The sequence below is a fragment of the Myxococcus sp. CA039A genome, from assembly GCF_013336645.1.
Classification (GTDB): Bacteria; Myxococcota; Myxococcia; order Myxococcales; family Myxococcaceae; genus Myxococcus; species Myxococcus llanfairpwllgwyngyllgogerychwyrndrobwllllantysiliogogogochensis.
Genome location: NZ_JABUMQ010000038.1, coordinates 1 through 47055, shown reverse-complemented (window position 1 = coordinate 47055; position 47055 = coordinate 1). Strand labels below are relative to the sequence as shown.

The 47055-nt window shown below is 69.0% G+C and carries 44 protein-coding genes; 23 read left to right on the top strand and 21 right to left on the bottom strand.

Annotated features, from left to right (window positions below; all coding sequences use genetic code 11):
- Positions 1 to 670: hypothetical protein (locus tag HR086_RS09090; RefSeq protein ID WP_217441733.1), on the top strand; the 670-nt coding region annotated here is incomplete at its 5' end.
- Between the two features lie 65 nt (positions 671 to 735).
- Here HR086_RS09090 and HR086_RS09085 read toward each other — a convergent pair.
- The gene (locus HR086_RS09085) at positions 736 to 1197 is read right to left on the bottom strand and encodes a carboxymuconolactone decarboxylase family protein (RefSeq protein ID WP_174465378.1); all 462 of its coding nucleotides are present in this window, start codon (positions 1195 to 1197) and stop codon (positions 736 to 738) included.
- Between the two features lie 126 nt (positions 1198 to 1323).
- Here HR086_RS09085 and HR086_RS09080 point away from each other — a divergent pair, with 126 nt between their 5' ends.
- The gene (locus HR086_RS09080; protein WP_174465377.1) at positions 1324 to 2208 is read left to right on the top strand and encodes a sigma-70 family RNA polymerase sigma factor; all 885 of its coding nucleotides are present in this window, start codon (positions 1324 to 1326) and stop codon (positions 2206 to 2208) included.
- Between the two features lie 27 nt (positions 2209 to 2235).
- On the opposite strand, the gene HR086_RS09075 is transcribed toward HR086_RS09080, so the two are convergent.
- The 3 genes from HR086_RS09075 to HR086_RS09065 all read right to left on the bottom strand — a co-directional run bounded on the left by HR086_RS09075 (position 2236) and on the right by HR086_RS09065 (position 6099).
- On the bottom strand, positions 2236 to 3534 hold the full coding sequence (locus HR086_RS09075) for a WD40 repeat domain-containing protein (RefSeq protein WP_174465376.1): 1299 nt from the start codon (positions 3532 to 3534) through the stop codon (positions 2236 to 2238).
- Positions 3535 to 3757: 223 nt separating this feature from the next.
- Positions 3758 to 5170: an alpha/beta fold hydrolase gene (locus tag HR086_RS09070; protein WP_174465375.1), complete on the bottom strand. Its 1413-nt coding sequence runs from the start codon at positions 5168 to 5170 to the stop codon at positions 3758 to 3760.
- An 83-nt stretch (positions 5171 to 5253) separates the two neighbouring features.
- The gene (locus HR086_RS09065) at positions 5254 to 6099 is read right to left on the bottom strand and encodes an SDR family oxidoreductase (RefSeq protein WP_174465374.1); all 846 of its coding nucleotides are present in this window, start codon (positions 6097 to 6099) and stop codon (positions 5254 to 5256) included.
- Between HR086_RS09065 and HR086_RS09060 the strand changes: the two genes are divergently transcribed.
- Positions 6098 to 7156 carry an AraC family transcriptional regulator gene (locus HR086_RS09060; RefSeq protein ID WP_174465373.1) on the top strand — a complete coding sequence of 353 codons (1059 nt, stop codon included), beginning with the start codon at positions 6098 to 6100 and terminating at the stop codon, positions 7154 to 7156. The genes HR086_RS09065 and HR086_RS09060 overlap by 2 nt on opposite strands.
- Before the next feature lie 12 nt (positions 7157 to 7168).
- Here HR086_RS09060 and HR086_RS09055 read toward each other — a convergent pair whose 3' ends face one another.
- The 4 genes from HR086_RS09055 to HR086_RS09040 form a co-directional block, all read right to left on the bottom strand.
- Positions 7169 to 7921 (bottom strand): DUF2652 domain-containing protein, encoded by a 753-nt coding sequence (locus HR086_RS09055; RefSeq protein ID WP_174465372.1) that lies wholly within the window; start codon positions 7919 to 7921, stop codon positions 7169 to 7171.
- Between the two features lie 65 nt (positions 7922 to 7986).
- Positions 7987 to 9039 (bottom strand): fatty acid desaturase, encoded by a 1053-nt coding sequence (locus HR086_RS09050; protein ID WP_174456372.1) that lies wholly within the window; start codon positions 9037 to 9039, stop codon positions 7987 to 7989.
- Positions 9040 to 9291: 252 nt separating this feature from the next.
- Positions 9292 to 9729, bottom strand: coding sequence for a hypothetical protein (locus tag HR086_RS09045; protein WP_174456371.1), 438 nt, complete (start codon positions 9727 to 9729; stop codon positions 9292 to 9294).
- Between the two features lie 65 nt (positions 9730 to 9794).
- The gene (locus HR086_RS09040; protein WP_174465371.1) at positions 9795 to 10712 is read right to left on the bottom strand and encodes an AraC family transcriptional regulator; all 918 of its coding nucleotides are present in this window, start codon (positions 10710 to 10712) and stop codon (positions 9795 to 9797) included.
- Positions 10713 to 10849: 137 nt separating this feature from the next.
- Between HR086_RS09040 and HR086_RS49725 the strand changes: the two genes are divergently transcribed.
- The 5 genes from HR086_RS49725 (at position 10850) to HR086_RS09015 (ending at position 16101) form a co-directional block, all read left to right on the top strand.
- A complete protein-coding gene (locus HR086_RS49725) occupies positions 10850 to 11269 on the top strand; it encodes a putative quinol monooxygenase (protein ID WP_246137029.1) in 420 nt (139 codons plus the stop codon).
- The gene (locus tag HR086_RS49545) at positions 11266 to 11754 is read left to right on the top strand and encodes a group II truncated hemoglobin (protein ID WP_174465370.1); all 489 of its coding nucleotides are present in this window, start codon (positions 11266 to 11268) and stop codon (positions 11752 to 11754) included. The genes HR086_RS49725 and HR086_RS49545 overlap by 4 nt, the downstream gene beginning before the upstream one ends.
- A 34-nt stretch (positions 11755 to 11788) precedes the next feature.
- On the top strand, positions 11789 to 12421 hold the full coding sequence (locus HR086_RS09025) for a TetR/AcrR family transcriptional regulator (protein WP_174456368.1): 633 nt from the start codon (positions 11789 to 11791) through the stop codon (positions 12419 to 12421).
- A 93-nt stretch (positions 12422 to 12514) separates the two neighbouring features.
- On the top strand, positions 12515 to 14326 hold the full coding sequence (locus HR086_RS09020; RefSeq protein WP_174465369.1) for an ABC transporter ATP-binding protein: 1812 nt from the start codon (positions 12515 to 12517) through the stop codon (positions 14324 to 14326).
- Entirely contained in the window at positions 14323 to 16101 is a 1779-nt protein-coding gene (locus tag HR086_RS09015; RefSeq protein WP_174465368.1) for an ABC transporter ATP-binding protein, read from the top strand. Before HR086_RS09020 ends, HR086_RS09015 begins: the two co-directional genes overlap by 4 nt.
- A gap of 8 nt (positions 16102 to 16109) precedes the next feature.
- Here HR086_RS09015 and HR086_RS09010 read toward each other — a convergent pair whose 3' ends face one another.
- Complete coding sequence (locus HR086_RS09010; RefSeq protein WP_174465367.1) at positions 16110 to 18152, bottom strand: radical SAM protein; 2043 nt, start codon at positions 18150 to 18152, stop codon at positions 16110 to 16112.
- 146 nt (positions 18153 to 18298) lie between these two features.
- Between HR086_RS09010 and HR086_RS09005 the strand changes: the two genes are divergently transcribed.
- From HR086_RS09005 to HR086_RS08995, 3 genes are all read left to right on the top strand, one after another.
- A complete protein-coding gene (locus HR086_RS09005; protein ID WP_141641465.1) occupies positions 18299 to 19342 on the top strand; it encodes a hypothetical protein in 1044 nt (347 codons plus the stop codon).
- Positions 19343 to 19584: 242 nt separating this feature from the next.
- Positions 19585 to 20898 carry an alpha/beta hydrolase gene (locus HR086_RS09000; RefSeq protein WP_174465366.1) on the top strand — a complete coding sequence of 438 codons (1314 nt, stop codon included), beginning with the start codon at positions 19585 to 19587 and terminating at the stop codon, positions 20896 to 20898.
- A 118-nt stretch (positions 20899 to 21016) separates the two neighbouring features.
- A complete protein-coding gene (locus HR086_RS08995) occupies positions 21017 to 21700 on the top strand; it encodes a macro domain-containing protein (RefSeq protein ID WP_174462702.1) in 684 nt (227 codons plus the stop codon).
- Positions 21701 to 21727: 27 nt separating this feature from the next.
- Here the strand turns inward: HR086_RS08995 and HR086_RS08990 are convergent, their stop codons facing one another.
- The 3 genes from HR086_RS08990 to HR086_RS08980 form a co-directional block, all read right to left on the bottom strand.
- Positions 21728 to 22471, bottom strand: coding sequence for a LytTR family DNA-binding domain-containing protein (locus HR086_RS08990; protein WP_141641462.1), 744 nt, complete (start codon positions 22469 to 22471; stop codon positions 21728 to 21730).
- On the bottom strand, positions 22437 to 23555 hold the full coding sequence (locus HR086_RS08985; RefSeq protein WP_141641461.1) for a sensor histidine kinase: 1119 nt from the start codon (positions 23553 to 23555) through the stop codon (positions 22437 to 22439). The genes HR086_RS08990 and HR086_RS08985 overlap by 35 nt, the downstream gene beginning before the upstream one ends.
- 87 nt (positions 23556 to 23642) lie before the next feature.
- Entirely contained in the window at positions 23643 to 24776 is a 1134-nt protein-coding gene (locus HR086_RS08980) for a histidinol-phosphate transaminase (protein ID WP_174465365.1), read from the bottom strand.
- Positions 24777 to 24979: 203 nt separating this feature from the next.
- Between HR086_RS08980 and HR086_RS08975 the strand changes: the two genes are divergently transcribed.
- The 3 genes from HR086_RS08975 (at position 24980) to HR086_RS08965 (ending at position 28837) form a co-directional block, all read left to right on the top strand.
- The gene (locus HR086_RS08975; RefSeq protein ID WP_174462699.1) at positions 24980 to 25894 is read left to right on the top strand and encodes an FAM151A/B family protein; all 915 of its coding nucleotides are present in this window, start codon (positions 24980 to 24982) and stop codon (positions 25892 to 25894) included.
- A gap of 190 nt (positions 25895 to 26084) precedes the next feature.
- A complete protein-coding gene (locus HR086_RS08970) occupies positions 26085 to 26744 on the top strand; it encodes a hypothetical protein (RefSeq protein ID WP_174463957.1) in 660 nt (219 codons plus the stop codon).
- Positions 26745 to 26818: 74 nt separating this feature from the next.
- Complete coding sequence (locus tag HR086_RS08965; protein WP_174465361.1) at positions 26819 to 28837, top strand: hypothetical protein; 2019 nt, start codon at positions 26819 to 26821, stop codon at positions 28835 to 28837.
- 19 nt (positions 28838 to 28856) lie between these two features.
- On the opposite strand, the gene HR086_RS08960 is transcribed toward HR086_RS08965, so the two are convergent.
- Positions 28857 to 30065: a HAMP domain-containing sensor histidine kinase gene (locus HR086_RS08960; RefSeq protein ID WP_254626258.1), complete on the bottom strand. Its 1209-nt coding sequence runs from the start codon at positions 30063 to 30065 to the stop codon at positions 28857 to 28859.
- The gene (locus tag HR086_RS08955) at positions 30049 to 30723 is read right to left on the bottom strand and encodes a response regulator transcription factor (protein WP_141641457.1); all 675 of its coding nucleotides are present in this window, start codon (positions 30721 to 30723) and stop codon (positions 30049 to 30051) included. Before HR086_RS08955 ends, HR086_RS08960 begins: the two co-directional genes overlap by 17 nt.
- A 148-nt stretch (positions 30724 to 30871) precedes the next feature.
- On the opposite strand from HR086_RS08955, the gene HR086_RS08950 reads away from it, so the two are divergent.
- Complete coding sequence (locus HR086_RS08950) at positions 30872 to 31672, top strand: alpha/beta hydrolase (protein WP_174456359.1); 801 nt, start codon at positions 30872 to 30874, stop codon at positions 31670 to 31672.
- Positions 31673 to 31697: 25 nt separating this feature from the next.
- On the opposite strand, the gene HR086_RS08945 is transcribed toward HR086_RS08950, so the two are convergent.
- On the bottom strand, positions 31698 to 32078 hold the full coding sequence (locus HR086_RS08945; RefSeq protein WP_174456358.1) for a type II toxin-antitoxin system PemK/MazF family toxin: 381 nt from the start codon (positions 32076 to 32078) through the stop codon (positions 31698 to 31700).
- A gap of 40 nt (positions 32079 to 32118) precedes the next feature.
- Positions 32119 to 33576 (bottom strand): hypothetical protein, encoded by a 1458-nt coding sequence (locus HR086_RS08940; protein WP_174465364.1) that lies wholly within the window; start codon positions 33574 to 33576, stop codon positions 32119 to 32121.
- A gap of 315 nt (positions 33577 to 33891) precedes the next feature.
- Between HR086_RS08940 and HR086_RS08935 the strand changes: the two genes are divergently transcribed.
- Together HR086_RS08935 and HR086_RS08930 are read left to right on the top strand one after the other, a co-directional pair.
- Positions 33892 to 35328: a tectonin domain-containing protein gene (locus HR086_RS08935; RefSeq protein ID WP_174456356.1), complete on the top strand. Its 1437-nt coding sequence runs from the start codon at positions 33892 to 33894 to the stop codon at positions 35326 to 35328.
- 91 nt (positions 35329 to 35419) lie between these two features.
- Positions 35420 to 36259, top strand: a complete 840-nt coding sequence (locus tag HR086_RS08930; protein WP_254614802.1) for a hypothetical protein — start codon at positions 35420 to 35422, stop codon at positions 36257 to 36259.
- Here the strand turns inward: HR086_RS08930 and HR086_RS08925 are convergent.
- A complete protein-coding gene (locus tag HR086_RS08925; protein WP_174463954.1) occupies positions 36142 to 36870 on the bottom strand; it encodes a hypothetical protein in 729 nt (242 codons plus the stop codon). The genes HR086_RS08930 and HR086_RS08925 overlap by 118 nt on opposite strands.
- Positions 36871 to 37136: 266 nt before the next feature.
- Positions 37137 to 38240, bottom strand: a complete 1104-nt coding sequence (locus HR086_RS08920) for a hypothetical protein (RefSeq protein WP_174456354.1) — start codon at positions 38238 to 38240, stop codon at positions 37137 to 37139.
- A 325-nt stretch (positions 38241 to 38565) separates the two neighbouring features.
- Here HR086_RS08920 and HR086_RS08915 point away from each other — a divergent pair, with 325 nt between their 5' ends.
- Positions 38566 to 38748 carry a hypothetical protein gene (locus tag HR086_RS08915; RefSeq protein ID WP_174463953.1) on the top strand — a complete coding sequence of 61 codons (183 nt, stop codon included), beginning with the start codon at positions 38566 to 38568 and terminating at the stop codon, positions 38746 to 38748.
- A gap of 62 nt (positions 38749 to 38810) precedes the next feature.
- Here the strand turns inward: HR086_RS08915 and HR086_RS08910 are convergent, their stop codons facing one another.
- Positions 38811 to 39380 (bottom strand): cysteine hydrolase family protein, encoded by a 570-nt coding sequence (locus HR086_RS08910; RefSeq protein ID WP_141641449.1) that lies wholly within the window; start codon positions 39378 to 39380, stop codon positions 38811 to 38813.
- 111 nt (positions 39381 to 39491) lie between these two features.
- On the opposite strand from HR086_RS08910, the gene HR086_RS08905 reads away from it, so the two are divergent.
- The gene (locus tag HR086_RS08905; protein ID WP_174463952.1) at positions 39492 to 40475 is read left to right on the top strand and encodes a GlxA family transcriptional regulator; all 984 of its coding nucleotides are present in this window, start codon (positions 39492 to 39494) and stop codon (positions 40473 to 40475) included.
- Positions 40476 to 40553: 78 nt separating this feature from the next.
- Positions 40554 to 40904: a nuclear transport factor 2 family protein gene (locus HR086_RS08900; RefSeq protein ID WP_174463951.1), complete on the top strand. Its 351-nt coding sequence runs from the start codon at positions 40554 to 40556 to the stop codon at positions 40902 to 40904.
- Between the two features lie 67 nt (positions 40905 to 40971).
- Here the strand turns inward: HR086_RS08900 and HR086_RS08895 are convergent, their stop codons facing one another.
- Positions 40972 to 42000, bottom strand: coding sequence for a hypothetical protein (locus HR086_RS08895; RefSeq protein ID WP_174463950.1), 1029 nt, complete (start codon positions 41998 to 42000; stop codon positions 40972 to 40974).
- A 263-nt stretch (positions 42001 to 42263) separates the two neighbouring features.
- Between HR086_RS08895 and HR086_RS08890 the strand changes: the two genes are divergently transcribed.
- A complete protein-coding gene (locus tag HR086_RS08890; protein ID WP_174456349.1) occupies positions 42264 to 43277 on the top strand; it encodes a M91 family zinc metallopeptidase in 1014 nt (337 codons plus the stop codon).
- Positions 43278 to 43334: 57 nt separating this feature from the next.
- Here the strand turns inward: HR086_RS08890 and HR086_RS08885 are convergent, their stop codons facing one another.
- Positions 43335 to 45221 carry a PAS domain S-box protein gene (locus tag HR086_RS08885; protein ID WP_254625230.1) on the bottom strand — a complete coding sequence of 629 codons (1887 nt, stop codon included), beginning with the start codon at positions 45219 to 45221 and terminating at the stop codon, positions 43335 to 43337.
- 302 nt (positions 45222 to 45523) lie between these two features.
- On the opposite strand from HR086_RS08885, the gene HR086_RS08880 reads away from it, so the two are divergent.
- Together HR086_RS08880 and HR086_RS08875 are read left to right on the top strand one after the other, a co-directional pair.
- Positions 45524 to 46351: an AraC family transcriptional regulator gene (locus HR086_RS08880; protein WP_174465363.1), complete on the top strand. Its 828-nt coding sequence runs from the start codon at positions 45524 to 45526 to the stop codon at positions 46349 to 46351.
- A gap of 75 nt (positions 46352 to 46426) precedes the next feature.
- Positions 46427 to 47055: hypothetical protein (locus HR086_RS08875; RefSeq protein ID WP_174465362.1), on the top strand; the 629-nt coding region annotated here is incomplete at its 3' end.

The window sequence follows — 47055 nt, the reverse complement described above, 5'->3', positions numbered from 1 at the left end:
GGAAGTCACCCTGCACTGTCTGACCGGCTTTGGTGGCGGCTTCACGGACTACGCTTCAGGCCGCGCCTTCGGCTTGATGCTGCTCCTGGACGCGAAGAGACGCGCTGACCCTACCGAGTTTCTGGTGAGGGGCTTGCCGAAGGCAGTGGCGAGGGAACGGGTCGCCCTGGCGAAGAAATCAAGCAAGGCAAAGTCGCCCCTTCATGCGGAGCTGGGCGAGCCCCCCGTCTGGGACGCCGCGTGGCACGCCGAACACACGCCGCGCTTCGTGGCGCGCTCCCACCTTCTCGCGCGGCACAACGCGGTCGGCGAAGGGCGGCTGCAGAAGATCATCGACGAGCTCTCCCCCCTCCAGCAAAAGGGGAAGGGACTCTTCCTGGATGCCGCCTGGGCGCGTCTTCATCACTTCGACCTCTCGGTGGAAGTGACGGATGAGAAGTACCTCCAGCACCTCGTGGAGGGGCACGTCTTCGGAACGACGGCCTACGACGCCTGGATCGAGAAGCAACTGCCCCCGAAGAAGAAGGTGTCGGCGAAGAAGCCGAAGCTGGCGAAGCCGAAGCTGACGAAGCCAAAGCTGACGAAGCCGAAGCTGACGAAGCCGGCGAAGCAGCCCGTGACCGCCCGGCGCAATGAAAAGAAGCGACGACCCTCCAGGGCTGGAGCCTGAAGGGCTCCTCGTTCATCGGACGTTCGACCTCTCGACGTTGACGGTGTCGGCGAGCCGACGCCGCGCTACCAGCGGGCGTGGGGGTTGGCCACCTGCCGCGTCGTCGCGTTGAGCCGGTTCCAGAGGTTGACCAGTCCAATGGACATCACCAGGGTCCCCAGGGCCGTATCGTCGTAGTGCCGGGCCGCTTCCTTCCAGACGTCGTCGGGGACGGGGTCCGAGCGGTCGCTGAGCCGGGTGACGCACTCGGTGAGTGCCAGCGCGGCGCGCTCGGCGTCGGTGAAGTAGGTCGTGTCGCGCCAGGCGGCCACCGCGAAGAGGCGGTCATCGGTTTCCCCGGCCTTCTTGGCCATGCGCGGGTGCATGTCCACGCAGACGCCGCAGCCGTTGATTTGACTGGCGCGCAGGTGGATCAGGTCGAGCGTCTTCTGCGGCACGCCGCCCTTGTGGGTGGCCGCTGCCAGGGCCTGCAGGGCGTTCATGGCCTCGGGGACGACCATCGCGGGGTTCTTCATGCGGGAGTTCATGGTGAGGACGCTCCAAGGGCCTCCAGGGCCCTGGCTGATGGGTGGACCGAACATCCGCGTGCGTGTCATTCCGGCTGCGTTACGTTCGGCGCCGCGGTGACGGACCTCAGCGAAAGAGTGTGACCGGTGGACGAAAAGAATCTGCGGGCCGAGGGCTTCGAGGCACACCGGGTCCACTTGCGAGCCGTGGCCTATCGGATGCTGGGTTCACTCAGCGACGCGGAGGACGCTGTCCAGGAGTCCTGGTTGCACTTCAGCCGGGCGGACACCCATGACGTCGCGAACCTGCGGGGCTGGCTGACCACGGTCGTCTCGCGCGTGTGCCTGGACCAGTTGCGCTCACGCGAGTCGCGCCGTGAGGAGCCCTCGGAAAGCAAGGGCGTGGAGCTGCTCGCCAGTCACGCGGCCGGCGGCAATCCCGAGCAGGAGTCGCTCATGGCGGACTCGGTGGGGTTCGCGCTGCTCGTGGTGCTCGAAGCCCTGAGTCCTCCCGAGCGCATCGCCTTCGTGCTGCACGACATGTTCTCCCTGACGTTCGACGAGATAGCGCCCATCGTCGGGCGCAATGCGACGGCGACCCGGCAGCTCGCCAGCCGCGCGCGTCGTCGCGTACACGGCGCGGCCCTGTCACCGGAGGCGGGCCTCACCGCGCAGCGAGACGTCGTCGCCGCCTTTCTCTCCGCCGCGCGCAGTGGAGACCTCGATGCGCTGCTCGCCGTGCTGGACCCCGAAATCGTCGCGCGCACGGATGCGCGGGTTCTGCCCGCGGGAGCACCGAGGGAGGCTCGCGGGGCGAGAGAGGTTGCCCGGCAGGCGCAGATCAACGCGGCCCGGGGCGGCTTCGCTCAACTGGGGCTCATCAACGGAAAGGTCGGACTCATCGTGGCTCCGGGAGGTCGGCTGCTCTCTGTCCTCGTCTTCACCATCAGCGATGGGAAGGTCCTCGCCCTCGAATCCATCTTCGACCCGGAGCGTCTGGGGCGGCTGGAGCTGGCGGTGTTCCCGGCCTGAGCCGCGTCGACTTCCGGGGGGCGCGCGTCACCAGGCCGCGCCGCTCAAGCTGCTCTCCCGGAGCAGGCCGTCGGGCAGCACGGTCAGGAAGCGGCGGGCCGCCGGGTGCCACGCCGTGGGCACCACGGTGGAGTCTTGGAGGAGCCGCTCGCCCGTCTCCACATCCCACACGGTGGTGCCCGTGTCCTTCGCGCTCACGAGCAGCAGGTTCCCATCGCACCTGAACGCTCCGCGCGGTCCCGGGAACCATCGCACCAGCTTCCCGGTCTCGACGTCGAAGAGCATCGCGGCGTCGAGCAGGGTGTCGACATCCCCGCCGAAGCCCCAGACGGCCAGGGTGCGCGGGCCCACGAAGCACAGCGGGCCATCCCAGTGGTACGAGCACTCGCGAAGCTGCTTCAGGGAGGGGCCGTCCTCGGACTCCCAGACGTTCTCGTGGACCCAGCGCCGCAGGGAGAAGGCGGTCAGGATGCCCACCGGGTGCCAGACCCACCCGTCGTCCACGAGCCAGTTCCCATCCGGAGACACCGTCAAGCCGCAGTGGAAGTAGTCGAGCTCGTGTTGTGTCCGGGGCTCGCCGGGCTTGCCTCGCCGGGTGGACTCTCGCGGTGTCAGCAGCTCCCCGGTGGCCGGGTCCGACACGTCCAGTCGGTTCCAGGCCGTCGCATGCGCCAGCAGCGTCCTGGTGCCGTCGCGAAAGAAGGCCACGGGAAACTCGCAGCGCTTCTCATGGTACGAGCCCCGGTCCAGCGGCATCGTCACCTTGCCGGAGGCCAGCTCCATGACGAGGCCTTTCGCGCCGCGCGAGTTCACCACCGCCACGTAGCGCCCGCACGGCGAGACGTGCAGCACCAGCTCGGCGGAGAGGTCGAGCGTGCCCGTGCCCACGACACCTGTGTGCGTGAGCGAACCCTCTTCGAGGTCGAGGCGAAGCAGCTCGCCCTGCTCGTTCACCGCGAGCCACTGCGAGCGAGGCTCGGTGCCCAGCGCGATGAGGCCGCGAAGCGTCTGGCCCGCGAGTGCGGGGAGGGAGTGCTCCCGGTGCTCGAAGTGGAGCGCGGTCGCCCGCGTGCGCACGCCGGGGCGTCCGATGATGCCCATCAGCGCGGAGGTCCTCCCTAATCTCACGTGCTGGCAGGCCGCGCAGATGCTCCGGAACTCCTGGCCAGGCAGGGCCACCCGCGCGCAGTCCTCGCAGAGCAGGTCGTGGTGGACGCCCTGGCCCGTGAAGCGGACGTGGTAGCCCGCGTCCTCGTCCTCCGCGAGGTGCGCACACCACTGTCCCGCGAGAGGTGCGGCATGGCCACATGCGAGCTGGTTCATCATCTGTCCTCCTGGTTCCACTTCAAGGTCGGCTCGGCGAAGCGCGACCCTGGGTAGGACGAGCCGCTCGCGGGCGGGTGGCTCGAGTTCCAGGCATGAAATAAAGCTTCACGAACATCCCCCTGGTGCATCTCGTCGGGCGAGAGGCTGTTCGGCAAGGTACCCGAGGCCGCTCAACTCCGCATCCGACGCGAGCGCTGGTTCGTTCGATGAAGCGTGTGACTCCTCAAGGCACGGCCGTGTTCCTCGCGAGCTCCGACGACATGAACGCGCGAATCTCGGAGACGACCGTGTCCGCGTGGTCCTCGAAGAAGAAGTGGTGTGCGTTGGCGAGCTCGATGGTGTGGTGGCTCGGAAACGTCTGTTCCCAGCGGACACGGTCCGCCTGAGGAAAGCCGGGGTCGTCGAGCGCCCAGAAGATGAGTGCCGGCTTGTGGACGAGGGCAGGCAGGCCCGCTTCAACCTCCTCGAAGAAGGTGTGCGCCTTCGTGATTTGCCCTGGATAGAAAGTGGCGATGCCACGGCGCTCGAGTGGCTGGAAGGGCCGCAGGTAGACGTCGCGCACATCGCGAGGAAGCTCGCGGACGATGCTGTCCTTCAGTCCGAAGGAGGCGATGGCGTTGAAGTGGTGCTGCGCGAACGCGCCAATGGGGCCGCCCGCGATGACGGACCAAATCCCCCGGGGCTCGCTCGTGCTCGTCTTCCACGCCCAGGTGCTTCCCAGGATGACGCGCTGGACGAGCTCGGGGCGCCGCGCCACGAAGTGCGTGCCGATGGGACCGCCCCAGTCCTGCATGACCAGCGTCACGTCGCGAAGGCCGAGGTGCTCCGCGAACTCCTCCAGGACGCGACTCTGCTCGCCGGGTGTGAAGCCGAAGCCGGGAGGCGCTGTCGACAGGCCGAAGCCCGGGTAGTCGAGGGCGACACAGCGGTAGGAGCCGCGCAGTCCTCGAATCAAATCCCTCCACTGGAAGGACCACGAGGGGTTGCCGTGCAGGAAGAGCAGCGTGTCGCCCGTGCCCTCGTCCACGTAGTGGATGCGCGCGCCACTGGGGAGGTCGACGAACCGGTGCTCGGCGTCGAACATCGCGCGAGGAATCTCGCCGACGAGGGACTCCGGGCCGTGGGGCAGTTCGTGCTCCCCCGCGAGCGCCGTCACCACGCCCGCGGCTTCGAGCGTGCCGAGGAGCGCGAGGGCGACTGTCCGCACGCGTGAGCGCGAGGGCTGTTCGACCGCGCGTGGAGCGAGCCAGGCCACGGCGAACGCCACGGTGATGAAGGCGGGGAGTGCCGCGACGGCGAGTCCGTCACGGCCCAGCACCGCCATCCCGAGGAGCAGCACCAGCGCCAGTCCCAGTGTGGCGGTCGCCAGCATCGAACGGGGCCGGGAGACTCGCCCGGTGAGCCAGCCGTGGCCGAAGGCGGCGAGTACAGCGACGAGGACACACACGGGAGCCAGGACCGCGTACCGCAGCTCCGGGAAGAAGGAGAGCCCGTGTGCATGGGGCCGTGCCTCCATGGCGAGCGTCGCGAGGAGGACGGTGGGCACGGAGGCACGCAGGCCCGACTGGAGCAGGTGGAGGATGTGGGGCCGCGTCCACGTCATGGGGGCGTTGGGACGGAGTGATTCGAGGGGCATGGGGGGTCTTCCGGAAGACGAGGTGAGGGGGCTCGCTGGCGGCGATGCGCGCGGCGAGCCCAAGGAGGACCGCTGTCGCGGGGCTACCTGAACGCGGCGGCGTGTTCGTTCGCCCAGGCCGCGAAGGTGCGGGGCTTGCATCCCAGCACCTGCTCGATGGCGGGGGACACCGTCACGGCGCCGCCGGCCTTGATGGTCGCCATCACCTCCAGCATCCCCTCGACGAGCGGCGCGGGCATGCCCGCTTGCGACATCGCGTCGCGTGCCGCCGAGGGAGGCACGTCGACGAAGCGCAGGGGCCTTCCCACCGCCGCGCCGATGAGCGCCACCTGCTCGTCGAAGCTCAGCGCCTCGGGGCCGGTCAGCTCGTAGCGTTTGCCCTCGTGCCCCGGTTGGGTGAGCGAGGAGACAGCGACGGCGGCGAGGTCCCTGGGGTCCACCACCGCCACCTTGCCTTCTCCCGTCGCGGCGAACGCGGTGCCCTGCGTCTTGAGGGTGTGCGCCCAGCCGAGCGCGTTGGTGTTGAACCCGCCCGCGAGCAGGACGGTCCACGCGAGCCCGGAGGACTCCAGCGCCGCCTCCACGTCACGATGCCAGTTTCCGATGGCCAGCGCGTCGCGGGTCGGACCAAAACCCATCGAGGAGAACTTCACGACGTGGCGCACGCCAGCGGCCCTGGCCGCGTCGAGCCCGTGCAGCTCGATTCGCGCGGGCCCCGTCGTCAGCAGGAAGAGCTTCTCGATGCCCGCGAAGGCCGCGCCGAGTGTCTCGGGCCTCGCGAGGTCTCCTTGGACGACCTCCACCGCGCCGCCGTGCTTGGACGCCTTCGCCGTGTCGCGCACCAGGATGCGCACCCGCTGCCCCGCTTCGACGAGCTGCTGAACGACCAGGCTGCCGACCGTTCCATTCGCGCCAGTGACCAGAATCATGTGGGAACCTCTCTTTCGCGAAGTACAGTACGTCCCGAGCGGAGGACTTTCAGTGCCTGAAACTCCAGATGAAGTGTCCAATCGTCCAGACGGAGCGGCTCCATCGGGAGTCGACCCTTTCAGCGACGTGTTCACCGCGATGCGGGTCCGGAGCGCGCTGTATTGCCGGATGGAGGCGACCGCGCCCTGGGGTGTGCGTTTCCCCGGCTCACCGCACGCGAAGTTCGGACTGGTGACGCGGGGGAGCTGCTGGCTGGAGGTGACAGGGGAGCCCAAGGCCATCCCCCTGCGTGGAGGGGACTGCTACGTCGTCGCGGCCGGGCTGGGCGTCACGGTGCGCGATGCGCCGCGCACGCGCGCCCAGGATGGGGAGGCCCTCATCCGCACGAAGACGGGAGACCTCCTGCGCTTCGGCGGTGGCGGCGCGGCGACCCAGGTCATCACCGGGCTGTTCGAGTTCGACGCGTGGAGCGGCCAGTCGGTCTTCGAGCTGTTGCCGAGCGTCCTCTGTGTGCGGGGTGACGAGGCGCAGGCCAGCGCGCTGGGGGCCACGCTCAACCTCCTGGCGCTCGAAACCGCGACGTCCGCCATCGGCTCACCCGTGGTCATCAACCGGCTGGCGGAGATCCTCTTCGTGCAGATGATTCGCGCGCACTACACGTCGGGAGGCGCGGGGGAGCTGGGGTGGCTGGCGGCGCTGGGGAACGCACCGCTCGGGGCCGCGCTGCGGGCCATGCACCACGCGCCCGCACAGCCCTGGTCTGTCGAGGCGCTCGCCCGCATCGCGGGCATGTCACGCTCCGCCTTCGCGCTGCACTTCAAGGCGAAGGTGGGTGAGACGCCGCTGGAGTACCTGACGCGCTGGCGGATGTACAAGGCGGGCTGCCTGCTGCGGGACGGAGACCTGGGGCTCGCGGAGGTCGCTGACGCCGTCGGGTACGAGTCCGCCGGGGCCTTCAATCGGGCCTTCCAGCGCGTCCACGCGCGGACGCCGGGAGAGTTCCGGCGGTTCATCCGTCAGCAGACCCCATCGAGTGCCACGGGCGCGCCCGCCTGAGGCGCTCTCTGTTCAGGAGCGCGGCACGTCGGAGGAGGGCGCGGCCTCCTGGGCGTCGACCACCTCGACGTTGCGGAAGTTCTGGCAGGCCTGCTGGAAGCCGAGCACGTACTTCAGCGAGCGCGCCTCCTGCGTCAGCTTGTGCCACCACCTGCGGGGCAGGCTGGGGCCAATCGCCGCGGGCAGCTCCTGGGCGCTCTCGTTCAGGTCCAGGTAGTGCGTGGCCGTGCGGCCCAGGCCCTCGAACTCGTGCTCGAGCCCCCGGGTGAGCTGGCGCAGCTCCGGCTGGAGCCGCTGGTGCACCGAGTCGGTCATCAGGAAGTACTCGGACACGGGGACGTCGTTCTTCAGCATCCGGTGCACGAGGATGACGTCCACGCCCGCCAGCTCGGTGAGGTGCTTCACGCGCTGGAAGGCGACCTCTCCGGAGTGGGCCACGAACTTGAGCGTCAGGCCGCCGACCTGCATGCAGCCCTCGCACTTGCACATGCGGTCGACGATGAGCCGCTCGCGTCGGGCGAGGAAGGCGCGGCGGATGTCGGCGATCCGCCGGGCCAGGACGCTGCAGTCGTCGCCGACGGCGTAGAAGAACGCCGCGTCCCCTTCGAGCTTCGCGAGCTTGAACTTGCCGGAGGCGTCGATGACGGCTTCGAGCAGCTGCGCCACCGTGTCTTGCGCGTGCGCGAGACTGAAGCGGTGGTGTTTCATGAACCGGGTGTAGCCGCCGATATCCGCGATGAGCAGCAGCGCCTTCTCTGTCGCCATTCGCGTTTCAGCGTATCGCAGGGAGCAGGGGAGGCATAGCGGTGCCTCTCCCTGCCTCGAAGGCTCTAGCCACCCACGACGACGGCCTTGTCCTTCTGCTTCTCCGCCCAGGGCAGGTAGTGGCGCTCCATGAACTCCTGCTTGAAGTCCCGGTACGACGTGATGGCGCCCAGGTAGGACCACCCGCGGATGAAGTGCCAGGCGGGGTCGAACTGGTAGGACAGGAAGCCCGCGCGGGCTCCGTGCGGATAGAGGTGGTGGTTGTTGTGCCACTCGCCCGTGATGAGTCCTGGCCAGAGCTGGTTGATGGACTGGTCCTTCATGTTGAAGTCCACGCCATCGCGTCGGCGGTCCTTCCCGCCTCCGTGTCCGTCATAGTTGAACGTCCGCACGCCCACGGCCCACACGCCGGACCAGCCGAAGAGGGCCAGCGCAAGGGCGTGGCCGCCCAGCAGGAAGAACACGCCGTACCAGACCGCCCAGTTGGCCAGGAAGTGCGCCACCGTCCAGGCGGGGTGACAGAGCGAGCCCCACTTCTGGTACTGCGCATGGCTGTTCAGGTGCACACCCGTGTGCTCCATCAGCTTGCACAGCTGCGAGTAGTCCTTGGCGTTCAAGTCCCTGCGGATGCCCTGATGATTCACGTCCGCCAGGAAGCAATAGAGCCAGCCGGCCTTCGCGTTGTAGGGGTCCCCCGGCGTCTCCACCTTGGCGTGGTGGACGTGGTGGGAAATGACATACGCCTCTTCCGAAATCGTCTTCACCACCAGGTTGCGGCAGAGCTCACGGAAGAAGGCGTTCTTGAACTGGAAGGCCCGGTGCGTCGAGTACCGGTGGAACCAGATGGTGCCGTGTGTGCCCAGGACCACCATGCTGTAGATGAAACCCACGAGCAGCAGCCACCAGCTGAAGTAGTGGGTGAAGAAGAGGGCGAGTGGGATGCCGAAGCCCAGCGTCGTGGTCCACCCGATGAGCGCCAGCCAGTTCTTCCGCGTCCGGAAGATGTTCAGCCGCGCGAAGAATTCCGAGAAGATTTCCCGGTGGGTCGGCACGTAGAGCGCGCCGTTCTTCTCGTAGCCGTAGCTCGGAGGGTCGAGGATGCGGTCCAGAAATGACATGAATTCCCTGAGCAGGCGGCTGGGCGCGTGAAGTGTCGCGGAGTTTGTCATGAAACTCCGGTGGCGGCGCGAAGTGCTACCCGACAATTTCTTCGAGGCGCGGGGGGCGAGGACTCCACGAGGGCGGAAGAATGGGCCCCCAGCGGAGGCAAACGCCTCTGGGCTCCGGGCTCATCCTGAAGGTCCGTGACGACCCCGCCCCCTGCCTGGAGCACGGGCGGAAGCCCTGGGTCGCCTGCCTGCTTGTCACAATCAGGTTGTGACGGCGCCCCAGAACAGCACGGCGAAGCCTCCGAGCTCTCCCGCGATGAGCGCGACCATGGAGGCCACCATCACCGCGGGAGGCACCACTGCACGCCCGAGCCTGTGGGGGCGCTCGAATTGATTGTCCGTGTCTTTCAGGAGGCCGTGGATGACGTAGGTCGAGACGCCCACCGCGAAGAAGCCGATTTGAGCGATGACGGCGATCAGCTCGATGGTGTCATCCAAGGCGCTGAGGACGACGAAGCGTTCGACGACGAGGCACGCGAACGAATAGAGGAGCGCGGCCCGGTGGGCGATGTCGACGTAGGGCGAGGCCTGGGCCTTGGGGCTCTGGGAAATCTGGAGATATTTCCAGACGCCGAAGAGCAGGCCCGCGAGCAGGAAGCCACCGGCTGAAAAGGCCGCGATTTTCTGGGCGAGGTTCATGGCGCGAGTGTGGGACGCGCGTGTTCCCTGGCGCTTGTACGAACCGGCTACGATGGTGGGATGTTTCAGGCACGCGTCGACTTGCGGAACGCCGAGGGCGTCTGCCCGAAGCGCCGACGGAACGCGCGGTTCAGTCCGGACTGGCTCTCGAACCCGACCGCGTGGGCGATTTCGGCGATGGACTCCTCGCCATCGCGCAACCGTCGGGTGACGAGCTCCAGGCGGAGGTGGGCCAGATAGGCCACGGGAGGCTGGCCGATGCGCTCCTGGAAGAGCAGGGCGAAGCGCGTGCGGGACATTCCCACCCGCGAGGCCAACTCCTCGACGGACCAGGGCCGCGCCGGGTCCATGTGGAGCAGGTGGAGCGCCTCCGCCAGTCGAGGCTCGCGCAGCCCCGCGAGCCACCCGGGGGGCCCCTCGTCCGATTCGAGCAGCAGCGTGCGCAGGACCTGGACGAAGAGCGCCTCGGTGATTCGCGCGGCCGCTGTGGCGGCTCCGGGGGCCGTGGAGCCCGCCTCGTGGGAGAGGGACGTCAGCAGCGCGTGGAGGGCGGGAAGCGCCTGCAGCTTCTCGCGTCCCAGGTGTACGACGGGGGGAAGCCCGCGCAGCATCCGGAGGCCCTGCTCGCCCTCGGCCGCGAACTTGCCGCAGACCAGTCGGGATTGCGCACCCGGGCCCTCGACGTGATGAACCCCCGCGACGGGTGGGTGCCGCACGAGCAGTCGTGACAGGGGCGTGGCCGAGGCCGCACGCGAGGAGAGCAGTTGATGTGCCTGGCCACCGAAGAGGACCACCAGCTCGCCGGCCTCCAGGGGCAGGACGTCCTCGCCGGCGCGCAGCCAGCTGCTTCCCTGTTCCATCCAGTGAAAGGATGCGAAGGGAGCCTCCGGCAGGTCCATGCCCCACGGGGCCCGCAGCTCCCAGGCCGCGTAGATGCTTCCCTTCAGGTTCATCCCACGCAGCACCGCGGACAGCGGCTCCATCCCCATCCCTCCCTTTGGAACGCGAGGCCCACGAATCGGAACGGCCGACAAAGCGGGGGTCCTCCCGTCGTCCTTACAGTGGCATGGCTGGGCGGGAATGCACCCTCGAAACCAGGTCCCCGCCCTGGAGGTCGTCCGTGTCCGGGAAGTCTCGTCGTGTCGCCTTGTTCCTCCTCGTCGCCGCCCTGGGCGTCGCGGGGATTGCCGCCGCACCCCGCCCGTCGAAGTCCTCATCGAACAAGGAGCAGTCCATGATTGTCGAATACATCCGCTATGACATCCCGGCCGAGCGCGCCGACGCGTTCCTCGAGGCCTACCGGGCCGCGGGTGAGCATCTGCGCGCCTCGCCGCACTGCCTGCGCTACGAAGTGAGCCGAGGCTCCGAGGAGCCCCACCACTTCGTCGTCCGCATCGAGTGGGACTCCCTCGAAGGACACATGAAGGGGTTCCGGGGCAGCGCGGCCTTCCAGAAGTTCTTCGTGCTCGTGCGGCCGTTCGTCTCCGACATCCAGGAGATGAAGCACTACGACGTCGACACGGCGTGGACCCGGCCGTGAGCGACGGCGGTGCAGCGTCCGCGGTGCCCACGCTCTACGCGTGGGCGGGTGGGGCGCAGGCCCTGGCGCGGCTGACAGAGTGCTTCTATGCCCGGGTGCGCACCGACGCGCTCCTCGGCCCCATCTTCGAGCGCATGTCCGCGCGGCACCCGGCCCACGTCGCCCTCTTCCTGGGTGAAGTCCTGGGCGGGCCTCGTGCCTACAGCGAGGCGCATGGCGGACATCCCGGGATGCTGCGTCACCACCTGGAGCGGCACCTGACGGAGGCGCAGCGGCGACGCTGGACGGACCTGCTGCTCGACAGCGCCAACGAGGTGGAGCTGCCCTCGGACCCCGAGTTCCGCTCGGCCTTCGTCGCCTACGTCGAGTGGGGCTCCCGGCTCGCCGTCATCAACTCCCAGCCCGGCGCGAGCGTCACGCTGGACGGGCCCATGCCCATCTGGGGCTGGGGTGTCCCTGGCGGCCCCTATCGCCCGGAGACTTGAATGGTGAACTTGTTGGTCGTACAGTAAGTTCACGATGGTCGCCGCCGCGAAGAAGAAGCCCGTGCTGACGAGGGACCCGGAGGGGGTCCGGAAGCGGATCCTCACGGAGGGCACGCGGCTGTTCGCGGAGCGTGGCTTCGCCGGGACGTCCTTCCGGGATGTCGCCACCGCGGCGGGCGTGTCCGTGAGCCTGATTCAGCACCACTTCGGGACGAAGGAGTCGCTCTACGCCATCGTGAAGGCCCACGCGGTGGAGGACTCCGCGCGGGCCCACGCACCGGCTCCCGATGATGACGGCCTGGGGCTGCTCACCGAGGAGGGGCTCCAGCAGCTCGTCGGCTTCTTCCGGGCGAGTCCGGAGTGGTCCCGCCTGGCCGCCTGGGCCGCGCTGGAAGGGGACTTGGAGATGTGGCCGGGTGAGGACGACTTCGTCGAACGACAGGCCGCCCAGGTCCGGGCCGCGCAGCGCAACCGCGCCGTCGCGAAGGACGTGGACCCGGAGCTGCTCCTCATCGCCATGGCGGGCCTCATGAAGGCCTGGGTCAGCTACAGCGAGCGCCATGCCCACCGGCTGCGTCACCTGGGCAGCCGCGCTCAGCGGGAACGCGCGTACCTGGCGCTCTGCCTGAAGCTGCTGCGGCACGGTGTCCTGCCCTCCCGCGGGTAACGGGTGGGGACCTGCGCCCTGGTTTTTCGATGCCGCTGGTCAGGCGTCGATAATGAATACTATTATCGAAATCAAGTCAATGGGAGGTCGTCCGTGAGTGTCGTCGAGGAGTCGCCGAGTCATCCGCCGCCTGGCCTGCGAGGGTTGGTGTCGCTGCTGGGTTTGCAGGGGCCGCTGGTGGGGCTCGCGGCGCTCAGCTCGACGGTGGCCGCCGCGCTGGGGTTGGTGCCGTTCTTCGTTGTCGCGCGCATGGCCACGGCCATCTACGCGGAGCCGCCGAAGCTGGACGAGGTCCGCACGCTGGCGCTCGTCGCAGTGGGGGCGCTGGTGCTGCGCTACCTGTTCGTCGCGGGGGCGACGATGGCCGCGCACATCGCCGCATTCCGAATCCTCCATGCGCTGCGCCTGCGAATCGCGCGGAAGCTCGGCGCGGTGCCACTGTCGTTCTTCAGCCGTCGGTCCACGGGCTCGCTGAAGACGACGCTGATGGACGACGTGAATCAGATTGAGTCGTTCGTCGCGCACAACTTCCCGGACGCGGTGGCCGCCATGGTGGTTCCGCTCGCCACGGCTGTCGCGCTGCTGTGGGTGGACTGGCGGATGGCCCTGGCGAGCATCGCCGTCGCTCCGCTGGCCGTGGGCGCCATGGCGCTCGCGATGCGCGATGTCGGCAAGGCGCATGCGCGGTGGAACGAGATTCAGCAGCGGATGAACGCGTCGCTCCTGGAGTACTTCCGGGGCATCAAGGTCATCAAGACGTTTGGCCTCTCCGCGGCCCGCTTCGGGGACCTCTCGCGCTCCATCGAGGAGGGCCTGGCGTGGATGGAGGGCTTCATGCGCACCAACGGGCGGGGCTATGGCGCCTTCGGCGCGCTCATCGGCTCCAGCCTCGTCGTCCTCGTGCCCCTGGGAGGCTGGCTCTACGTGCGAGGTGGGCTCTCGCTGGAGTCGCTGGTGTTGTTCCTGGTGCTGGGACCCCAGCTCCTCATGTCGCTGATGCGGCTGATGTTCGCGTGGGGCAACGTCGAGCGCGTCACGGCGGGCAACGAGCGCATCCACGACATCCTCCTGGCGCCCGACCTGGAAGACGTCGCGGGCACCGAGTCGCCACGACATGACGGAATCTCCTTCCGCGAGGTCGACTTCCGCTACGACAGCGCGGGGAAGGACGTGCTCCACCGCGTCACGTTCGATGCGCCGGCCGGGAAGGTGACCGCGCTCGTGGGGCCCTCGGGCGCTGGCAAGTCGACGCTCGTGAAGCTCGTGCCCAGGCTGTGGGAGGCCCACGGCGGCACGGTGGAGCTGGGAGGCGTCGACGTGCGTAAGCTGCCCCTCGACACGCTGCTCTCGCGCGTCTCCATGGTGTTCCAGGACGTGTTCCTCTTCCATGGCTCCGTCCGCGACAACCTGCGGCTGGGGCGCGCGGAGGCGACGGACGCGGAGCTGGAGGCCGCATGCCGCGCCGCGCGGGCGCACGACTTCATCCTCGGGCTGCCCCAGGGGTACGACACGATGCTGGGTGAGCGTGGCGCGCGACTGTCCGGTGGAGAGAAGCAGCGGCTGTCCATCGCGCGGGCCCTGCTCAAGGCCGCGCCCGTGCTCCTGCTCGACGAGGCGACCGCGTTCGCGGACCCGGAGAACGAGGCGCGCATCCAGGAGGCGTTGTCGGAGTTGTGCGAGGGGAGGACCGTCGTGGTCGTCGCCCACCGGCTGTCGACCATCGCCACCGCCGACCACATCGTCGTGCTCGACGGAGGGCGGGTCCAGGACCAGGGTCCGCATGAGGTGCTGCTCTCGCGCTGCGCGCTCTACCAGCGACTGTGGGCGAGTCACTCGGATGCACGGGACTGGTCGCTCGGCGGTGCCGAGGCAGAAGCCCCGCGTGGTGTGGAGGTGGCATCATGATTGGAGAGTTCTTCACGCTCGGAGAGCGGCTGGCGGGCCAGAAGGACGAGCGGCTGCGGCGCGGCTTCCTCTTCGCCTTCGGTGAGGCGGTGGCGACGGCGCTGCCCTATGCGCTGGTCCTGTTCTTCGTCCGTGCGGCGTTGGAGCGACGGCTCACCCTGGAGCTGACGGGCCAGGTGACGGGCGGCATCGTCCTCGCGGTGCTCCTGCGGATGGTGTTCACCCGGTCGGCGATGTCGAACATCTTCACCGCGGCCCATGCGCTGATGGGACAGGCCCGCATCCGCACGGCGGACCACCTGCGGCGGCTGCCCATGGGCTTCTTCACCCAGCACCGCAGCGGCGAGCTGATGGGCGTGCTCACGACGGACCTGGCGCTCGTCGAGGACATCTGGTCGCACATCATCGGCGTCTTCGCCGCCAGCTTCGCCCTGCCGATGCTGGTGGGCCTCGGGCTGTGCTTCCTCGACTGGCGGCTGGGGCTCGCCGTCCTCGCGATGTTGCCCGTCGCGCTCGTCGTCCTGGCGGCCACGACGCCCCTCTTCGTGCGGGAAATCACCTCCGTGCTCGAGGCGACGGCGGACGTGAACGCGCGCATCGTCGAGTACGTGCAGGGCATCGCCGTGCTCCGCGCCTTCGGTCGACACGGTGAGGTGTACCAGCGCTTCGTGAAGGCGATGGAGCGGCTGCGTGACGCGCTCATCCGCGCGGAGGTGGCGCCGTCACCGCTCCTGTCCGTCTTCGGCTTCCTGGTCGAGGCGAGCTTCGTCGTCGTGGCGTTCGTGGGCAGCACGCTGGCCTTCCAGGGGACGCTGGCTCCGGGGACGCTCCTGGTGTTCCTCGTGGTGAGCGTGGGCGTGACGCGACAGGTGGCCGAGCTGGGCGTGGCGCTCCTCATGCTCCGAGGCTCCCAGCGCGCGCTGGAGCGCGTGGACCGGCTCATGGCCGAGAAGCCGCTGAGCGAGCCTTCCTCGCCGGCGGCGCCTGTCACCCGCTTCAACGTGGAGGTGGAGGCCGTCTCCTTCGCGTACGAAGGGGAGCACGTGCTGAAGGACGTCTCCGTCGAGTTCCGCGAGCAGTCGCTCACGGCGATTGTCGGTGCCTCGGGCTCGGGCAAGTCGACGCTGGTGCATCTGGTCGCGCGGCTGTGGGACGTGCCGCGAGGGCAGGGGGCCATTCGCATCGGCGGAGTCGACATCCGGGATTTGCCGTTCGAGGAGCTGCACCGGCACATCGCGATGGTGTTCCAGGACGTGGTGCTGTTCTCCGGGACGGTGCTCGACAACCTGCGCGTGGGCCGCGCGGATGCGTCCCGGGAGGACGTCGAGCGCGCCGCCAGGGCCGCGAGGGCGCACGACTTCATCCAGGCGCTCCCCCAGGGCTTCGACACCGTGCTCACCGAGGACGGTGGCTCACTCTCGGGAGGCGAGCGGCAGCGGCTGTCCATCGCGCGGGCCATCCTCAAGGACGCGCCCATCGTCCTGCTCGACGAGGCCACGGCTTCGGTCGATGCGTCCGCGGAGGCGGAGATTCAGCGGGCGATTGACGAGCTGGTCCGGCACAAGACGGTGGTCGTGATTGCGCACCGGCTGCGGACGGTGCGTCGCGCGCACCGCATCGTGGTGCTGGAGCGCGGACGCGTGGCGGAGAGCGGGACTCACGACGAGCTGGTGCGTCGCGAGGGGCCCTATGCGGCGCTCTGGCGTGAGCAGGAGCGGGCCAAGGGATGGCACCTGGGCCCGCGGCGAGAAGTCCCCCGGGCCGAGCAGGGGTAGGGCCGTCGCTACCGTCGACGGAGTTCTTCGTTCACGTCCTCGCGGAGGCGGTGCAGTGCCTCCGCGAGCGGGTCGTCGGAGTACACCCGAACCCAGGCATGCAGGCCCAGCACGGCCTCCAGCTCGACGAGCGCCTTCAGCACGCGTCCGGGTTCCATCGTGTTGACCCGGACCGAGAGGCTGTCGTTCCCGGGTGCCGATTCCACGCGGTCGTCCGGTGTCAGGTACGGACGAAGGTGCGGGACGACGTCGGGCGGGCCGCGCTTCGGCTGCGAGAAGGAGCCCCTCACGATGACGCGCTGACTGGTGAGCATGAGCGCGGTGCCACCCTGGCGCTGGGCGAGGTAACCCAGGCGGGGGCCAAAGTGGTCTTCCTCCAGCAGGACGTGCGGGCCCGCCACCGTGACGTCGCCGGTCAGGTCCTTCGCATAGCGGCTCGCCACCTCCGCGGACTGGAACAGGACCCACAGGCGCAGCCGCCCCGCGTGAGGGCCGCGCGAGGCGAGGCGCTGTTCGAGGCGCAGGTCCTTGGGGACCTCCACCAGCTCCGCCGCGACGACCGCGCCGTTCTCCTGGGCGAGTGTCTTCAGCCTCGCCACCACGGTGTCGAGGGACTCCCTGCCACCAGGGGCGCCCCAGTAGCCCACGAGCCCGTGGAGCTGGTTCGCATGGCGGATGAAAGAGCCGTGCACTTCCTCTTCCAGCACGCGCTCCAGTGCGCCCAGGGTCGCCGTGTCCCGCACTCCAAACGCGGTCGCCAGCTCGAATCTACCGTGCCCGTGAATCTCCGAGTGGACCATGCGCCCCTTGCGCTTCCACAAGAGGGTCCGCAGCGCGGGGAAGTCGTCATCCAGCGTCATCTCGGTGTGCAGCATCACCACCCGGCCCAGCGAGGCCATCAAATCGGGGACGCGCTCCTCCGCGCCCACCGGGATGCCCTCCGCCGCGAGCAGCTCCTTCCATCGCTCCGGGTAGGCGCGTCCCGACTTCCAGTCTGGCAGGAGCGTGTCGAGGTAGGCCGTGGCCTCTTCAGCCGTCTCGAAGCGACCCACGAGCACGCAGTCTCCGCTGTTGTTTCCGGAGAACCCGCGCCACACGCGAACGCCGTCGGTCAGCGCCTCTCCCAAAGGCGCCCCCGCGCGCGCACAGCCCGCCAGGGGCGACGGCGCGGACAGCACGTCTCGCCGCCCGTTCCATCCCGCGAGCACATCCTCCGCCGAGGTGATGGGAAGTCCCCCGCCCTGAAACGAGCACGCCTTCAGCCGTCGGTCCGACGTCAGGGTGACGAAGTCGAGCCCCGCGCCGCAGTCGCCGCCGAAGAGCCGGGGGACCTCCGTCAGCGTGTCTCCGAAGCAGACCGACAGGCGCGTGCGCAGCGGGCTGTCCGCGAGCACCTCCGTGAGTCGTGCCTCATCCGAAGGACTCAGTCGGAGCTTCGCGTCGTCGCCGACGTAGCGCAGGAGCGCGGCATCTCGACAGCCCAGCGCGTGAAGCGTCCGGAGCTGTGCGGGCAGCGTGGGCAGTCGCTCCGGGGTCGCGAGGATGTTCACGCCGAACGTCTGTCCGGCGCGGGCGAGCCGCTCGACACACGCCTCCCAGTCGTTGTCGTCGTAGAGCGACACGCGGACCTCTCCCAGGTGGGGCGCGAGTCGTGCGAGTCGCTCGTCGGAGAGCAGCATCCCGTTGGTGGTGAAGTGGATGGCGAGCGGCGTCTCGTTCGACAGCCGCCGCACCAGCTCATCGAGGCCACGAAAGGCGAGGGGCTCGCCGCCACCGAACGCGACCTCCAGCGTGCCCGCGCGGGCCAGGCCCGCCAGCACGTCGAAGGCGGAGTCCACCGTCCACTCGCTCTTCGCTTCCCGCTCTCTCGAACAGAAGGTGCACGCGAGGTTGCACGCGTTGGTGATGCCGAAGAGGACCAGCCGGGGCGCCCTTCGCCGCAGGTGGCGCGTCCGGGGTCCGTCCACGCGGAGGTTCGTGCCGGTGATCCGGTGGAACCAGAGGAGGGCGCCATCGAGCGCGTGGGGGCGCCAGTCGGAGTGTGGCTGCATGAAGGTCCTCGCAACCCCCTGGATTCAGGGGAAATCCAAGGGTGGGGCGTGGTTCTCAGCCTACAAGAAACAATCGACGTTCCAGGGCCGATAACTCCAGAGTCAGCCGAAGTCTGGCCGCCCACACCCCCCGAGGTTCCACCCACATGGGTTTCAAGATCCCCAGCTTCAACGACGTTCGGAAGACGGTGACGAACACCGTCAACGACGTGAAGGACACGGTCGTCGACAAGGCGACGGACGTGAAGAAGGCGGTCGTCGACACGACCAACGACGTGAAGAAGGCCGTCGTCGACACGACCAAGGACGTGTTCGAGGACGTGAAGCACAACCCCGTCACGGACGCGTTCAAGAAGGCCATCACCGACCCGAAGGACCTGGCCCGCGACGTGTTCCAGACGGGGCTGCGCACCGCGTACCACGGCGTCACGAAGGTGCTGCCGGACGGCGCCGCCGACCAGCTGGTGAAGGCGGCCGAGGGCGGCATGGATGCCCTGGCCAAGACGTCGGAGCTGCTCGTCGGCAAGGACTCCTCCATCACCCAGAGCCTGAAGACGCTGGGCAAGGTGGACCTGGAAGGCATCACCCGGACGACGGACCCGGTGACGGGGCAGAAGCTGCAGGGTGACTGGCCCAAGCTGTGGGGCACCTGGCTGCTCGAGGAGAAGCCCAAGGACCTGGGCACCTGGGACAAGACGGACAACGGCACCGAGCGCGTCACCGTGCGCGACAACGCGTACACCGAAGACCTGGCGGGCCGCCCCCACCAGCAGCAGGTCACCGAAGAGTTCTTCAAGATGTACCCGAACCCGAAGCCCGGCGACGTGTTCCCTCCCGCCGAGGCCACCGACGCGCAGAAGGACAAGGCCCTGTACCGCTTCACCGGCCCGGGCACCGACGAGAAGAGCAAGGAGAAGTACACCTCGCTGGAGTGGTTCATCGGCTCCTACCGCACGCAGGTGACGTGCACCGGCATCGACGAGAAGACCGGCAAGCCCAACCTCCAGTACGAGGTCGTCAACAACTCGCACCTCGAGTCCGGCACCCGCGTGCCCGCGTCCTTCCAGGACAAGGGCCTGCCCCCCGCGCTCGTCCAGGACCGCCAGCGTGAGACGGGCCTGGGCGTCGGTGGTGACTGGATTCAGCGCTACGTGTGGACCAACAACGGCGTGGACAACCCCACGAAGTAATCCCGCCCCCAGTCGTTGACGAAGGCCCGGTGGTCGCGAACAGCGGCCCCGGGCCTTCTGCTTTCTGGCGTCCGGGTTCGCGCGATGCCTGCGCCAACGTGACTCGGAGCGCCGTGGGTCGCAGCCGAAAGGTGTGACGTCCTGCGTCACATCACGCCCCTCGGTTTTTCCTAGGCGTCAGGAAACATTTTCGGCTGATTCGCGAAGATGTAGGTATCCCCCCTTCAACACGAGGCGCTGTCATGGCCGGTATCTCCTCTGTGAACAGCAGCGCAGCCGAGTCCGCCCGTCGCCGAGCGGAGGCCGCGCGCGTCGCGGCCGAGCAGCAGACGGCGGCCAAGGAAAAGCCCAAGGCGAAGCCCGTGGAGAAGGTGGAGACGGTCTCCGCGTTCGAGGGGCCTCGCAAGACGGGGGCGGAGAAGCTCACCGGGGAGAATGCGCCGCTCGCCGCCAAGGGGCCGCTGGACAGCGCGCCCGCGGACCCGAAGGCCCGCGCGGGTTGGTGGAAGCAGCTGTCGCCCACGGAGCAGTCGCAGGTGGTCAGCTCGGACCCCAAGAAGCTCGGCTCCATGGATGGCCTGCCGGCCTCCGTGCGTGACACCGCGAACCGCACGCAGCTGAAGAATGAAGTCGCCCAGCTCAGCGCGGAGAAGTCACCCTCCAAGGACCAACAGCGCCAGCTGGAGAACGCGCGGGCCGTGCAGACGCAGCTGGACCGGGTGGCGAAGGAGGCGGGCTCCGCGCAGCTGCTCGTCTATGACTCGACCTTCGTCAATGGCGAGGGCCGTGCGGCCATCGTCGCCGGCAACCTGGACACCGCGAAGCATGTGTCGGTGAGCGTGCCGGGCCTGAACTCGGACGTGCGCGGCTACATGGACAACATCACCAGCGACGCGCTCAAGCTCCACAAGGCCTCGGGCACGCAGCAGGGTGAGGTCGCGACGGTGGCCTGGATGGGCTACGACGCGCCGGGCTTCCAGAACGTGGCGTCCGACAACGCCGCGGAGAATGGCGCCAAGCTGCTGGCCGCCGACGTGGCCGGCATCCGCGCCGCGCGGGACGGAAACCAGCCGCACCTGACTGTCATTGGCCACAGCTATGGCAGCACCACCGCCTCCATCGCCGCCGACAAGAACGGCCTCCAGGCGGATGACCTGGTGCTCATCGGCAGCCCCGGCGCGGGCAGCGCCAAGTCGGTGAAGGACTACGACGGCGCGCTCGCCAATGGCCACGTGTGGTCCGGCTCGGCCAGCCGGGACGTGGTGTCCTGGCTCAACGGCAGCAACCTGCCCGGGGACCCGCTGGGACAGGACCCGTCCGAGAACAAGTTCGGCGCCAACCGGTTCACCGCGGAGGCGAAGGACCGCGGGGACAAGAGCAACATGGGCGACCATTCCAAGTACTACAAAGAGGGCTCCGAGTCCCTGGCCAACCTGGCGGACATCGTCACCGGGAACTACGGCGGAGTGGACCGGGCCCAGCAGCGCTACGGCGAGCATGACTGGTGGAAGGGCAACCGCGTCATCGACCCCGAGGCGAAGCGCGCCGTGGAGTGAGCCGGATGTAGAGCGGGCCCAAGGTCCGCTCCACCGGAATCCCTTACAATTTTTTCGCGGGACCGGCCGGTGCTCTGGCGGGTCCCGCTTGTCTTGAGTGGACCTGGGAAGGTCGTGCATGCGCTTGTCGAACGTGGTGTTGAAGAGCCCTGACGTGGGCTCACGGCTGTCGTCTGTCGAAGTGGTGCAAGGCAGTCTGGTGAGCGGACGCGAGCGGGTGCTCGTCAATGCATCCAACACGAATGGCCAGCTCGGCTCGGGTGTCTCCGGCGCCATCCGCCGGGCGTGCGGCGAAGGCTTCCAGGAGCACATCCTCGCGGCGCTGAATGCGCGCTTCGGTGGACCCATGGCGCCGGGAGAGGTGCTGGTGACGGAGGCGGGCGCGCACCCCACGGCGAAGTGGGTGGCCCACGTCGCGGTGATGGACTATCGCGAGGGCATTCACGGGGGCTCGTTCCCGGACTCGCAGCGCATCCGCGCGGCCTGCGTGAAGCTGTGGGAGACGCTGGAGCAGTTGGACGAAGCAGACCTCTCCGTGGCCATGGTCGCCCTGGGGGCTGGCACCGGAGGGCTCTCGCTGCGTGAGTCGGTGGACCTGGCGTGCTCCACGCTGAGCGAGCACCTGAGCGCCAGAGAGGGTTCGCGGCTCGGGCGTCTGGTCTTCTACGGCTACAACCTGCCGGAGTACATCGCCACCGTGGATATCGTCTCGCGCTACTTCGCGCTGCCGGAGGGCTCCGTGTCGCGCGAGGTGCTGGACTTCGTGGAGCGCTGTCGCGAGCAGGAGCAGCGCGGCAGGTAGTCGCCGCGCGCTCACGGGCGCAGCCGGTCAGCCGAACCGCTCGCGCAGCGCCGACGCATGGCTCCGGCTGAGCGGCAGCGGCGCTTCCAGCCCGCGCAGGTAGACGTCACCCCCGCCGCTCAAGCCCCGGTCCACGCGCTCGACGTAGGTCAGGTTGACCAGCGCGGAGCGGTGGATGCGCGCGAAGGTCCGCTCCGGCAGGCGCAGCTCCCACTCCTTCAAGGGGCGCGGTGACAGCGTGCACTGGCCGTCCGCCGTGACGAGCTCCACGTAGTCGCCCGCGCCGCGAAGGCAGACGAGCTGCTCCACCCGCACGAAGCGCGACTTCGCGCCGTTCTCCAGGAACAGCACGTCCGCCTCGGTGAGCTTCTGGCGGGTGGGGCCCTGCGCGGGCGCCGGTTTACCCTGCTCCCGTTCCACCAGTCGCTCCACGGCCCGCGCCAGCCGGTCCGGATGCACGGGCTTGAGCAGGTAGTCCAGCGCGTTGACCTCGAACGCCCGCAGCGCGTGCGTGTCGTGGGCCGTGACGAAAATCACCTGGAATGGCCGCTCGGGCAGGCGGGCGAGCAGCTCGAAGCCACCCTCTCCGGGCATCTGCACGTCCAGGAAGAGCAGCTCCGGCCGCAGCTCCTCGATTCGCTCCAGCGCGGACTTCACGCTGTCCGCCTCGCCCACGACCTTCACATGGGGAGACGATGACAGCATCTCGCGCAGCTCGACTCGGGCGAGCCGCTCGTCATCCACGAGCAACGCGCGCAGGGGCAGCGTCATGCGATTCCTCCGCGAGTATCGGGGTCCATTCCATGGCGGGGAGCTCGACGACGATGTGGACCCATCCCTCCGTCTCCGACGTCTCCAGCTTCGCGCGGTCCGCGTAGAGGTGGGCCAGTCGCTCGCGCACGTTGCGCAGCCCGGTGCCCGTGCCCTGGGGGCCCAGCTCGCGCGCCGCGGGCGCCCACGTGCCGGTGTTGTCCACCTGGATGCGCAGCACGTCCCGCACCCGCGTCACCCGCACACGTACGCGCACTGGCAGCACGCCGGACGCGAGGCCGTGCTTCACCGCGTTGTCCACCAGCGGCTGGATGAGGAACGCCGGCACGGTGAGCTGCTCGGTGCCGGGCTCCACGGAGAGGCTCGCGTCCAGCTTCTCCTCGAAGCGCACCGACTCGATGCTCAGGTAGCTGCGCACCATGGACAGCTCCTCCTCCAGCGGGACATGCGGGTAGTCCCCCTTCTGGAGCGAGAAGCGCAGGAAGTCCGCCATCTCCGTCACCATGCGCCGCGCACGGGCGGGGTCCTCCCCGATGAGGGCGCGCACGGAGGTGAGCGCGTTGAACAGGAAGTGCGGGTGCATCTGGTGACGCAGGGACGCGAGCCGCGCCTCCTGCGCCAGGGTGTCCGCTCGCAGGGCGCGCTCGCGCTCCTCCTGCCAGGCTCGGGCGTGTTTGATTCCGAAGTAGAGCCCGCTCCAGCCCAGCAGCGTGACGCCGTATTCCAGCGAGAGCCGGGGAAGCGACATCTGGTGTCGATGCCAGTCGTACGTGGGATAGAGCCAGATGGCCCACAGCTCACCCAGCACCGTCCAGAGGACTCCGAACGCCGCGCTGGTGACCATGGCCCAGAGCGTCTGCCGCCGGAAGGTGCCCGGAAAGAGGCGCCGGTAGGCCAGCCTCATCACGCTGGTGAGCGCCAGTCCGTACAGCGCGCGGTGTGCCTTGGCCACCACCAGGTGCAGCGCGCCGCCATCCGCGTTGATGGCCGGATAGAAGGTGATGATGAGCAGGATGGCGTAGAGCCCCCAGCCCCCGAGCTGCAGGGTCCAGAACGCTGGAGCGGGGGCCAGGCGGTGTTTCATGCGCGGGAACCTATCAGAGTGAATCCAGCCCGACGACGCGCGAGCGCCTCGGGCTCTCGGGGGATGCGTGCGCCTGTCTGGCTGCTCTCAGGTCTTCAGCAAGGAGCGCAGGAGGGTGCCGAACGCGCGCATCTCCTCCACCGTGCCCAGCGTCAGGCGCAATGCGGAGTCGTCCATGGAGATGGGGACGTTCGGGTTCGTCATCAGGTGGAAGCCATGGGGGGCGAAGCGCACGGGCAGGTCCAGTTGCTGCCGGGTCAGGGGAATCCAGAGGAAGTTGCCGTGGCCCGCGACGTACTTCATCCCCAGTTCGTCCAGGACGCGGGTGGTGACCTCGCGAGACTCGGCGGTGAGCTTGCGCATGCGGGCGAGGAAGGGCTTGTCCTGAAGGCTCGCCGTCGCGGCCAGGATGGACGTGGAGTTGGGGAGGGACATCCGCAGCTCGGACAACCGCTGGATGACCTGGGGCTGGGCCAGGGCGTAGCCCACGCGCATGCCGGCCAGCCCATAAATCTTGGAGAAGGAGCGGGCGATGATGACGCTGCTTCCCGCGCGCACCTGGTCCACCATGGACTGGCCCGGCGCGGGCTCCAGGTAGTTCAGATACACCTCGTCCACCAGCACGGTGGCGCGGGGAGACACCGCCTCGCAGAAGGCGCGCAAGCGGGCCGGGTCGACGATGGTGCCCGTGGGGTTGTTGGGATTGCACACCGAGACGAGCTTCGTGCCCGCGCCCACGCGGGCCTCCATGGCCGCAAGGTCATGCGTCAGCGTGGCGTCGAGCGGAACGCGCTGCACCTTCCCTCCGACGCGCTCGGCGTAGTTGGCGAGGACGGGAAAGGTCAGGTCCGCGCACACGACGCCGCCCCCACCGGAGGCGTACTCCGCCGCGATGATCGTCAGCGCCTCGAAGGAGCCCGCGGTGAGCAGGACGTGCTCGGGTGTCAGGCCCTCCTGCTCGGCGATGAGGCGCTTGAGGACATTGACGCTGTCGGTCGTGGCGTAGCGGCTGCTGAGGTGGAGGGACTCGCGGATGGCTCGCTTCGCGCCTTCAGAAGGGCCGTAGCGGTTCTCGTTGGAGAAGAGGCGGACGGGGTCCTCGCTCGGCGCACGCCTGGGCGCGGGGGCGGCCCGTGCGGGTTCGGGCCGGAGCGCCAGTCCGGCGGTGGTCGCCGCGGCGCCGGCGAGGAGGGCCCTGCGGGTGGGAAGGAAGTGGGACACGTCGATTCTCCCGGCGCTGAATGGGGTGGACGTCTCAGCGCGAGGAGAAGGTTAGGGGCGTGGCGGGGCTCAATCGCGGGCGCATCTGTGAAGGCCCGCACGCAGCCGGCGAGCGGTGTCCTTCACCTGTGAGCGGCGGGGGCGGCGCATCCCAAGCACCTTTTCGTGCCATTCCCCGACAATTGAGAATCGGAGGATGCACCATGCCTTTTGAGCACGGCGGTCGGATTGGTCCCAGGGTCGTCCCGCTCCCCAAGCCGTCTCCTCCGCCCCCGGCGCCCGAAGTGAAGGCCGTCGCTCCGGCGACTGTCGCCAAGGGCCACTCCCAGGTGGACAGCTTCCAGGCCACCACCGCCAGCGCGAAGTCCGCCGAGTCCCCCGCTCCAGTGGACAACACCTGGTCTGGGACCCAGCCGCTCTCCGAGGCGCGCAACGCGCATCGCACCAACACGAAGGAGCAGTTCGAGGACGCGCTGAACAGCGGCGCGAACTGGTTCGAAGGTGACGTCCGGAAGGAGATCAACAAGGACTCTCCGGAGATGCGCCACGACAAGAACCACGAGGACGGGGACAACCTCACCCTCAACGAGTGGCTGACGATGGGGAAGGAGTCCGGGCGCGGACTCAAGCTCGACATCAAGGAGGCCGACCAGATGCCGGCCGTCCTCGACGAGCTGGAGAAGGTGGGCATCTCCGAGGACCGGTTGATGCTCAACCTGGGCTTCGAGGACATGCAGGAGTGGGGGCCGAAGATTCGTGAGCGCTTCCCCAATGCCATCCTGGCCATCAACCCGCCCACCGGGGGAGAGGTGAAGGGGACGGATGCACAGAAGATGGTCGACCTGGCGAAAGAGCTGGGCGGGCCCGCCACCTTCGTGGTGCGTCACGACAAGCTGACCGACGAGGCCATCAAGACCTTCCTGCCCGCTGGGAGCCCCGCCGCCGGCACCATCTCGGTGTGGGGCGATTCGAAGGACCCCGTGAAGGCCGCCGAGGACCTGAAGGCCCGAGGCGTCAACGGGATGATCGACATCGCTGGGCCCCATGGGAACAGCTGGGGCGACAGGGCCGACGCCGTGAAGAACTGGTTCAAGACCGGCTGGGACAAGTTTCTCTAGCAGCATTGCTGGGAACGCGTGAGCGGCAGCCGGTGTCAAAGCCGCCCGCGTTCCCGTGGCGTCGGGGATGTGCCGCGCGTGTGTCGCTTTGCGGCGCCGCCGCGCGACGTGCCACGCTCCGGACATGGCCTTCGAGTGCAAGGGATTCGGCGCGAGCCTGAGAGGATTCATTCCTCGGTGGGCTCTTGCCATGGGATTGGGGCTGAGTCTCCGCGTGCATGCCCAGGTGGAGACTCCCCGCGAGGAGCGGGCGCGGCTCGCGGAGCGCTTCGTGCTCGCCGCGCGAGAGGTGTTGGGCGTGCCTTATGTGTTGGGTGGGCGCCTGCGGGAAGGCGGCGCGGGGCTCGATTGCCAGGGCGTGTTGTTCTACGCCGCCGAGCGGGTGGGGCGCTGTGGCTGGAAGTCCTTCTCCGTGCTGCCCACGGTGTCGGTGCCCGCCGAGGAGCTAGGGGCCTCGGTGTCGGGCCTGTCCCCCGTGGCGTCCTCTTCGCTCGAGGTGTCCCGGCTCCTGCCCGGTGACGTGCTGTGGCTGGTGGGGTTCGACGCCAATCCCGCGGAGGGTGCCGTGGGCGAGCTGTCGGGCCGCCCTGTCTGGGTCTGGCATACCGGGCTCTACAGCGGGAACGGGAAGTGGATTGTCGGTGACCACTTCGCTGGCGAGGTGGTGGAGGTGGACCTGGTGACCTACTTGAAGGAACACGCGGACACCTACTCGGGTCTGGTGGTGACGCGGATGGAGCAGGGTCCTCGGCCTGGCCGCTGTCGTCAGCATGCGCCCATGCCGAAGCCTCGTGCGACGCGCACGGCACCTCCCGGGGCTTCACTCCCGCGCCGCGATGGCGGTACGTGAGTGGCTTTGGATGGACGGTGACATTTGCCATCGGGTAATCCGTGCGGCTGCGTTTCACTTCGGGGAGCGTGAGCGTGAACATCAAGGGACTGACAGGGCTGGCGGTCCGCATCGAATTCAAGAACGCGCCGAGGAAGGAAGCGGCCTGGCTGCGAAGCCGGCTGGAGGGGCAGACGCGCTCCGTTGCCCAGCGCCTCGAAGAGCTGCGTCAGCGTCCGCTGGTCGACCTGGGCTGGCTCTCCAGTCCCATCGAGCTCTGCTATGCCGTGGCCGACGCGGAGGCTCCGGCGGAGCGCGCGTTCCTGGAGGCGCTCCTCGACCTGGCCGTGAGGAAGGGGGGACGTGGCGAGTTGGCGGTGTTCGCGCTCGACGGTGACGTGCGGTGCTTCCTCTGGGAAGGCACGAAGCGCGCGCTGTCCGTGCGTCACTCCGACCCGCGTGTGAAGACCGACTTCGTCACCTTGCGGAAGCACCGCCGGGAAGCGGCGCTGCGGTACGTTCCTCCCCGGACCGACGCCCTGCGCTGCGCGTGTGGTGTGCCCGTCGCGCCAGAGGCCGTGGCCTGCGCGAGCTGCGAGCGTGACTTCACCGCGCCCATCGGCATCGAGTCGCGGCCCGAGGACCTGGAGCGCTTGCGGCCCATGCGCGACCGGCTGATGGAGCTGAGGATTCCGCTGCCCGAAGGGGACGTCTTCCTGGCGAACGTGTTCCGACCGCGCAACGCGTTCGAGGCGGTGACGCACGAGGAGCTGCTCCCCTTGGCGGGCGTCAAGCTGCTGAGCCGCCGCGAGATGAAGCGCCGTGTCGAGCTGCTGTCCGAACTCGAGGGCTGGCCGAAGCGCTACGCCCTCCCGGGGATGTCGGGCGAGTGGAGCTTCTCGCAGTGGTGCGTGGGCCTGGTGCGCCAGCTTCGCCCTTCGGCACGCAAGGTCCTGGAGCGACTGGCCAGGGAGCAGGGGGACCTGTTCGAGGAGGTCAAGGCCGTCGTCCGCGATGAGCCGGGCTGGATGGCGGCGGGAGAAGTCAGTGGAAGCTCGCTGCCCGCCTCCTACCAGCAGGAAACCATCGCCCATGCCCTGGACTTCATCCGGCGCTTCGGTGGCGACCGGGTGGAACTGCCCGACGAGTATCTGCCGGCCCTCCAGCACGTCGCTCCGGACCTGCTCACCGCGAAGGAGCTGAAGCGCGGCGAGCAGTACCTGGATGAGCGCGCGATTCGTTCGGGCGTCGGTTTCGGGGACTACTTGAAGCGTCGGGGCACGAAGGCGAAGTCGAACACCCATGCGCTCGCGGCGGCGCTCAAGCAGGCGGGAGACCCCAACGTCGAGGACCGTGTGCCAGATGCGTTCCAGAACCTGGCCCGTGGCGTGGTCGAGTGGCTGGTGGATGGCCGCCGACCCGAGGTGGAGGATGTGGATGGCGACTGGCTCGTTCGGGAGTTCGAGGCGCTGAAGCGCTCGAAGGCCCTGCCGAAGGTCATCCTCCAGCGCGCGGAGGAGGCTCGGCGCTTGCCCGCGCCCTTCGGCCTCACGGGAGCCCGGTGCTGGGACGTTCAGCCGGCGCGACTCTCCGACGAGGACCTCAAGGCCCGGGCGGCCTGTCCCGAGTGCAATCGGCGGGTGAAGCCGACGCGGGTGTTCCACATCCCCTCGCTCGACACCGACACGGAGGCGCGCACCCTCCGGCTCTATGAATGCGAGCCGTGTGACAGGGCCACGCTGTTCGCCCGCGCCGTGAAGCCGGCCCGCTCAACGAGGGCCCGTGCGCGTGTCTTCCTCGAGTTCAAGAACGCCCATGAGGTCAAACGGCCGCTGCCGGAGGGCTTCGTCAAATGGCGCCACGAGCGATTCGTGTCCCGTCAGGTGGGGGGCAAGCCGCTCGCGCTCCAGCTTCGAGGACTGCCGCTGGTGCTGGAGGCCCATGACGCCGACCTGGACCAAGACCTTGGCTGTGGCCATCCCTTCGTCCGGATTCGCATCCATGCGAGCCAACTGGACCTCCAGACCGGCTTCGGTGGCGGCACCGTCATCGGCGGGCTGTGCATGACGCCGGGCTGCAAGAAGCCGGACGTCCGGAATGTCCGCGACGACTGACGCCTGACGCGCGCGGCCGTCAGGTCTCGCGGGGCCATGTGAGTCGCACCTGCGTCCCGTGCGGCTCCAGGGGACTGATGGCCATGTCCCAGGTGAACCGGCGCGCCAGCCGCTCCACGAGCGACAGTCCGATGCCGAAGCCCGTGTGTTGGGGTTCGACCCGGCCGAAGCCCACACCCGTGTCGCGGATGCTCCAGCTATCGGGGGAGATGCGGATGACGATGCGTCCCTGGCTCGTGTAGGCGAGCGCGTTCTTGATGAGGTTGCCCAGCATCACCCGCGCCACGGACCCTGGCAGCGACACGAAGACCTCGCCCTCCGCTTCGATGACGAGCTCCACGTCGCCTCGCTGGCGGGGGCCGCCGTACAGCGCGGCCATCTCGCGGGAGATGCGCACCAACTCGCAGTCCTTGTCGGTGCGGCCCGCGCGGGCCAGCCAGAGGATGCCCTCGGTCAGCAGGCCCATGTGGTGGACCGCCTGACGCAGCCGCTCGAAGGTCTCCACGTCCGACGGTGGGTCCTGCTCCAGAATCTCCACCGCGCCCTGGGCCACGGCCAGCGGCGTGCGCAGCTCGTGGCTCGCATCGCGGTTGAAGGCCCGCTCGCGCTCCAGCAACTCCTGGATGCGGGTGTCTCGGTCGCGCAGGGCCGCCGCGAGCGCGCGCACCTCGGCGATGCCGCCGTCTTCTTCCGGGCGCGGGGTGGCATCCGCTTGCACCCGTGACACGAGCTGCTCCAGGGGACGGCTGAGTCGTCTCGCGACGATGCGGGAGAGCAGCGCGGCGCCCAGCAGGGCCAGCAGGGCGCTGGTCACCAGCAGGTTGGCTGTCCGTTGGAGATGGCGCGTGGTGCTCGTCAGCTGCGTCGTGTTGAAGACCACGTAGCGCGTGGGTCCCTGGGCCTCGTCCGGGCGCACCGCGACATGGAAGTGGCCATGGTCCCGGGTGAACACCTCGCGCTCGCTGAGTGGAGCGTCCTTGGGCACCGACTCCTGGATCCACGGTGGAAGGCTGGCGTGGCCGACATAGGTCGTCATGCCGGACGGGACGACGCTGGCTTCACCCGGGCGCCGGTCCGCCTCGGTGGCCACCAGCCGGCCGAAGATGGCGTCCTCCAGGTCGTAGCTGAAGACGGTGAAGAACGCTCCCATCAGCACGAGCGCGAGCACCGCGGACAGCGTCATGGCGCCCAGCAGGAGGCCTCGGACCGACCTAGTCTTGGGGCGCATCCAGGCTGTAGCCCTCATTGCGTCGGGTGGTGATGGAGGGGCTCATCCCCAGCTCCGCGAGCGCGCCTCGCAGGGCATAGACATGGGTGCGCAGGGCGCTGGATTCCGGGGCCTCGTCGCCCCAGAGCTGGTGGGCCAGCTTCTCCGTGGAGACAGGCTTGGGCGCGGCCTCCATGAGCAGCTTCAAGATGAGCGCCTCCGTCCTGTTGAGGCGCACGGTGCGCTCGCCCAGCCGCGTGTAGCCGGTGTCCGGCTCCAGGGTGAGCTGTCCCACCGTCAGCCGTCGTCCACTTGGAGGCACGGGGCGCCGCGCCAGGGCCTCCAGGCGCAGGCGCAGCTCGCGCAGGGAGAACGGCTTCACGAGGTAGTCATCCGCGCCCGCGCGAAAGCCCTCCTCCTTGTCTTCGAGCGTGTCCCGCGCGGTCAGCATCAGGATGGGGACCAGCCGGGGCGCGAGCTCCCGGTAGCGCTGACACAGCTCGATGCCGTTCAAACCCGGCAACATCAGGTCCAGGACGATGACGTCGTATTCATGGCCCAGCGCGAGCGTGAGTCCCTGCGGCCCCGTGGTGGCGAAGTCCAACTGGAAGTCCGCTCCCAGGAACCGGGCGATGTTCGCCTGGAGGTCGCGGTTGTCTTCGACGATGAGCACTCGCATGGGGATGCCCGGGAGGGCAGGGGACCTTGGAAGGAGAGGGCCCCAGGTTATCAGTCGCCGCGTCAACCGGAGGTCAACCCGGCGTTGACGCGTGGCTGACGTGGGCGTTGGCAAGGTGGCGGGGCCTCTCACTTCGAGGAATCCCGACATGACTCGCCTGCTCTCGCTGTGCCTGCTGCTGCTGTCCGCCTCCCTGGCCCACGCCGCCGAACCGGGGGCCCCGCTGGACGTGCGGGGCGCGGACGGAGAACGCATCCCCACCCAGGTGCTGGAGCCCGAGGGCGGCGCGGCGAACCCCCCGGTGGCCATCCTCCTGCACGGCCTCACCCGGAAGAAGGAGGACTGGCTGTCGGACGCGGCCCCCACGCATGGCGGTGTGTTGAAGGACGCGCTGCTGCGGGCCGGCTACCGCGTCTATCTCCTGGATGCGCGACGACACGGGGAGCGGGCCACCCCCGAGGCGAAGCCTGGGGCGCTCGCCAAGCAGGCTCACCGTGGCGAGCCCGGCCCGTATATCGCGATGATTGCCGACACCATCAAGGACGCCCACGCGCTGCTCACCGCCGTGCTGGCGAAGGGCAAGCCGCCCAGGGTGCTCGTCGCCGGGTACAGCATGGGCGCCCAGGTGGGGCTCGTGCTCGCGGCGCGTGAGCCTCGTGTCACCCACCTCGTCACGATGGTGCCGCCCCACATCGAGCCGACGATGGAGGAGATTGCTCCCTCGCGACACATGTCACGGATTCACCAGGACTGGCTGCTGCTGACGGCGAACCAGGATGACTTCGCCCCTGTCGCGGAAAGCCGTGCGCTGTTCGACGCGGCCCCGTCTCGTCGCAAGGTGCACAAGACCTTCGACAGTGGTCATGCGCTCCCGCGTGAGTACCTGGACGAAGTGAGCCGCTGGTTGCAAGCGGACCGCCGAGCGCCCGCTGGTGGCAAGCGCCCCTGAGCTCGGTTGTCGTCCGTGTGGCGAGTCATCGGCCGTTGAAGAACGCGGCCTGCTGGAATCGCAGGCCCGCGAGCACCTGCTCCACCCGCTGCGCGGAGAGCGTGCCGATGTACTCGCCCAGTCGCGTCTTCTCCACGGAGGAGACCTGCGACACGACCAGCACACTGTGCTTCGGCAGGTTGCCTTCACCCACGTCGAGCAGCACGTTGCCCGGCTCGTTCGCGCGCTTCAGGTTCGACGTCACCGCGCAGACGACCACGGTGTGGATGCGCGAGTGGTTGAAGACATCCTCCTGAATCACCAGGTGGGGATGCAGGATGGGGGGAATCGACCCTCGCGCTTCATCGGACTCCATCCAGTAGAGGTCGCCTCGGTGGAGGGTCCGTGGAGGCCGGGGCTCTTGCATGGCGGTCCTTGTAGCGCTCCGGGTAGGCCCTGTCCTCGCTTCAGTTCAGGCGCGCGAGCAGGGCCGCCAGTTCGCCCGTGAGCTTCGGGGACTTGAGCGCGCTCTTGAGGAGGCGGGTGAGGGGTTCGCGGTCGGCGGGTGTCGCCGCGCTCAGCCGGGGTGCCCAGTCCGTGCCCAGCTCCTCCGCGAGCTTGCGCTGGGGCCCGGGGTGCGCGAGCAACCAGGCGCGCAGCTCGGTGACGAGCGCTGAATCAGGGACTGCTGGCGTGAGCCGTGCCTCGACGCCCGGCAGGGTCCGCCCGTTCAGCACCGCGTCGAGGTGGTCCCATGCATCGAGCAGGTTCCACGCCCCATGCGTCCCCGCACCAACGCAGGCGCACAAGGTCAGTACGCGCTCCACGTTGCTCTCGGTCGGGTCCGACATCGCGAGCGCCGCGGCACGCGCGAGGAGCCGACCGCGTCCCTCGGCGGTCGTGAGGTCGATGGCGCGCTCCGTCCACCCTTCGAGCGAGAGTTGTCGCAGCAGGTCTCTGGAGCCAAGGCTTCCCGAGTGCAACGCGTCGAGCGCGGAGCGGAGCCCCTCGCCGCCGAGCGAGCGAGCACCGGCGCGTTCGAGGGCCCAGCCCATGAAATTTCTTCGCTCCGGTTCATCGAGTCGTGCCGCGAGCTGCCCCGGACCTGGGTAGTCCCAGGGCCAGGCCACGCCTCGCGCCATCAGGTCGAAGGGAATGCCAGGGCGTCCTTGACGGCGGTCCTGCCGCACGCCTTCGAGGACCCGCTGGAGCAGCGCGGTGTCGCGCGTGCCGCTCGCGACGCGGCGCCAGTCAACGTCGAGTTTCTCCCAGCGGAGCCCGCCTCTGGCGACGCGCGCCTCGGCCGCCGTGAGGGCCGCTGCCTGCTGTGCCTCGAAGGACTCCGCGCCTGAGGGAGGGGGCATGCGTTGTTCGAGCCCCTCGCGCGGCAGACTCCGCCACCGGGCCTCGATGTCCTGGAGCCTCGCTGCGAGCCAGGAGTGAACGTCGGGAGATGCGAGCGGCAGCGGTTCGGTGGGGCCCACGGGCTGGGTGCAGACGAGGTCTTGATGGTACTTGCCGACGCTCGGGCCACTCATCCCTCCGAAGCGGGCATCGAGCGCCCAGGCGGGCTCGAGGTCTCGCTCCGTCGTGAACAACATCCACTGCTCGGCACCGGGCACGCCGTTGAGCTCGGCCAGCTCCAGGTGGCGGTCGTGTTCGTCGAGCAGCCTCGGCTCGCTGAGCAGGCGCAGTCCTGGAGCTTCGCCACCGTCGTCGAGTTCGATGGGAGAGACCCACACAAGGCCCCGTGCTTCGAGCAGCTCGCGCAGGTCGCCCCGCAGCTCGAACCCGCGCCGCCAGAACGCGGCCTCGTAGCGCTCCAGTTGCTCTCGCGAGAGTGACTCCCCGCCGAAGAGCGCGCCAAGGCCCGCGTGTGTCTGGCGCGCGCTCCACGCATCCCACAGCTCGACGATACGCGACATGGTGCGCTCTCCAGATTCACCGTGGAGCGAAGTCCCGCTCGCCCCATCCCTGGACCATCGCCGACGATGACCCGTGAGGCCATGGGGGAGTGGGCGTGGAGAAGCAGATGTGGTCAACCCAGGGGCTGTCGAGACGGCCCACCGCGCTGACACGTCAACGGACACGTCAAGAAGCGCGAGGAGCGACTTTTGACACACCCGACCCCGTGCATCGGGTGGGCCTCGCCTCTCTGGAATGGATGGAGCCTGACTGGCCTGCTTGTTGCTCTCGGGCTGTTCGCAGTCACTTCGACCCCCCGAAAGCGACACGCCCCCATGAACCCCTCATTGAAGTTCGCGAACCTCGCGGCCCTGTGTCTGGGCTTGATGTCTGTCACCGCCAGCTCCCAGGCGGTCGCGCAGCCGCTCCCCGCCATCGCGCAGGTCCCGCCGAGCCCCCCTCCCGCGCTTCCCGCCGGCACCAAGGTGACCTGTACGCAGGGACCCGGAACGGGGGCCGCCGCCGCCACGTGTCCCGTGCTCAAGTACGACGGCTACACGTACTGGGCACTCAGCTACGGCGACAACCGCATCGGGATGACCATCGCGGCGTACGACGCCACGGGCGCGCTCGCGGCGAAGTGGGAGAAGCCGGGCGCGCGTTATGTGTATGGCATCACGGTGAACCCCACGAACAAGACGGTGACGTTCGCCGGGCAGACGGACGCGAAGATCACCATGACCTGGGACGAGCTGGTGCCACCTCCCGTGGTCGTCCTGGTTCCTCCCGCGCCGACGCCCGCGATTCCCTCCGGGATGAAGGTCACGTGTACGCAGGGGCCAGGCACCGGAGCGGCCGCCGCCACCTGTCCGGTCATCAAGTGGAAGGGCTACACCATCTGGGCCTTCAGCTACACGGACAACCGCGTCGGCATGGGCATCGTCGCGTACGACGCCGCGGGCAAGGTCGTCGCGCAGTGGGAGAAGCCGGGTGCGCGTTACGTGTACGGCATCACCGTGAGCACCACGGACAAGACGGTGACGTTCGCGGGTCAGTCGGATGCGAAAATCACCATGAAGTGGAGTGATTTGCTGGCGTCTCCGACGCCGCAGTGGGTGCTGCAGCCGGGTCCCCAGGGCGCGACGCTCAAGCAGATCTCCGTGGGGAGCGCGAACGCCGTCTGGGGCCTTGATACCGCGGGCTTCAACTGGAAGTGGACGGGCGCGACCTGGCAGAAGATGGGCGGCACGGTGACGAACATCTCCACGGCCTCGGATGGGACGCTGTGGGCCACCAATCCCCCGGACTCGCTGCGCGTGTTGAAGTGGGATGCGACGGGCAACAAGTGGACCTGGAACATGCCCACGGGCATGAAGCAGGTCACCGCCATCAACGCGACCACGGCCTGGGGGCTGGACAACGGGGGCTCGTTGTTCCGGTGGACCGGCTCCGCGTGGGAGAAGAAGGGCTGCTGCGTCAGCCAGCTCTCCGTGGGCGCGGATGGCGAGCTGTGGGCGACGAATCCCGCGGACTCCAACCGCGTGCTCCGCTGGGACGGCACGAAGTGGACCTGGAACATCCCCGCCGGAATGACGTTCGTGTCCGTGGGCAACGTGAAGAACATCTGGGCGCTGGACGGCTCGGACCAGGTCTACCAGTGGAGTGGGACGGCCTGGCAGAAGGTGCCCGGCGCGCTGCGCAACATCTCCGCCGCGGGCGATGGCTCCGTGTGGGGCCTCAACGCGCAGGGCCTCGTCTACAAGTGGCAGTAACGGACGGGTAGGCGCGGGGGCGAACTTCACGCTCGATGGAACGGCTGGATGGGCCGGGGGTGTCTCTTCGAGTCACTCCTGGAGGTCCTTCTTGCTGACCCTCGTGTTGCTGAGCCTGCTCGCCGTGCCTCCCGTGGCGGCGGTGGAGGTCGAGGTCTTCGTCCCGCTGTGTGACAACGCCTTGATTCAGTGTGGCCGTGCACCGGCGGGTGCACCTCGTGCCCTGGAGACGAACCTCTACTGGGGCGCGATGTATGGCGCGGAGCGGTTCCTCTCACGGGCCCCGGGATTCAAGGTGGTGAGCCGCGAGGCGGGGCCGGCGGAGTCCGCGGTGTTGCGCGTGCTCGTCCTGGAGCGGACCGCCGGCAGGGGAGAGCGGCCCGTGCGGCTGCGGCTCCATGCCTATGCGGGCGACCGGATTGACACCGCGCTGGAGGACTTCCTTCGTGCGGCGGCGGGCGCGAGCCGGGCCGACCTGCTGGTGTGGGCCGGACATGACCGGCTGATGGACCGCGCGCCGCCTCAGGTGGAGACGCCGCCAGGTGCCACGCCAAGGCCCGTCGTCGTCCTGGCCTGCATGAGTGAGCAGTTCTTCGGCCCGGTGCTGAAGACGCTGGGCGTAAGCCCCGTCGCGCTCACGCGAACGCTGATGGCGCCGGAGGCCTATCTCCTGGAGGCGCTGGCCACCACCGTGGCGCGGCATGGGCCCACGGAGCCCACGGCCATGCGCACCGCGCTCGTGGAGGCGTATGCCCGCTATCAACGCATCTCCCACCGCTCCGCCAGCTCGGTCTTCTCCAAGGTGGGTGAGGCTCACGAACGCCAGGCGGGCCGAACGCCCATGGCCCCGAGGAGCAGCGCCGTCAGCGCCGAGGGAACCCCGACGAACAGCGGCGCGGTGAGGGCATTGGGACCTCCGTTGAGGAAGTAGGGGAGGTCCAGCAGGAAGAGGACGACGCTCGCCGCCGCGAGCAGCATCAATGCGCGGAGGTCCTCGGGTTGGCTCTCCGCGTTGATGACCAGCTTGACGGCACGCCAGAAGGTCACGCCTCCGAGCAGCCCCTCCATCAGATTGGAGACGGGCGGGAACTCGTAGCGATTGGCGAGGAAATTCACCACGACGGGAAGGATGAGCCCCAGCAGCAGGGCGACGGTACCGCCGAGCGCGGTGAGTGTGGCCGCGATGGGGACCAGCCAGCGGGGGAGACGTGGAGGCCGGGCGTTCGCGAAGGCCAGGTCCTCTTCGGGTACCTCGCGTGCCTCTGGGACATCGAGTGAGCGCAGCGCCTCCACCGCGAGCTTCCGACACGACTGTCCACGGCGGTCGCGCACATGCGTCAGCGCCCTGGATTGAAGCAGGCCCAACAGGACCTCGCCCAGGGCGGGAGGCCCGCCCCGCTCAACGACTTCTCGCAGCCTCGCGCTCAGCGCCTCGACGTCGAGCGTGGCCTCACCTTGCTGAGCGAGCAACGCCTGCTCGGCGAGTCCGCGCAGGGTCGCCACCTGCATCGTCGCGAGGTCAGACGGTTCTGGCTCGTTCACAGCGCCATCCTACGCGAAGCCGTCAGTCCCCTGTCTTGCCCGGCCGTGCTCTCGTCCCGAGGTGCCTCTCTAGCGCCAATGCCGGTCAGTGAGGGCGGGGCGTTCCACCCACTTCTTGCGAGGGAACGACGTGGGGGACGATACGGTTCGCGGTGACTTCCGAAGGCACGGGGGCTTCCTGGCTCGGCTCCACCGCCCCATCCTTTACCCGGATGTCATTTACAACACAGAAACGAATCGGCGGTGGACCCGGTGCGCCGCCGCGCTCAGGGGCGCGCCTCGATTGGAGGGAGCGGGACGGCGCGCAGGTTCTTCTCCCCTCCACCAAGGGCCAGGGAGGCCCCATCGCGGGAGAACGCGAGGGCGCGGAACGCGCGGCTTCCGGCCTTGTACGCGCTCCAGCGCCCCTCCTTGCCGAGTTCGATGACGAGGCCGTTGTTGGTGACGATGACTCCCAGTCCATCCGCGCGGAAGCCGAGGGCGGCCCCTCGCGTGGACGGGCCCGTCGTCAGGCCGCGCGCGAGCATCGACAAGGAGTGGCGCGCGAGTTCCTCGCCGCTCGTTGCGTCGAGCACGAGCATGTCATGGCTCATCCCGCCACCAACGGTCACCAGGCGGTGCAACGCGGGGTCGAGCGCCAGGTCCGTGACGGTGCCGTCGATGACATTCCGAGACGGCGGGCGCTGCCACAGCAGCCGGGCGTCGGTGAGTCGGATCGCGCTGATGCGGGAGTAATGGGTGGTGGAGTAGAGGATGTCTCGGTCCGGGGACAGGACCGCCTTCACCTCCTCGTCGAACAACAAGGCGGGCAGCAGGGGTTCGCAGGTGAGCGTGGCCAGGGAGATCCTCACCAGGGACGGCTCCGGCGTCACGAGCGCGGGATGCGCGGCGGCGAGGGCCGGGTCCACCCTGCGCGTCTCGGACCTCACCGGGTTCCCGTCCGGGAACGCGAGCTTCCAGTTCGGGGACTGGGCGATGAAGTGCGCGTCGTCGACCCATACGAAGGGCCGCATGACGGGCAGCGTGTGGACGACCTGGAAGGAGTGCAGGTCGATCAACTGGCAGCAGGCATGCTGCCCGCCGATGCGCGCGCCTCCCGCGAGGAGCCAGCGTCCGTCCGGCGAGAGCGCCCCCGGGCCGATGAGGCCTGGGAGCTCGGCCTCAAGGTCGAAGCGGGGTCCGCTCCGTCGCCGCAGCCGCCCAAGCTCACGGGCGAGGTCGGGGGACTCGACGACCAGGAGCGAGCCTCGCGGCTCGAAGGCGAGGAACTCGACGAAGGGGAGCGTGTCCTTCGCGACGATGGTGGGCGCCGCGCGCGGTGACGCGGGCGCGGACCGGGGGAACACCTCCGTGCACTCAACCCTTTTCATGCGGGGACGCTATCACGAGCGCACCAGGCGCCCACCCCTGAGCGCCATGCCAGGAGGGCACGCTACGCCGCGAAGCGCGGCTCGCGAGGGTGAACGGGCAAGCTCTCGGCCACATCGCGCAGCGCGGCTCGCGAGGATGAACCGGTGCGCATCTCCGCCACATCGCGAAGCGCGGCTCGTGGAGACGTACCGGCAAGCCGCTCCGCCACGCCCGACACCGATGCGGCCTCCGCGCCAGGCGCAATGCCGATCAGTTAGGTGGCCCTTGCATGGGCCTACCAAGCTGGTGCGTGTTGAGATGGAGTGAGCCGCGGATGAGGCCGGCGTGGAGCCGACGCGCATCAGCTTCGTCAATGCGCTGTCGCTCATCCGCAACGCATGGCTGGTCTGGTCGACTCCGCCGCTGGCTCCCGGACGGATTCCGGAGCACCTGCTCGACCTGCGCAGGCACTGGGACTGCTGCTACTCCCGGAACGAAGAAGCGAGAGGCGCTACCCACGAGTTGTAAAGATGAGCAACTACGACAAGAAGTGGGTGAAACGCCCCCGCCCTCACTGACCGGCATTGGCGCTAGCGTCCGGACTGGGCGAGGAACTCGGCCGTCGGTACGAGCTTGCCGTAGCCCATGCCGAGCGCCGCGAGGAACGCGGCGTGGACCTGCGGCGCGGAGACGTGCTGGCCGTTGAACTCCAGGCTCCGGGCCGCGCAGGCATCGTGGAGGATGGTGACCGCGTAGCCCTGGTCCGCCGCCGCGCGCGCCGTGGCGTCCACGCACATGAGCGTCATCATCCCGGTGACGACCAGGTGCTTCACGCCCAGGGCCCGGAGGCGCTCCTGGAGGTCCGTCTCCCGGAAGCTGTTGGGGAAGTGCTTGAGCACCACCGCTTCGCCGGGCCGGGGCTCGACGCGGGAATGAATCTCCGCCCCCGGAGTCCCCGGCAGGAAGAACGTGGCCCCGGGCTGCGGCGACTCGTGGCGGATGTGGATGACCGGCAGGCCCCGCTCACGGAAGAAGTCGAGCGCCGCCCGTGCCTTGCCGGCCGCCGCGTCGGCGCCGTCCAGCTCGAACCGACCTCCGGGGAAGTAGTCATTCTGGATGTCGATGAGCAGCAGGGCGGCGTTTTCCAGGGGCGTGTCCATGGGTGTTCTCCTCCAGCGGGTTCTCGTCTGTTGTCCGGCTGAATATCCAGACGCCGCTCCCGGCAGGAGTGCTCGGATTGACAAAGTCCGGGCGGAAACCGACAAGCGCTCATGGCTGCCAGGTCCTCGTCACTCCACATCGCGGTGTTGGCCCTGGAGGGCTGCGTGGCCTCCAGCGTGACAGGCCCGCTGGATGTGTTCGCCATGGCCAACCTCCTGAGCCGCGAGCAGGGCCGGAGCGAGCCCTTCACGGCCGAGCTGGTGTCCGCTCGCGCCGGCCCCGTCCGGAGCTTCCATGGCCTGGAGCTGGCCTCCGCGCGGGTGCCGGCCCCCACCGACTGCTTCGACGTCGTCTTCGTCCCCGCCGTCATCGGCAACCTGGAGGGCAGCGTGGCCGAGCGCTCCACGGCGGACTGGCTTCTGGGGCAGCACGCGAAGGGCGCGCAGCTGGCGGCGGTATGCGCCGGTGCCTTCCTGCTCGCGAAGACGGGCCTCCTGGATGGGCGGGAGGCCACCACCCACTGGGGACTCGCCCAGGACTTCGAGGCGCGCTATCCGCGCGTGGCGCTCAAGCCGGAGCTGCTCCTGGTGGACCACGGCGACGTGCTCACCGCGGGTGGCGTGACGGCGTATCTGGACCTCTGCCTGCATCTGGTGGCGAAGCACGCCTCACCGGAGCTGGCGGCGCTGTGCGCGAAGATGCTCCTGGTGGAGCCCGGCCGTCGGTTCCAGGCGCCCTATGCGGTGCATGCCGCGCCTCGGGGCCACGGGGACGATGCCGTGCTGCGCGCCCAGGAGTGGCTGGAGGCCCACCTCTCCGGCCCGGTGAGCCTGTCGGGCGCCGCCGTGGCCGCGAGCCTGGGAGAGCGCACGCTGTTGCGCCGCTTCCGCAAGGCCACGGGTGACACGCCGCTGGATTACGTCCAGCGCCTGCGCGTCGAGGCCGCCCGGCGCCTCCTGGAGACGACTCCTCGCACCGTGGAGGACATCTCCCAGGCCGTGGGCTACGCGGACACCACGTCGTTCCGCCGCCGCTTCAAGGCTCGCACGGGGCTGACGCCCGACGCCTACAGGCGGCGCTTCGCCTTGCGTTGACCGGAAAGCAGTTCGCTCAATCCTGACACACCGGTGTCAGCGCCCTGGGAGAGGGTGGAGGCTCTTTCGGAGGTCGACATGGGAAGTCCAGCGGAAGTGGTGAAGGCGTACTTCGACGCCTGGAGCGAGAAGGACGAGGCGAAGTTGCGCGGCACGCTCGCGCCCGACGTGAGCTTCGTCGGTGCGCTGGGGACGGCGGATGGGGCCGACGCGTGCGTGAAGGGGCTGGTCAACGGAATGTGGAAGGTGTCGCCCCAGGTGACGGTGCTGCACCGCTTCGTGGACGGTGCCGAGGTGATGACCTGGTTCGAGATTCATCCCTCCGACGGAGCTCCGATTCCGGTCGCGAACTGGAGCCACGTCGAGAACGGGCGCATCTCCCGCATTCGCGTCACCTTCGACCCGCGTTCGCTCCTGGCGAAGCGCTGACCGACGGCGACCTTCGGCTGTCCTGGAGCTGAGGCGGCCCCAGGACAGCCGCTGATGAGGCGCGCCGCTATTCGATGGAGGCGACCTTGTCGTCCTTGTCGAACGTGACCTTCACCTTGGAGATCTTGCTCTTCCAGTAGGTCCAGACGGTGGAGTCGAACGAGGGCGTCTCGTGCGGAGGAGGAGGGCCCCACGCCATGCGCACGGCGGTGCGGGACATGCCGGTCACCACCTCCGACGCGGAGACCTTCTTGCGGTCCTCCGCCGACAGCGTCGCGAGCTTGGGGGCCTGGTCCTCGGGGGCGAACGCGGCCTGGAACAGCGCCCAGGTGTCCGCACCAGAGCGCGAGTCATTCTCGAACACGAACTCCTTGCCCGTCTCCACGATCTTGAAGCTCACCTTCGAGTCGCTCTTGTCCAGCACCTCCACCCGGGTGTTGAACGGGAGGATGGGGCCCTTGAGGTAGTTCACCCAGGACAGGGTGTCGCCCTCGAAGTGGAAGTTCGCCGTCGCGTGGTGGAAGACCTTCTCCGTGGGGACGGGGGCGGGGGCGGGCGCCGGCTCATCGCCGAACGAAACCACCTTGCCCGCGCTGTCGAAGACCACGTCGAACGTGGAGAACTTCGAGCTCCAGTAGGTCCACTTGGTGCTCTCGAGCGACAGCGTCCGGTGCGGCGGCGGCGGCCCCACGGTCAGCAGCACCGCGTCCCGGGACATGCCCTTGGCCAGCTCACCCGCCTTGACCTGCTTCTGCTCTTCCGGCGTGAGCGCGGCGATTCGCGCCGCGGGGTCCGTCGCCGCGAAGAAGCCGGGGAACAGCGCGACGGCGCTCTTGCCCAGGCTCTTGTGGGAGACGAACTTGAACTCGGCCCCCGAGTCGAGCACCTTGCAGCGCACCTCGTCGTCGCTCCGCTTGAGGACCTCGACCTTGGTCCCGACGGGAATCGACAGCCCCTTGCCGCGATAGTTCACCGCGGAGAGCTGGTTCTTGTTGAGCAGGAGGTTGGCCTGGGAGAACAACACCTCGGCCTGGGCACTCACGGTCGTCAGCAGTCCCAGTGCGAGCAGGGTGCTGAGCACGTTCTTTCGATTCATACGATGGATGAGCCTTGGGTGGATGAAGGGCGTGCTTCTAGGCGCCCACCCCGGGGTTTGCCAGTCTGGAGGGCGCCGCGCCTGATGACGGCGGTCATCAGCCCCTTGTTCACGGTCATCAGCCAAGGCGCTCCGAAGAGCCCCACGCCTGGTGGAACCTCTTGAAATCAGGGCGCTCCACGGCCGCTGTTCGCCACGGGGAGGCTGGCACACCGGATGCTCTAGGGAGCCTCGTCACCGACTCCCTCCAGAGGCGATCCCCCATGAAGCTCCGCTCCAAGCCGTCTTCCCTTCGGTCCCCGTCCTCCTCCCCCAGCTCGCGTTCCCGGAGCACCAGCGCTCCCCCGAAGCTGGAGACGAGCTCGCCGAAGTCGCCGGAGAAGAGCCCGCCGAAGAAGACCGAGTCGGCCCCGAAGCCCGACGCTCCCCGCCCGACCCCCGCCGAGCTCCAGAACGGCAAGAACAACCTCAAGCCGACGGACTACGGCGTGGCGCACCCGGACCTCCAGGGCATCCGGACCCGCCGCGACAGCGGCCAGTCGGGCGCGGACTTCGCCGACTTCACCTCGGATGTCCGCGACTCCACGCACCGGCTGACGAGCAAGCCCGAGGGCGGCCGGTTGATGACGGAGCTCAATGACCGGACCTCCCACGTGAATCCGGGGGCCATCGGCACGCAGCGCAACCCGCTGACGGTGGCGGACATCTACTCGGGCCGCGACGCCGCGATGCCCATGTCGCACGCGCCCCGGCACAACGGCGGCCTCGACTCGCTCCGCCCCGCGTACCGCTACGAGGGCCAGCCCGGAGCGGGCACCGCCAGCCGCATCAACTACAACGAGAACGCCCCGGGGCAGCGCTTCAACAGCCTGGGCCACGAGTCGGTCCACGCCTGGCGCGCGGCCAATGGCGTGCAGGTGAGCCCGCTGGCGGCCAGCAAGCACCACGACGCGGACGTCTTCAAGCGCTTCCCCGAACACTCCGCCAACATGAAGGACACCGTCGAGACGCGCCTGCGTCTGCGCGAGGAGTTCGAGACGGTGGGCCTGCGTCCCACGCCGCACACGCCCGCGGGCTGGGCCCCCACCGAGAACAAGATTCGCCAGGAGCACGGGCTGCCGTCCCGCCAGGACTACTCGGGCATGCTGCCGGACCGGAACCAGAACGACGTCAACCTCGGCAACTATGACGCGGGCTCGGACACCCGGAACCCGTTCCAGAAGATGCTGGGCACGCCGTCGCCCATCGGGAAGATTCTCGGCGACCTCGAGAAGTGAGCTCCCGGGCGCGGCCCTTCATTCAGAGGGGCCGCGGCTCGCCGTCGAGAGAGGACTTCAGCGAGGCGCCGAGCTGCGCGCGTGGCGGGGCAGGGTCACGATGAACGTGGTGCCTTTGTCTGTCGAGGACCGCACGTCGATGCGGCCCCCGTGCGCGTCGACAATCGACTTCACGATGAACAGGCCGAGTCCCACGCTGCGGCCCGCCTTGTCCACGCCGTCGGTGCCCCGCTGGAAGGGCTGGAAGAGGGCGGGGAGCTGGTCCTCCGGAATGGGCGCCCCCATGTTGTGCACGCTGAACGTCACCTGCTCGCCGTCGCCCTGACAGGCGACGTGGATGGGCGTCTCCGGCTCGCCGTACTTCAGGGCATTCGTCACCAGGTTCTGGAGCACCTGGGAGAGCCGGTCCCCATCCCACGAGCCCTGCCCGTTTCCGCGCAGCTCCACGCGGACCCGGGCGGAGGGGTTGGCCGCTTCCACCTCCTCCACCATGGCGCGTATCAAGGCGTGGAGGTCCGTGGGGCCACACTCAATCCGGATGCCGCCGCCCATCCGGGCCTGGGTGAAGTCCAGCAGCTCGTTCACCATCCGCACCGCGCGCGCGGCGGAGGACTGGATGCGGGCCGCCAGCTTGCGGACACCCGGGTCCAGCCCGTCCTGCTGGTTCAGCCGGGCGGCCCCCATCAGGATGGCGCCCAGGGGATTGCGCAGGTCATGGCTCACGATGCCGATGAGCTGCTGTTCGAACTCCGCTTGCCGCCGCTGCTGCTCGACCGAGTGCTCTCGCTCCTTCGCCAGCCTCCGCTCGGCGGTGATGTCCTGGAGCAGCGCCACATAACCGCCCGGGTCCTGCCCCGGCTCCCGGTGCGCGATGAAGGTCACCTTCACGTCGCGCGTGCCGCCCAGGCGATAGGGGACGTCGTGCTGCTCGAACGAGAAGCTCTCGCCCGCGAGGCCTCGCTTCACGTACGGGCCGAGCACGGCGTACGCCGCCTCCCCGATGACCTCCCGGATGGACCTTCCCCGGAGGCTGTCCTGCTCAATCCCGAACCACTCCTCATAGGCCTTGTTGACCCGGCCGTAGGTCTCGTCCGGTGCGACATACGAGACGAGGACGGGGATGGCGTCGAGCAGCACGCGCAGCTCGGCCTCGCTGGCGCGAATCTTCGCGTCCAGGGCTTCACTGTGTCGCCTCACGCGCGTCTGCTCGGTGACGTCGCGGAAGACGAGCACGGCGCCGGTCAGGTCGCTCGCGCCCACGCGGATGGGGGCGGCGCTGTCCTCGATGGGGACTTCGGAGCCGTCCTTGCGCGACAGCAGCGTGGCCCCGATGAGTCCCTGGGGCGTGCCGAGCGTGAGCACGCGGCCCACGGGGTCCTCCACCGGGGCCCGCGTGCCCGCGTCGATGAGGCGGAAGACCTCCGACACGGGACGCTGGCGCGCGTCCGAGTCATGCCAGCCGGTGACCCGCTCGGCCACGGGGTTGAGGAAGGTGATGCGCCCGGCCCGGTCCGTGGTGATGACGGCGTCGCCGATGCTGGAGAGCGTCGTCGCCAGGTACGCCTCGCGCTCGCGCAGCTGCTGCCCCTGGGCCCGGATGCGCAGGAGGCTGCCCACGCGCGCGAGCAGCTCCGCGTCGTCATAGGGCTTGGCGACGTAGTCGCTGGCCCCGGCGCGCAGTCCCTCCGTGAAGTCCGCGTGGGCTCCGCGCGCGGAGAGAATCAGGATGGGCAGCGAGACGTCATCGTAGTGCTCGCGCACATAGCGGCACGCATCCAGGCCCGAAACGCCCGGCAACTGCCAGTCCAGCAGGAGCACGTCGGGAGGCGGACCCTGGGTGAGCCGCTCGAGCATCGTCTCCGCGTCGCGGAAGGTCTCGACCGCGTGGTGCTTCGACAGGAGCGCGCGAGCCCGCTCCATCTGCATGGCGCTGTCATCGACCATCCACACGCGGGCCGGGTCCACCGCGCGAGGAGGTGCAGGGTCGATTCCAGGGCCAGGGATGCGCGAGTTCACGAGTGGGGCGGGGGAGGGATTGGAGCGGCGAACGGTGAGGCGAGGATTGCGTTGCGTAGCACGGAAGCGAAGGTGCCGTGCGAACACGACGTTCCGCGTTGAACTCATTCGCGGCCCGTGTGAGGTCCCGCTCGGCTGGCGCTGCGATGTTCATGAATCTGGACATACGCTGGCGTCGCCCTGGAAGCCGACCCGAGCTGGAGCGCCACGTGACAGGACCTGCGAGACGGATGGAACCCCTGGCCTCGGTGGCCTGGGAGGGCGTGGGCGTGGCCCTCTACCAGCATCAACAAGTGTGCACGGCGGAGCACCATCATCCGGAGTCGCAGCTGCTCATGCCGCTGGTCCGCCAGTCCCTCCAGGGACGGTGGCGGCCCGCCGGGCGTCCGGTGGACCTTCGCGTGACCTGCGAGGAGGTGGGCGTCGTCAGCCCCAAGCAGCCCCATGCCTTCGCGTGGGCGGAAGGCGCCCAGGTGGTGTCCTTCTTCCTGCACCCGGAGCGGCTCGCCGTGCTCAGCGGGGAGTCCGGCGCGGGGCGCGGACTGCGGTCCATTCCGTCCGCGTGTCAGAGAGACCCGGTGCTGCGGGAGCTGCTGCGCGCCAGCGGCGAGGCGCTGCGTGACGGCCTGCCACCCGCGCGGTTGGAGATGGAGGCGCTGGCCACGGTGGTGGGGCTGCGGCTGTTGCGGCTGGATGGGCAGCGGCGGCGCGCGAGCCTCCAGGCGGTGGGCCTCGCGACCTGGCAGCTTCGTCGCGTCACCGACTTCGTGGAGGCGAACCTGGACGGCCCGCTGGGACTGGAGGCGCTTGCGGGAGTGGTGGGGCTGAGCCCGTCGCACTTCGCTCGGAGCTTCAAGCGGGCGACGGGGAGCACGCCGCACCGCTTCGTCCTGACGCGGAGACTGGAGCGGGCCCGGGAGCTGCTCGTCACCAGCGCGCTGCCACTGGGGGACGTGGCGCAGGCGACCGGCTTCTGCAGCCAGAGTCACTTCACGGCGCTGTTCCGTGCCCGTCATGGCGCCACGCCCGCGCGCTTCCGCCGTGCGCGGCGGGCGTGAAGCAGCGCACGATTGTGACAAGCGGCGCCGGAAGCCGGTAGACGCCGCCGTCCGTCGTGGATGAGGGTGCGCGCCATGCAGCCCTCTTCTTCGCCGTCACGTCTGGTCGTGGACCCCTTGCTCGCCCGACGCCTGGAGCTGGCCCAGGCCGCGCAGAATCGCGGGGCCACGCCGCCCTCCGGTGTCCTTCAAGTCGCGGGGGGCCTGGCCCTCTTCAACGGCCCCGACTCGCCCCTCACGCAGGCGCTCGCGCTGGGCTTGGAAGGGCCCGTCAGCGCCGAGGACCTGGACCGGGTGGAGTCCCATCTGGGCCAGGGCGGCGGCGTGCTCCAGATAGACCTGCTGCCCTTCGCCCATCACACGCTGGCCCAGGGGCTGGCACAGCGGGGCTACCAGGTGGGCGAGTTCCAGCAGGTGCTCGTGCGCGAGTTGCCGGGAAGTCCCACTCCGCCGACAGTCGCGGAGGTTCGTCCCCTTCGCCCTGGCGAGGCGGAGGTCTTCTCGCGCACGGTGGCCCAGGGCTTTCTCGGACGCGAGGAGGTGTCGGACGCGGAGGCCTCGCTCATGTTGGGCACGGCGTCGATGTCGGGCACCACCTGCTTCCTCGCGCTGGTGGACGGAGAGCCCGCGGGCGGCGGCACCGTGGCCCTGCATGACGGCGTGGCGACGCTGTCCGGGACGGGGGTGCGGGAGCGCTTCCGGGG

What these genes read in the sequence shown, in the direction of transcription:
- HR086_RS08920 (WP_174456354.1), bottom strand. Translation starts at nt 38,240, where the DNA reads ATGAAAAGGGTTGAGTGCACGGAGGTGTTCCCCCGGTCCGCGCCCGCG.
- HR086_RS09005 (WP_141641465.1), top strand. Translation starts at nt 18,299, where the DNA reads ATGGGTTTCAAGATCCCCAGCTTCAACGACGTTCGGAAGACGGTGACG.
- HR086_RS09010 (WP_174465367.1), bottom strand. Translation starts at nt 18,152, where the DNA reads ATGCAGCCACACTCCGACTGGCGCCCCCACGCGCTCGATGGCGCCCTC.
- HR086_RS08955 (WP_141641457.1), bottom strand. Translation starts at nt 30,723, where the DNA reads ATGCGAGTGCTCATCGTCGAAGACAACCGCGACCTCCAGGCGAACATC.
- HR086_RS09085 (WP_174465378.1), bottom strand. Translation starts at nt 1,197, where the DNA reads ATGAACTCCCGCATGAAGAACCCCGCGATGGTCGTCCCCGAGGCCATG.
- HR086_RS09060 (WP_174465373.1), top strand. Translation starts at nt 6,098, where the DNA reads ATGTGGGAACCTCTCTTTCGCGAAGTACAGTACGTCCCGAGCGGAGGA.
- HR086_RS09050 (WP_174456372.1), bottom strand. Translation starts at nt 9,039, where the DNA reads ATGTCATTTCTGGACCGCATCCTCGACCCTCCGAGCTACGGCTACGAG.
- HR086_RS08990 (WP_141641462.1), bottom strand. Translation starts at nt 22,471, where the DNA reads ATGACGCTGCCCCTGCGCGCGTTGCTCGTGGATGACGAGCGGCTCGCC.
- HR086_RS09070 (WP_174465375.1), bottom strand. Translation starts at nt 5,170, where the DNA reads ATGCCCCTCGAATCACTCCGTCCCAACGCCCCCATGACGTGGACGCGG.
- HR086_RS08905 (WP_174463952.1), top strand. Translation starts at nt 39,492, where the DNA reads ATGGCTGCCAGGTCCTCGTCACTCCACATCGCGGTGTTGGCCCTGGAG.
- HR086_RS08960 (WP_254626258.1), bottom strand. Translation starts at nt 30,065, where the DNA reads ATGCGCCCCAAGACTAGGTCGGTCCGAGGCCTCCTGCTGGGCGCCATG.
- HR086_RS08970 (WP_174463957.1), top strand. Translation starts at nt 26,085, where the DNA reads ATGGGATTGGGGCTGAGTCTCCGCGTGCATGCCCAGGTGGAGACTCCC.
- HR086_RS09075 (WP_174465376.1), bottom strand. Translation starts at nt 3,534, where the DNA reads ATGATGAACCAGCTCGCATGTGGCCATGCCGCACCTCTCGCGGGACAG.
- HR086_RS08940 (WP_174465364.1), bottom strand. Translation starts at nt 33,576, where the DNA reads ATGTCGCGTATCGTCGAGCTGTGGGATGCGTGGAGCGCGCGCCAGACA.
- HR086_RS09040 (WP_174465371.1), bottom strand. Translation starts at nt 10,712, where the DNA reads ATGGAGCCGCTGTCCGCGGTGCTGCGTGGGATGAACCTGAAGGGAAGC.
- HR086_RS09045 (WP_174456371.1), bottom strand. Translation starts at nt 9,729, where the DNA reads ATGAACCTCGCCCAGAAAATCGCGGCCTTTTCAGCCGGTGGCTTCCTG.
- HR086_RS08935 (WP_174456356.1), top strand. Translation starts at nt 33,892, where the DNA reads ATGAACCCCTCATTGAAGTTCGCGAACCTCGCGGCCCTGTGTCTGGGC.
- HR086_RS08995 (WP_174462702.1), top strand. Translation starts at nt 21,017, where the DNA reads ATGCGCTTGTCGAACGTGGTGTTGAAGAGCCCTGACGTGGGCTCACGG.
- HR086_RS08950 (WP_174456359.1), top strand. Translation starts at nt 30,872, where the DNA reads ATGACTCGCCTGCTCTCGCTGTGCCTGCTGCTGCTGTCCGCCTCCCTG.
- HR086_RS09055 (WP_174465372.1), bottom strand. Translation starts at nt 7,921, where the DNA reads ATGGCGACAGAGAAGGCGCTGCTGCTCATCGCGGATATCGGCGGCTAC.
- HR086_RS08890 (WP_174456349.1), top strand. Translation starts at nt 42,264, where the DNA reads ATGAAGCTCCGCTCCAAGCCGTCTTCCCTTCGGTCCCCGTCCTCCTCC.
- HR086_RS09025 (WP_174456368.1), top strand. Translation starts at nt 11,789, where the DNA reads ATGGTCGCCGCCGCGAAGAAGAAGCCCGTGCTGACGAGGGACCCGGAG.
- HR086_RS08900 (WP_174463951.1), top strand. Translation starts at nt 40,554, where the DNA reads ATGGGAAGTCCAGCGGAAGTGGTGAAGGCGTACTTCGACGCCTGGAGC.
- HR086_RS08945 (WP_174456358.1), bottom strand. Translation starts at nt 32,078, where the DNA reads ATGCAAGAGCCCCGGCCTCCACGGACCCTCCACCGAGGCGACCTCTAC.
- HR086_RS08895 (WP_174463950.1), bottom strand. Translation starts at nt 42,000, where the DNA reads ATGAATCGAAAGAACGTGCTCAGCACCCTGCTCGCACTGGGACTGCTG.
- HR086_RS08985 (WP_141641461.1), bottom strand. Translation starts at nt 23,555, where the DNA reads ATGAAACACCGCCTGGCCCCCGCTCCAGCGTTCTGGACCCTGCAGCTC.
- HR086_RS08975 (WP_174462699.1), top strand. Translation starts at nt 24,980, where the DNA reads ATGCCTTTTGAGCACGGCGGTCGGATTGGTCCCAGGGTCGTCCCGCTC.
- HR086_RS08880 (WP_174465363.1), top strand. Translation starts at nt 45,524, where the DNA reads ATGGAACCCCTGGCCTCGGTGGCCTGGGAGGGCGTGGGCGTGGCCCTC.
- HR086_RS08910 (WP_141641449.1), bottom strand. Translation starts at nt 39,380, where the DNA reads ATGGACACGCCCCTGGAAAACGCCGCCCTGCTGCTCATCGACATCCAG.
- HR086_RS09000 (WP_174465366.1), top strand. Translation starts at nt 19,585, where the DNA reads ATGGCCGGTATCTCCTCTGTGAACAGCAGCGCAGCCGAGTCCGCCCGT.
- HR086_RS08885 (WP_254625230.1), bottom strand. Translation starts at nt 45,221, where the DNA reads ATGGTCGATGACAGCGCCATGCAGATGGAGCGGGCTCGCGCGCTCCTG.
- HR086_RS09015 (WP_174465368.1), top strand. Translation starts at nt 14,323, where the DNA reads ATGATTGGAGAGTTCTTCACGCTCGGAGAGCGGCTGGCGGGCCAGAAG.
- HR086_RS09065 (WP_174465374.1), bottom strand. Translation starts at nt 6,099, where the DNA reads ATGATTCTGGTCACTGGCGCGAATGGAACGGTCGGCAGCCTGGTCGTT.